The organism is Anaerosolibacter carboniphilus, from assembly GCF_014205875.1.
In the GTDB taxonomy this organism is placed as follows: Bacteria; Bacillota; Clostridia; order Peptostreptococcales; family Thermotaleaceae; genus Anaerosolibacter; species Anaerosolibacter carboniphilus.
Map to the genome: position 1 here is coordinate 57,672 of NZ_JACHEN010000011.1, position 56,077 is coordinate 113,748.

The window sequence follows — 56,077 nt, forward strand, 5'->3', positions numbered from 1 at the left end:
AGATGAGCAATGGTTTAAAGAGCAGTTTAGAAATATTCCATTGAATACAACATCACCCTACGTCCTATATAGACCATCACCCGATGGTACTGTTGATGCTATTGCAGGTGCTACCCTAACCTCAAAGGCCGTATTGGACATCGTGAATGACAGTCTAAATCAGTTCCTAGATACCGAGAGAGGAGGCAAATAATCCATGACGAATACAAAAAAAATATTTACAGCAGGGCTTTGGAAAGATAATCCGATTTTTCGTCAAATATTAGGCATTTGTTCAGCCCTAGCAGTTACCAATTTGATGTTGAACTCCTTTGTGATGGGCATTGGCCTTATCTTCGTAACTTCATTCTCCAGCTTAACCGTTTCCCTGATTCGTCAATATACCCCTAAGCATATTCGAATGATGGTTCAAACACTAATCATCTCCTCCTATGTCATTATCGTGGATATCGTTTTAAAGGCCTATTACCCTACCATGAGTGAAGCCCTAGGTCCTTATGTGGGGTTGATCATTACAAACTGTATTATCATGGGCAGATGTGAAGCGTTCGCTCAAAATAATACACCTATTGTTTCTTTTCTAGATGGCGTTGCCTCTGGCACTGGCTATGCATTCATTCTTCTAGTAATCGCATTTTTTCGAGAGCTCATGGGGTTTGGAACACTATTCGGTTATCCTATACTTGGCAGTTGGTGGATGAAATGGACTCTAATGATTATGCCTCCCGGTGCCTTCTTCATGTTAGCCATTGTTATTTGGGTCGCTCGAAACCTATCTCCTGAAGATGAAAAAGAGAAAGAAGGTGCAACTGCATGATGGAAATCAATCCAATTGTTATTCTATTTGCAGCAATTTTTACAAACAACATGATTTTTTCAAATTTTCTAGGTATGTGCTCTTTTATTGCTGTATCCAAAGAGATTAATACCTCTTTAGGTCTTGGTCAAGCAGTAACATTTGTCATTACCGCCACCACCATACTCAACTATTTGGTTTACCATTATGTCTTAGTTCCTTTACAGTTGGAATACATGCGGTTTATTGTCTTTATCATCGTAATTGCTGCCTTCGTTCAGTTGGTTGAAATGATTTTGGAACGATATATGCCGAATTTATATTATGCCTTGGGTATATTTCTCCCCTTAATCACTGTCAATTGTGCCATTCTAGGCGTATCACTTTTTATGGTCATCCGCAAATATAGTTTTCTTCAATCAGTCGCCTTTGGTTTAGGATCTGGGTTAGGCTGGACTTTAGCCATCCTCGCACTGGCGGGCATCAGGCAAAAAATCAAAAAGAATAGAATTCCAAGAGGTCTTGAGGGTCCCGGGATCACGCTCATTATCATCGGTTTGATGGCCCTTGCTTTTACCGGCTTCTCAGGAATTGTACAGATACAATAGGGGGTGTTTTCCATGACCATTGGTATCTCAGTTATCGTTATCAGCGCTATTGCAGGTGTCTTAGCATTGCTCCTGGCCTTAGCCAATTCTTACATCGCCAATTATGGAGAATGTAAGATTATCATTAATGATGAGAAGGAAATCACCGTAGAGGGGGGCAATTCTCTCCTAACATCTTTGCGGGACAGTCAAATTTTTATTCCCTCAGCCTGCGGCGGAAAAGGAAGCTGCGCCTATTGTAAAGTATCGGTCATCGAAGGTGGCGGTCCTGTACTTTCAACGGAATTACCTTATTTAACTGCACAAGAAATGAAAAACAATACACGTCTATCCTGTCAATGCAAAGTAAAGGAAAACATGAAAATCCGAATCCCTGAAGAATTATTCAATGTAAAGGAATTCCGTGCCCTTGTGGAGAAAATAGAAATCCTTTCTCCAACCATTAAGCTTCTACGATTAAAACTCATTGAACCTCAACAAATTAATTTTAAACCAGGGCAATATATTCAGCTGAAAGCTCCAATCTACGAGGGGAACAATGAGGAAGTATACAGAGCCTATTCAGTAGCATCCAATACCAATAAGCCTGATCATGTTGATCTGATCATCGGATATGTTCCCAATGGGATATGTACAACCTATGTTCATAAGTTTCTTCATGAAGGTGATGAAGTGCTGTTTAATGGGCCCTATGGCGATTTCTATCTTCAAGAAAACGATAGAGAAATGATTTTGATTGCTGTAGGTACAGGTATGGCGCCTATGCGAGCGATACTCTATCAAATGGTAGCACAAGGCACTACGAGAAAAGCAACTTATTTCTTTGGTGCGCGTACGCTGGAAGATTTAATTTTGACAGAGGAAATGAAATCCTTTGAAGAAAAGCTTCCCAGCTTTACATTCTCCCCTTGTCTATCCCGTCCATCCCCTGAAGATAAGTGGACTGGCGAAGTAGGCCGCGTTACAGATCTCATAGAGAAGTATATTGTAAGTGGAGAGAACAAGGAAGCCTACCTCTGCGGCAGCAAGGCAATGATCGAATCAACCATTGATACTTTAAAGAAAAAAGGCATTCCTGAGAGCTTGATCTATTATGACAAATTCGACTAACTAGAACTTGCCTATCGGCAATTTATTTTCGCTAGGAAACCCTAGGCCTGCAATGCAGGTTCCTGAGGACCTTCCTGAATACGGCAAAGGGGCATCCCCTCTGCACATCCCATATATAGGAAATTGAAAACCATAATTTCCTATATATGAACAAAATGAACAGGTGGCTCATGACTGAACCACCTGTTATGCTGTATTCTTGACATTTATATTTTTTATATCTCCTACAAGTTCTTTAAGATACTCCCTAAAAACCTCATTTAAATCTTCTCTGTCTAATGCAAATTCCACCGTAGCTTGGAGATATCCCAATTTATCACCCACATCGTATCTTTTCCCTTGAAAATTATAAGCATAGATAGCTTCCATTCCATTGAGCTCCTTTAAAGCATCTGTCAACTGTATTTCTCCACTCTTCCCGGGTTCGAGGTGTTCCAATATATTAAATATACGGGGCGTAATAATATATCTACCCATGATGGCAATATTTGATGGTGCTTCCTGTATATCTGGTTTCTCAACCAAATGATCTACCTTATAGACATGTTGATCAATGATTTTGCAATCTACGATCCCATATTTCGATACTTCTTGTGGACTAACTTTTTGCACACCAAGTACAGAGGTTTTATATCTATTGTATATCTCGATTAACTGCTGAAGGCAGGGTTTATTACTTTTTACAATATCATCTCCCAACATAACGGCAAAGGGCTCGTTTCCAATAAAAGATTTTGCACAGTAGATGGCATGCCCTAAGCCTAGAGGCTCCTTTTGTCGTACATAGTGGATATTTACCGCCTTCGATATACTTTCCATATGAGATAATAAATCGAGCTTATTTTTTTTCCTTAGCTCCATCTCCAATTCTACAGACTTATCAAAATGATCTTCAATGGATCTTTTATTTCTGCCTGTAATAATTAATATATCCTCAATTCCTGAAGCCAGCGCTTCTTCGACAATATACTGTATCGTCGGCTTATCAACGATAGGCAGCATCTCCTTCGGCTGTGCTTTTGTAGCAGGTAAAAATCTAGTTCCAAGCCCGGCCGCAGGTATGATGACTTTTTTGATTTTCAATGGGGATCATCCTTTCCTCTATTGAGCAGATTGCAGTGAATTGACAGTTATCTATCCCAATACCATAGTATTCAAATCCTTTCGCACGCATAGCTTTGGCTTCAAATATATTTCGTCCATCTATAAATACTCTGCGATTCATAAGGGATCTAATTTTGCGTACATTCAATTCCTTAAATTCCTTCCATTCCGTTAGCAGTAGCACTGCATCGGATCCTGCAATCGCATCATAAGCCTCATGAAAATAATGAATCGGTAGTTTTAATACTCTTTTTGCATTCTCTATGGCAATTGGATCATATGCTTTGATTTTGGCACCTCTTTTATGTAATTCATTTATAATATCCAAAGACGGTGCCTCCCTTATATCATCTGTGTCTGGCTTAAAAGTTAAGCCTAAAACCGTTATTTGGACACCTCTTAAATCCGGAAAGAGATTATCTAAAATCATAATCGGCTTCATCTTTTGCTCCTCATTTACCTGTAAGGTCTCCCTGATAATCCTAAAGTCATAATTTAACTTCTCTCCAATTTTGATTAGACCTTTCACGTCCTTTGGAAAGCATGCTCCTCCAAATCCAATACCTGCGTTTAAAAACTTCTCACCAATTCTTTTATCAAGACCCATTCCCTTTGCAACTTCATTAACATTGGCACCTGTTTTTTCACAGATATTTGCGATTTCATTAATGAAAGATATTTTTGTTGCTAAAAATGCATTGGATGCATATTTAATTAATTCAGCACTTTCTGGATCCGTAGTAAAGATTTTCTGTTTTAGCGGCCTGTACAAGTCATGCAATATTTTTGTAGCCTTTTTTGATGTGCTTCCAATGACAATACGGTCTCCCTGAAAAGTATCAAGAACAGCACTTCCTTCCCTTAGGAATTCTGGGTTAGATATAACATCAAATTCAACCTCTCTCTTTAGATGCCGTTGAATGATCTCAGCCACTCTTTTTACAGAGCCTACAGGTACAGTGCTCTTGTTTACAATAATTTTATAGGCATCCAGTGATTTTCCAATTTCTCCAGCGACTTCATCGACCTGTGACATATCAATATCTCCATTCTCATGGGATGGTGTTCCGACTGCAATGAATATTATTGTAGCATGCCTTACTGCATCCTCAACAGATGTCGTAAAATGCAATCGGTTCTCTCCTATATTTCTGATCAGCATATCTTCAAGATGTGCTTCATAAATTGGTAAAATTCCATTTTTAAGATTTTCGATCTTTTTATGATCTTTGTCTACACAGGTGATATCATTCCCGATTTCTGCTAAACATGTTCCCGTGACCAATCCCACATATCCCGTTCCAATTACAGAAATTTTCATGATTCATTGTCTCCTTTTCTCATGCAGTCTTCCTATTCGATTCTTTTCCAACGCTGCACTGAATTACGCTTTCATAGCTTTTAACCAATCGATCGAATATACGGTTCCAAGTCATCTGCAAAGTGTATTTTCTACCGTTTTCACCAAGGAGCTTTCTTAATGCTGGATTGCGAATTAAGTTTTCGCATGCTTCATGGAATTCTGCAACATTCCTACTTCCACAAGATATGCCGTTAAAACCGTCTACTAAATTTTCCCGAATGCCACCTTCTCCACACGCAATAACCGCTATACCGGAAGCCATAGCTTCTAAGATTACATTTCCATAGGTTTCGGTAGAGGAAGGAAATAGAAAAACATCTGAGGATGCATATAATTGAGCAAGTTCATGACCTTTTTTAAGCCCTGTAAAAGTCATATTATCAAATGCTTTTTCCCTTAATTCATGTAAAAGAGGCCCATCACCTACCATAAGAAAATGAATTTGTTTCATATAGCGATGATTGAGTTGTTCTGCCACTTTCATAAATATATCTAGGTCCTTCTCAGGAGACATTCTCCCTACATATAAAAACACTATTTTATCATTGATATGATAGTGCAACCGCAGTTCTTTATTTCTCCTTTTAGGGGAAAACTGTTCCACGTCAATACCTCTTCCCCACACTTCTAAATTATTGATTCCATGTTCTTTTAAAACCTCTAGCGTAGCATTTGAAGGACAATAGTTTTTCTCACAATGACTATGAAACCATTTGAAAAAATTCCAAGAAATGTTTTCTAAAAATTTTAGATTAAAATACGCTAAATATTGGGGAATATTTGTATGATAAGAAGATACCAAGGGAATCTGATATGTTTTCGCATATTTCAGTCCACACAATCCGATATTGAAGGGTGTAACTACATGTATTAGATCTGGTTTGAAATCATTTAACTGTTCCACAATAGACAAATAATTTGGTAATGCTACTCTACATTCTGGATAAAGAAAAAAGCGAAAGCTGAAAAAACCTACAATTTTACTATTATATTCTTCATTTCCATCTTGAGGGATGAATACCCTATAATCGATATTGTTTTCATCAAAATGGCCTAAAAGCTTATTTAGGGTTTTCGTTACTCCATTAATTTGTGGAAAAAAAGTATCTGTAAAAATTGCTACCTTCATGCTTGCCCTCCTTATTTATTCAATATAGAGTATAGCCATTGGTTCATCGTGATGTGATTTATAACTGAAAAGAAGGTTCCAATCATCATTCCTACAAATACATCTGTCGGATAATGAACACCTAGATACACCCTGGACATACCAATTAGTACAGCCAACGTAATAAAGACAGGCGCGATCATAGGAAAAAGAATAGACAGGGTAAGTCCGATGGAGAAGGCTGCCGTTGTATGACCAGAGGGAAAAGAATAATCGTAGAGTCGAGTATTGAATGTATGGATATCTGATAAGTTTAAAAAAGGTCTCGGTCTTGTAAATACCTTTTTTAAGTAATGAACTAGTATATGACTTGTTGCTAATGTTGCCAAACACTGCCATCCTGCTATTTTCAATGGACCTTTACCTAGCAAGGCCAGGATCAGGGATATTGTTATTGTAAAAAATGCTCCACCTAGTCCTGTAATCATTGGAATAATACGGTCTAACAAGCTGCATTTGAAGCCGTCATTCACTATATAAAATAGCTTTATATCACCTGCAGAGATAACACGTATGATTTTATTCACAGATTTTCCCCCTTTCTATTTCACTTCATGTTTATCATATCGTAGCCTTGTTAGAAATATGTAAAGAATGGATTAGATTTTGGTGAAAATTTCATTAGATAATCATTAAAAAAGTCCAGATGTATCATCTGAACTTTTTTTAACTAGATCTGCATGTATAGTGTATGAAAAAGACGATCCATATAGATCTGCTCTTCCTCTATATGGGACAATAAGGTTTGCCATACTTTATCATCTTTTCCGTATTTCATAATCTCCTTGATTAACCCAATCCATATTCTATTTAATCTTCCGAATTCATTTAATAACATTTTTGCTTGATTCATATATCCACACATCGTCGGCTGTGCTACCGAGTTCTGGGCATTTGTCAGTTGTTCCTTCGCATTCATATTTAATTCTTCAAAGGATTTATTTAATTTCTTTAATTCTTCAACAATGCTCTTTGGCAAATCTTTTTTACTAAGCTTTGCCACTGTTTTTACAAATATCGGATGCTCACTAGAGATGTCTGTCCACATCAGTAATTCTCGAAGCACACACTGCAGACTATAGGCCATTGTATAACAATACACACTTTCACCACCTTATTTTTAACCTGAATTTAAGTCGTATACCATTCTATGATTCAATTTTGATTTCTGTTACGAATGATGTTTTTCAGTATTGTTTCATAGACCAGTGGAAATACTAGTTTAGAGGTGATTCTATGATGAAAATAAAAAAATGGGGTATTTTGGCCATAATTTTTTGTATTCTTATTACATCTGTTGCTTGCGGAAAAAAGCCTCAGAAACCAAGCCCTAAATCCGAAGATGAACCAAAGCCCCTCCCTAAAGTAGTGGAAGAAATTGAAAAGGATACGCTCAAAATCATGGAACAAATAGATAAAATCCCCTACTTCCAGCGTGTCATTGTAGAAAAAGAAATGCTCGAACAAAAGAAAAAAGCTGAAGAAATGCAGATGAAAGCTGCTGAAGGTGGTGGAGCTGGCTCAGGAGAACAAAAACAAGGTGGTGAAGAAGGAAGTAAACAGGAAGGAGGGCAGGAACAAAGTCAAAGTGGCAGTGAAGAAGAAAAGCCTAAACCCATGACCATCGATGAAGGCATTCTTACGGAACTTATGAAAAGAGAAAAATCTGAGGAAGCTGAGAATGAAAATCAGAAAGCTCCCAAAAATCTTGATGAAGTATGGACAACAGTAAATACTACAATTTTGGGCCTTCACAACAAGTGGAATGTATTAGAGCCTCAGCTTATTCAACAGGGTGTTTCTCCAGAATCAATCAATAGCTTTGAAACCACCCTCGATACTCTCACAAAATTTGGCTTTGAAAAAAAGTACTTTGAAACACTATCAGTTGCCAACAATCTTACCGCATACTTGCCTGATTTTAGAGCGTACTTCAAAAAAGAAGTGCCTCCATCCATATATACCTTGAAGTATCAGGTGCGAAATCTTGTATTGAACGCAGCAGTAGGTGATTTTGATGCTGCCCAAGAAAGTTTAAACAAGCTAAAAGAGCATGGTCAGACACTAAAACCTCAGCTTATTGAAAAAAAAGCAAAGACTACTGTTGATAAATACGATGCATCGGTAAGTAACTTAGAAAAGTCCCTTACTAAAAAAGATTTACAGCTTATTAAGATCAACAGTAGTATTGTTCTAAAGAATATCCTACTTATGGAGGAGGATTTATCTGCTTCCATGTAAGCAAGAAGAGCACTGAACCACATCAGTGCTCTTTATTTTCTGCAAAAAACAGGACTAGCTGAGAAAGGTCATTCAGTTTTTTGCCGGTATCAAACTCGAACTAATCCTGGGATTTCACTTTCTCCACCATCCTGTTCTAGAATTATTATCTGCTTGTATAAAATTATTATTCATCCACAATCTCTTCAATACAAATATTCAACCTTTTTTGAAGATCAATTTCTTCAAATTGAGAAATAGAGTTCCCATGAGCATCTCGGACCATTCTTACAATAGGCCTTGTGGGCATATAACGGTTATTATCTATAACGATAGCATGCTCTTTCGTATTTAGTTTCACCATTGTTCCTATCGGATACACCGTTAGATGATTTAGAAAAATCTTCACAATATCATAGTCATAATGATGATGTGCCATGGCAATCAAATACTCAATGGCTTTATCGGGAGTAATCCTTTTTTTATAGACTCGGTTGGAGGTCATCGCGTCGTACGTATCTGCTATAGCAATAATTCTTGCGAATTCAGATATCTCCTCTCCTCTTTTTCCAAAAGGATATCCGCTCCCATCTATACGCTCATGATGTAACAATGCTCCAACTCTGGATAACGCACTGATTTCATCATAATCCTTCAATATTTCATACCCAAATCGGGTATGATTTTTCATAATTTCTATTTCTTCCTCTAAAAGTTTTCCAGGTTTATTTAAAATCTCATTGGGAATCTGCGTTTTTCCAATATCATGGAGAATTGCAGCAATTCCCAGATCTCTCAAACGAAGTTCGTGATATCCTAATGCTTTCCCTATGACGATCGATAATACTGCCACATTTACCGAATGGGCGAAAGTATATTCATCAACACATCTTAAATCTGATAGATTGACCATAATATCTCGATTGTCTAGCAATTCGTCAACAATTCTATTAATTGCTACTTGAATACTTTGAAAGTCTAAAGCTTTTTTTACCTTAAGGTCCTGCATAACTTGATAAATCGTTTTCTTCGCAATTATTCTTGTTTTCTCCTCAATGATATCAAAAATTTCAATATCCTTTGATATTTCATCTTCAATATAAATCTCACCCATTGCTAAATGCTGCAATCTTTTTATAAAATGATTGGTCAGGGTAACCCCTTTTGCAAGCAATATCTTACCTTCACAAGAGCTAATATCTTTGCCCAAAATCATGCCCGAAGTAACGTTCTCTATCCTCACTAATCTCATGGCTTCCTCCAATAGGTGTGATAAAAACAAAAATCAATTTATCATTTAAATACGATAAAAAAACTTTTTCTCCTGCATTGGTCGATGAATTCCAACAAAATGCTGCTAAAGTCTCATTTAATTATTCGAGGAATACCACTACAAAAAAAAACACCCTTTTTTAGGTGTTTTCATTTGATTAAAATACAGATGGTTTATCAGGCATTCTACGTTTGTGTTCAGAACGTTGATGTAATTTTTCAATAATGAGTCGATCTTTTTCAGGTACCTCTTTGCCAGATAGTACATCATCCACCATGTCATATGTTGTTCCCATTTCAGATTCATCCGTTTGACCTTCCCACAATCCAGCTGAAGGAGCTCGATCAATAACGCTTTGTGGCACACCTAAATGCTTCGCCCACTCGTAAACCTCTCTCTTTTTTAGATTTGCAATTGGAACGATGTCTACACCACCATCTCCATATTTGGTAAAATATCCTGTATGTATTTCTGCTGCATTATCCGTACCTGCAACAATATAGTTTAAAGAATTTGCAACGGAATAAATCGTACTCATTCTCAACCTAGCTCTAAGATTTGCGTCACTTAATCTTAGATTTGTATGATCATCGATCAACTCTTTTTTTCGCATCTCAGCGACAACACTTCCCAGCAGTATGTCATGAATTTCGCTAAGTTCAACCTCCATGTGCTCTATCCCGCAAGCTTCCACAACTTTTAAGGCATCCTCTCGATCCTTGGGATTACTTTTACAAGGCAGAATAATACCTAGAGAATTATTAGGAAAAGCTCTTTTGATTAAAAAAGCTACTAAAGCTGAATCAATTCCCCCAGAAATACCTACAACAATCCCTCTGGTATGAGATTCATCTACTTTCTCTCTTAACCATTGCACTGTTAAGTTGATTTTTTCCTCAATTGTTCTATTCATTTCCCAAACTCCTCTCACTAAACGCAGTCTTTCATTATACACGTTTTTCTTTTCATCATTATAACACAAAAATAAATCTGTATAATAAAAAAACATAGCCTAAGCCATGTTTTTTATACTTTTATTCAAAATTAAAAAGTGGTGTACTTAGATATCTTTCCCCATAACTTGGAATTACTACTACTATCTTTTTATCTTTCCCCAGCTCTTTGGCTTTTTTCAAAGCCCCCCATACAGCAGCTCCAGAAGAGATCCCAACAAGAATTCCTTCTTCCTTAGCCATTCTCCTTGCCGTCTCCATAGCATCCTCATTGTCTACCTGTATGATCTCATCGATGATCTTTGTATTTAAAATTTTTGGCACAAAACCAGCACCAATACCTTGAATTTTATGGGGACCAGGTTGACCTCCTGATAATACAGGTGAATCCTTTGGCTCTATAGCCACAATTTTCGCATCTTTCACTTTTTCTTTTATGATCTCACCTACACCAGTGATCGTACCACCTGTACCTACACCAGAAACAAACATATCAAACTGCCCATCCATTTGTTCAATAACTTCTAGGGCTGTAGTATTTCTATGGATTTCTGGGTTCGATTCATTTTCAAACTGCTGGGGCATGAAATAAGATGGATTTTCCTTTACTATTTCTGTTGCCTTTTCAATAGCACCTTTCATTCCTTTGGCCCCATCGGTCAGAACAAGTTCTGCACCAAAGGCTTTTAAAAGTTTTCGCCTCTCTATACTCATCGTCTCAGGCATCACCAGAATACACTTGTAGCCCTTGGCAGCCGCCACCATCGCCAATCCTATCCCAGTATTTCCACTAGTAGGCTCAACAATAATAGAACCCTCTTTCAACGATCCTGCTTTTTCAGCAGCTTCAATCATACTCAATGCAATTCGGTCCTTCACGCTGCTCCCCGGATTGAAAAACTCCAATTTTACATATACCTGGGCATCGTCTTTGCCTACCAATTTATTTAGTTTGACCATCGGAGTACCGCCAATCAATTCTGTAATGCTATTTACAACCTTCATATTAACCCTCCAATTCTTACTATTCTTATCGGATTTATTGGTTTTATTTTACTATATTTATCCATCAAAGTCAATAGACTCATAAAATATTTTATAAAGTCCACACTATATATATGTCAGCATCCCATGGGATTATTATACGGATTCTAAAGGATGAATATGTGACTTTATAGGTGATGAAATGAAAAAAAGTTCTTTTTCCATTAAAATCGCATTGCTAGGACTTATCACTGGTTTGGTTAATGGATTGTTTGGTTCTGGCGGCGGGACAGTGATTGTGCCAGGCATGTTTTTCCTCCTAGATGTTGAAGAACACAAAGCTCATGCCACAGCAATTTCAATTATTCTACCATTAACTATCGTCAGCATGTTTATTTATTTTCGTCATGGAATCATTGTTTGGGATATAACCTATAAGGTGGCTTTAGGCGGTATTTTAGGTGGATATATCGGTGCCAGACTTCTCAATCGGATTCCAAGTCATCTGCTTAGAAAAGGCTTTGCAATTTTCATGATTCTCGCTGCATTAAGGATGGTGTTTTGATGTATCTCATGCTTATTGGTTTGTTTTCAGGAATCATTGGGGGTATGGGCATCGGTGGAGGCACAATCTTGATTCCAGCCCTAATTATACTTACAAGCCTTTCACAGCAGCAGGCCCAGAGTGTTAATCTTCTATCTTTTGTCCCGGTTGCGATCGTGGCCCTCGTAACTCACTTTCGCAACAAAAGTATCGAAATAAAGCTTTGCTTACCTCTTATTATCACAGGCATAGTAGGTGCCTTGGCAGGTTCATACTTAGCCGTAAGCCTTCCTTCAAATCTGTTAAGAAAGCTTTTTGGGGTCTTTCTTTTTTTCATGGGCTTATACGAATTCTTCTGGAAAGACAAAAGTCGTACAAAATAGTACGACTTTCTATCCTAATGCCACCAATACGCAATGATGATGTACCACTTGAATTCCATTGTTTTCCGCTAAAGAAACAGCCTCATCATCAAATGAACCAGGCTGAAACCATAAATATTTGATGCCTGCTTCAGCAATATTTGGGATAAACTTCTTGCTAACCTGAGGTGATACTACCATATCCACACAATCAGGCTTGACAGGCAGTTCTTCAATACTGTGATAGCAGCGATCTCCTTCGATTTCTTCATAATTAGGATTAACTGCATACACTTCGTAACCCCTGCTCTTAAGCTTTTTATATATCTTGTTTCCAAATTTCTCTTGGTTTGGGGTAGCACCAACCACTGCCCAAATCCTTTTATCTAGCATTTCCAATTTTAATTGTTCCATATCCATTCAGCATACCTCCTTTCCGTTGCGTTATAATCATAGATACCCATTACTAAAAATTTTATTCTCTACCTAATCAAAATTATTCACTTATCAAAACCCCATTTTCTTCATTTAGATACAATGTATCCACAATATCAGCTGCTGCCTTCCCATTGGTTAAATTAATGACTTGTTTTATTATTAGATCTGCTTCATCTATTCTCGCATAAACAAACATACTTACCCCCTCATCGAAAACAGTATCCTTGATCGTATAGCCTCCATTCATCATTACGTTTTGTACTTTTCCCAACAGGGAATAGTCTATACGTATCCTGATAACATGATAAAGTACTTTTTCAATCACCCTTGCCTCATGCAATGCCTGCTTTGCTGTAGAGGTGTATGCCCTCACCAATCCTCCTGTACCTAGCTTTATACCTCCGAAGTATCGTGTAACAACAATAACAGTATTCTTGATTTCTTCTTTCTTTAACATATCTAGTATGGGGGTTCCAGCTGTTCCTGAAGGCTCTCCATCCTCACTGTATCGTTGGATTTCGTCATTTTCACCAAATATGTAGACTGGCACATTGTGGGTAGCATTTTTATGTTGTGCCCGAATCATTTCTATAAAAGCTATGGCCTCTTCTTCATCTTGTATTGGTTTAACATAGCCGATAAATCTTGACTTCTCAATAATATGCTCAACCTCACCATAATTAAGAACAGTCCTATATCTCTTCAACATTCCCTTTCCCTCTTCCCCTAAATAGTGAAGAGAGTAGTAAACACTACTCTCTTTTATATTATACCACTAATTCATTTCTTACTAAGCTTTTATATTTTCTATAGGAGAGGCTAACTAGTGATTGATCTTGACTGTAAGTGATTTTTTCAATTGCTTCATCAATCGGAAAAAAAACAGCTTCTTTAAACCCTAACTCTTCATTCACTCTACAAAGATCGCTAGACGCAGTCATTAAATACCATGTAATTTCATTACAAACAGGACGCTGTCTCGTAATAGAATAAAATTCGTAACAAGTTTCTCCAATTGGTGAGATAATTTCTGCATCAATGCCCGTTTCTTCCTTCACACGGTTTAATGCAGTATCTCTTGAGAGATTCCCATTACGAATTACACCCTTCGGTAACACCCATTCACCTTTTTCATTTTTCAGAAGCAAGACCTTATCTTCGAAGAACACCACTCCACCTGCACAATTTCTAAAGAGCATAGGCTAATTCCTCCCTCCGATTTGTTACTACTATCATATAATAAATAGCAGCCATCCGCAAGACTATTCAGAATTTTTAGCATAAAAACCTATTTCATTAAGCTTATGTAAAATTCATATTTCATCGTCCTGCTGCTATTCCTATTATTCCATTTTTTTCAAAATTCATACACATCCTATATATAAATAATTATTTTTTTACACATAATAATCTCAGAATGAAGATTAGGAGGTGTTTTTCTGCATATTATTTATCATTGTGTAGGTGGTTCCCATTCTTCTACTACTGCTGCTGCAATTCATTTGGGCTTACTGCCCATGGAATATATCCCAGATAGGCATGACTTCCTGGGTGTTCCTTTTTATGATACACTAGAAAAATGCGACCGAGGAAAAATTATTTTAAGAGGCATTGATGAAAAAGGTCATAAAATTTATACCTTGAGTCGTCAATTTTCACCTCATCTTGTAATTCCAGCCATACAGGATATGTGGAGAGTTCTTGAACAACAAGAGGATGATCTCATGATTGTAAATACGCTACCTACCGTCAATACCCTCATGAAAATAGGTGGTTTTTCATCTAGAAGGTTACAGTGGGTCCGTTTTGGACGTCCAATCGTTATCAAGGGCACACAATCTACCTATATGAATATTGTAAAGGTTGTTCGACAGATAAAAGAAAAAATCATTTAGCCGTTACGCCTTTGTTCTATGCTCTGGATGGCTTCACCAAAAGCCATCTTTACATATTGCTTTTCATTTGGATTATTTAGTAGTTTTTGAATCTTCTTAAGCGTTATTTCGTTACCGAGTTTTCCTAATGCCTTTGCTGCATATTGACGCACTTGGGGTTTTGTATCCATCAAAGCTCTATGAAGATACTCTACACTGGTATCATCTCCAATTTTCTTAAGGGCTGAACAAGCTAATCTTCTCACATTTCCATGATGATGTCTCATATCACGATAAACAAGGTCTAGTAATTCCTTTGCATTCAATTCTCCTATAATCCAAATCAGCATCATCTTATCCTCAGGGTTTTTAAAATTATCATATTTTGTTTTTATATCATTTATGATTCGCATCCTTTCCTCGGGGTTCAAGCTATGAATCAAGGTCAATCGATCTGCTTTTGTGATTTCCACCATTTTATCTAACAGGGACTTGCTCTTCTGTTTTTTAGAAAAGAGCTTTGACTTTGCCAATATAAGGTCTTCATTGACTTGCTCGATAGTTTTCCTTCGAATCTTTGCCAGTAGTGGTACACTCTTTCCCTCCCGATAAAGGAGATAAGTGAGCATATAGTCCTCTATTTGATCTATATGCTCCCAATTTAGCGACTGATTATTATTTGAAATCATGTCCTCACTCCACAACTTCATTTACATTCATTAAATATTTTGCGTATTTATTATAATCGGCAGGTCCAAGAGTAGTCTCTACGAGCACCCCATCTTCCCTGTACTCTGTTTTCACAACCTTGGTTTTGTCACATAAGTAGGACACCACATCTCCTTTATCATAAGGCAATAGAAGTTCTACTTTCTTGATATTGCTAAATATCTTCCCCTTGATCATTTCAATCAAAGTATCCAAACCTATATCATTTAATGCAGATATATGTATAGCATTTTCTCCTCTAGGTATTAAGTGAGATCGATCTTCCAGCTTGTCAACCTTATTAAATATTAAGATACTTGGCTTTTCACTTACTCCCAGATCATGCAGAACCTTCTCTGTCACTTTCATTTGCATTTCAAAGTCCTCATTAGTGGCATCCACCACATGTAAGAGCAGGTTTGCTTCCTTGACCTCCTCCAAAGTAGCTTTAAATGCTTCTACCAACGCGTGGGGGAGCTTACTGACAAATCCAACGGTATCAATTAGGATAAATTCTTCCTTACTAGGTAACACCATCTTTCGATGGGCTGTGTCTAATGTTGCAAAGAGCATATCCTCCACATACACTTCTTTCTCTTCCTGCTGCATCCCTGAAATACTCAGAAATTTATTCATCAAAGTAGACTTTCCCGCATTGGTATATCCAACCAAGGCAACAATAGGAATCTCACTCTTTTTGCGCTTTGTTCGCTGGGTTTCTCGGTTTTTTCGTGTTTCCTCCAACTGGTGACGTATATCTGTTATACGATCCAAGATGTGTCTCCGATCTAATTCTAACTTCTTTTCTCCAGGTCCCTTTGTCCCGATTCCAGCTCCTGCTCTAGATAGAGAAGCCCCCAACCCCACCAATCTAGGCAATCGATATCGTAGCTGTGCCAATTCTACTTGTAATTTACCTTCTTTCGATTGGGCACGATGGGCAAAGATGTCAAGGATTAATGTAGTACGATCTATGACCGTTACTCCTATGAGTTCCTCTAAATTTCTAATTTGTGCTCCTGATAATTCATCATTAAAAATAACCAAATTTGCATCCAATGCTCTGCATAGAATTTGAATTTCTTCTGCTTTTCCTTTTCCTATGTAATAGGTTGCATCTATTCGTTGTTTATTTTGAATGGTTATATCCAGAACCTGTGCTCCTGCTGCCTTTGCTAACTCCTTTAATTCTTCCATCGAGCTTTCGATAGTAGTTACCTCGTCTCTGCTTCCAGTACTTAACCCCACCAATATGGCTCTCTGCTCAATCGTATTTATAATTTCATTGTTCTCATTAAACTGCATATTTTTCACCAACCTCGTTTTTTTCTATACTCATTATTATACTCGAAAATAACAAAAACACATCTAAAACTTTATACTGGGCTATTATCTATGTAGCGATAATCACAAGCGCAATCAAATTCACTTTTCATTCTCATTCCGACCCTTTGTTTCCGTCTGCTTTCTTAAGCGGATCTTATCCCAATTACGTTTAAGATACGTAAACAAAAAGAATAGCGGTATGCATACGAAGATGAAAGGCAACAGCATCACCACAATAATGATGAAGCCTTTGAATATTCGCCCAAGCATTTCAATGGAATCATTAAACCCTCTCTTTATGCTCACGCTTAACAAATCACTATTTCCTTCCGTAATCTTTTGAACCTCAACGATTTCAATTTCAATGGTCGCATAATTCACAAGACTATCCCATTTGCGGATGGTGCCTGTAAGATTTTCAATCTGATACCGTAACTCAGAGAGCTCTCTCTCCAATTCAATGATATCCTTCACCGCTTTAGCTTTCCTTAATATCTCTAGTAATCTTTCCTCCTGTATCTGAAGGGCCTTTAACCTGGCCTCTGTATCAAAATACTGACCTGTTATATCTTCTCCCCTCGTTTGACTTCCAGTAATATTCCCCAGTTTCTCCACTGCCAATAAAAAAGATTCAAAGGTGCTCTCAGGAATCCGTATGGTGATATATGCCCTTCTATTTTGAATGTCTCTTTTTTCGTTGTACTGTCTTCCTGATATGTCTGACTTTTCAATATATCCACCCTGCATTTTTGTTCTATCTAGAATAGCACTGGTTACCTCATCAAAACTTTGGGTCTCCATTTGAACATTTGCAGATTTGATAATCTTCCTTTTGTTTCCCTGAATACTATTTTCGTTCATCTGGACTGCATTCCTATTGTTATCCTTACCCGTATTGCTTAATCCTCCTGCTGCCTCTGCAGCGGGCTCTGGTACTGCAGACATCGCCTGCTGTGCAGTCTTCGCACTGCAAGCTGACAAAAGCATCATCCCAATTATGCAACAGACCGCTATAGCTACATTTTTCCATATTTTTTTATACAATGTGAACCCCTCCTTTCCAACTCCCTTAATCACTAATATCTTATAAAATATATTCCATACATTTTTTCAATTTCCTGTTTTATATGGAACAAATCCCCATTTAATATATATGAATTCATTCCCTTTCTTAAAGTTATAGTTCATGCGTAACTTTAACTTTAAATTTTTATCAGTGGATCAGGGATTTTCGATTATGTAATCTTACATATAAGTTGCAAGTATCGACAATACCGCTTATACTACAGTTTTGCATATTATTTGCGCATTCTTCCTGCATAAACTTAGCCAAATTTGCGAATGTTATTACTGCTATAAATATTTTTGAAAGGAAGTTATATATGCGTATTAATGGTATAACTGGAGATAGAGTAATCGTTACTGGCACTTACAGAAATGAGTTTGGTAAGAAAATAAGATTGGATGCAGGTGAAGCTTTTCCCGCATGTCCTAGAGAAGGCAAATCCGTAGAGTGGGAAATGGTTGAAGATGAATCAAGGCCCCTCTAGATTTTAAGTTCTTATATAAATCTCTAAAATTTATTTTTGAGCCACAAACGAAACCCACCTGAAATAAAACATGGTGGGTTTCGTCTGTGGGTTTATGAAAAGTAAATGGCTGCTTGACTGAATATCTCCAATAAAAATCTATGAAACTCACGTATCTTAGACAGACAGAGATACCTTGTCCTATAACGTCCATCAGACAATGGTTTTTTCTAGCGTTATCCACTTATTATTTTGAAGCTCTTCAACTTGCTGAATGGGAATTTTGAAGTATTCCGCCAAGGCATCAGATGAAACCGCTTTGGGAAATTGTCGCCTATCCAAATTTCCAAACCTCTGATAGTTGTATTGTCCCCAGCCAAGCATGATTGTGAAGGCAACAATTGCAGCAATGACAGTAACAGAAATGATTTTCAATGTATCAAATATGTTCTGCATGAAGAATAATTCATTATAAATATAGTTTATATTGAAATACCATAAAACCAAGGTTAAAATTGTATAAACAAAAAATCCCAACATATACAACCATCCCAGTACAGTAATAATTGACTCAATTATTTTGATTCTCCTCTTTTGTCTACCGTCGATCAACATATTATGCACCTAACCCCCTATCAGGGCTATCCCAAACTGCAAATTTTCCTTTTTTTCTTTGTAATAACGCCTTTGGAATCGCTCTTAACACGACCAAGGCATTAAAGTACCAATAAAGTGTAGGATACCATATTGCCCATAAATAGTATTTTAAAATGCCAGGATCATATCTCCTATCAATAAACATTGCAACAAAAAATTGAATAATGCATACAAGTGATAGATATGTCCCTGACCAGAATACAGGATAATAGAATTCTCCGCTTGCGGCGATCTGAATAAATAGTATCACTGTTGATATAATCCATAAAGCCGCCCATAGTATACTGCATGCTTGTTCAATGTAAATAGGTACAAGCCTACGATATCTCCAATCTAGAAAAACGTCCCAATGTTTTAGTAGGGCTTCAACACCACCCTGAGCCCACCGGACTCTTTGATTCCAAAATCCTCTTATCGTTTCTGGAACCAACATCCAGCATATGGCGTTTGGCTCGTACCGCACATCCCAAAATCTTTTCTGCAACTTCCAAGTTACGCCTATATCTTCTGTTATGGTATCACGATCCCATAGATTGCAATCTAGCAAGGCGCTTTTTCTATAAGCTACAATTACACCGGATACAGTCATTACTTTTCCAAGTATCCGTTGCGTTCGTTTGATGAGCCCAATGATACTGGAGAATTCACAAACCTGTACTCTTGCCAAAAGGGAGCTTCTATTTCTAATTCTGGGATTACCCGTAACAGCACCTACCCTTTCCCCAAAGTGAGGCGTTGTAAAATGAGGTACCATATATCTTAAAGCATCTCTATCTAGAACAGCATCTGCATCAATTCCAACAAGAATCTCTCCCTTAGAAGCAATCAAAGCTAGATACAATGCATTGGCCTTACCAGCATTTTCTCGTAAATGAATAACACGCAACCGCTCATATTGCTCACTCAATTCCCTAAGTTTTGTAGCTGTTTGATCTCTACTGCCATCATTTACTGCGATAATTTCGTAGTTTGGATAATTCAGCTGATCTAAATGCCTAATCGTCTCAGCAATCGTTGATTCCTCATTATAACAAGGTACTAAAATTGAAACAAAAGGCATTTCCTTTAAGGTCGGAGGTACTTTTCGTTCTCTTCTAAAATAAAAAATTAAGCCCCCTATCGTCCAAACCATACTCATTAGTAACGGATACCAAAAAACAAATCGTAGAACAAACTGCATCGCTATGGATTGCATCTAAGCGGGGTAATTTTTTCAAGATTTAGAATTCTTCAAACTCTTGAAGTCACCTTATTCAAAGAAATTCAAATAAAGCTTTACCCTTTCCCTCCTCTCTGCAGTCTTCATTTCCATCCCGCTGATATTAACAAATAGGATCAGTGAGATATACTACTATGATATCACCTTTATCGATTTTTGTCATATTAAGTCGTTTTTGTATTTTTTCTGCTTTCTTAACAAAACGCCAGCTATAATGCGAGATGATCCAGATTCTTTATATTCTAAGGATCATTAAGAATAAAAAATATGTAACGTCAACCTTATATTGATAAAATTGGAAAATAGCACTCTTGTTGTTAAAGGCGCGAATCTTATATTTTCTAAATCTGGCAGTTGAAATTCTAAGAACTGAAAAGCCAGGTATCTTTATACCTGGCTTTCGGTTAAACTTGCTAAAACTGTTGAAATTCTATCGTTCCACCTGCTTGCTGGATTGCATTTACCAAAGTGTTTAAGCATAATCCACCACCTAGAGCAGGTATTCTGACAATTAAGCATATACCACCTGGAGAGGTAATTTCTATAAGATTAAGCAAGTTGATCACTGCACCTGCAGGTATATTAATTCTAAAAATCGTCCCTGGTAGTTGAGGGCAGCTATCTACCTTCTCTGAGTATACAGACATTCAGGTCACCTCCTCTCTTCTTTACTCGATACATACTATGTCCAAGAAAAAAAGAGGTGACAAGCACTCCATATGAAGGATTTTGTTAAATTTTTATTTTAATCTTTCTACATATTTTCCTCAATTTCTAAGGTTATCACATATTTCTAAAAAATTTTTTTTGCCAATCCACCATTTTTGAATAATTATTTAACAATTTTATGTTATACTATTTATATGTGCAGGTTTCAATGCACACCCCTTCAAAAACAGATTCCTTTGCTGCTGGTAGGAATCTGTTTTTACTTTCTGATAAATGAAACAAATCTAACGGTATGCGTTTCTTTACTCAATTTGATATAATATATACGTTCATTTCCAATTGGAAATGAACGTATATATTAATAAGGAGTTGACAATATGTCCATTCATCATGATATCCATCCCTTTTTAGAAGGTACATGCTCTGTACAGATTCTCAGTGATTCTCTCCATGCCCCTATATACGGTTGTACATTAGCTATCGAAGATAGCAAATTGATCATCCGCCCACATATCTTGTTTGATAATTTCGCCGATGAATTGCTTTTATCCGATCTTGAAACCCTCGAGTTTAACGGTTCTGACTTGATCGTATTAAAGGTTAATAGCTCATCTAATTTAAAAACACTAACGATTGTAAAAGAAAAGTATTAGCTTCTTTTTTCAAAGTAAGAGATCTTTGAATTATTTGAATATGTCCTTTAAAAACTTGAATCAATTTGTCTTGTTATGAATATTGTATATTAGGAGAAAGGTGGTAATCAGGTGCGTCAATTTTATTTTTGATTAGCCGATACCAACCTCCCTCTCCTTTTTTTCTTGCCCTTTAAGTAATTAAGTATGATAAGCCTAATAATGGCTAATACTCAAATAATAGCGTTTTAGGAGGTTTTTATATGAAAAGAAATAGCAAATCTCGAATTAACTCATTTATAGCCATTGGCTTCGGTTCCTCTGACACTGGTATCAATCTTTATTGGAGTAATGATGCGCTAAAAACTCTTGAAAAATATGTACATAAACAATTTCCAGAAGACCAGGGTAACCAATCTAAACTGCCAGATGAGAACTAGGCAGTTTTTTACTTTACCTTCAATATAAAATTTCTAGATATTTATGTAAGAAAATAATTCGACATTGATATGTCATGGTTCTCAATACAATTTTCTGTATCACCTCTTACGCTTTCGTACACAATATAATTAATAACACAGTAAGGGGTGCTAGTTATGAAAAAATATTCTATGATTCTTCTAGTCTTAATCTTAACAGCTTCATTGATTTCTTGTCGTTCATCGGATACAAATAACAGACAATATATCAAAGAATTTCCATATCTTCCTGCATATGGAAACATGAAATTTGTTAAGTTTGAGAAAGCAACCGCTGATGGTATTGATCGAGCTACATATACAGTGTCCAATACCAATCCTGAAGAATTTTTATCAGGTTATGAACAACATCTTACAGAAAATGGATGGAAGAACACACTTGATAATAAACCTATTTCTATAAATATGGAGAAAGAAAACCATAAAGCTATCATTCTTGTAACACCTGAAGAAAAAGCTAAGAACCTAACCGTGATAATTTTTTCTAATTAGTCAGGTTTTTATGTTTGCACCAGTTCACCATCTACCAAGCATTGTTTTTTATTTTTGTTTCTGAATTTGTTTATAAAATTAGCACTATGTACATATTTAATCTTTTAAGGCAGGAGTTTTTGTGTCCTTATTTATACTAAATATGTTCTTAAAGTTACCCAACGAAACTTTAAAGTTAAAATAGAGAAGGAAAGGTGACATATCTGTATTCCCCTGCCTTCTCTATTTATGCCTATGCTTACATTATTTAGTTTTAAACCTATCTGTTTGTTCCCTTAATACCTTTGAAATATTGCTCAACTCTTCGATACTTGCGCCGATCTCTTCAAATGTGCTGACTTGTTCCTGGATACTTGAACTAATTTGTTGCGAAGCAGCGGCACTCTGTTGCGTTGAACCTGAGATTTCATCCATGGCTTTCGTCATGTCTTTTGCAATCTCGGATTGTTGTTTTGCAGCTTGAGAAATAATCGAAATCTTCTCGGTTGTCTCTTCAATTAGATGAAGTATGCTCTTGAACTCTGAATCCGTTTCTTCTACTTTTGCCGCACTTGTAGTAACCAACTCTTGCTCTTCCTTCATAGCACTATAAGCAATTTCAATTTTTTTCTCAATTCCTTTTATCAAGGAAGTAATGTCATCAGCTGAATGCTTACTTTCTTCTGCAAGTTTTCTTACCTCATCAGCTACTACAGCAAAGCCTTTACCACTTTCTCCTGCTCTAGCAGCTTCAATGGCTGCATTTAAAGCTAATAAGTTTGTTTGTTCCGATATTTCCGTTATTAAAGAAGTGATTTTACTGATTCTGATGGATGATTCTTTTAACTCCTCAATCACAATGGACATATTATTCGAAGAATGCTGTACACGATCGATGACTTTTACCACTTCTTTTAACTTCTGTGCCCCATATTTTGCGGCAGTAAGTACTTCTTGACTATTTTTTGTCGCATCTTCTGACTCTTGTGATACAATCATTGCACCACTGGCCATTTCCTGTATGCTTGCAGTTGCTTCTTCAATGATACTTGCATTATTTTGCAGATCATCCGTTATGGTTGTAATCTCCCTTGCAATGCTTTCGATTCCTTGATTTGCCTGTTCTGTAGCAGCAGCTAATTCCTCAGAAGATTCTGCAATCGTATTGGCATTGCTTTGTACAAGACTTACAATTTCTTTTATCTTATCCGTAAATAGATTAAACCAGATCGCCAACGTACCCAATTCGTCCTTTGTATCAACTGATAATTTTTTTGTTAAGTCTCCCTCTCCTTCGGCAATATCCTGCAGCATCCTTATTGATCATCTCTAAAATACTGGTATTCATATCATTAATCAAAGGCTCTAGCTTATGTATAGCTTCTCTATATGTACCGTTTAAACCTTCATTTTCTTTCAAACCAATTTCTTTTTCAATAGCAACAACTTCATTAAATTTTTCATAATATTCCTCTAAAAATTTGACTTCATTGATATTTCCTGAAGATTGCAAAGAAAGTTTCAAATCAGATATAATTTCATCAAATTTTTCAACATATTTCAAATCATGTCTTAAAAAATAATCTTTTTCTGCCCTTCGAGCCTGTAGCATTAAGATAATATGATTTGGTTGAGTAATGTTTCTTTCAATATTATGAATAGCATTTCTCAATTCCCCCTCAAGTCCATTGTCTTGAAATCCTCTTTCTTTTACCTTTTCTACAACCCTTAAAAAAATATCATGATATAATTTGGCATCCACTATTATTTGATCCAACTTTTCAATTAGCTCCACATTACTAGCAATGTCCCTATTTTCTTTTATCAGTATTATATTTTTATTGAGACTTTCATAATTTTTCTTGAAACTGTCAAGATATGGACTTTTACCTTCCTTGAAAAAATCAGGATTTGAGCTTTCTCTCATCAGAAAGTCCTTTTCATCTTTTCTCATTTTCAGCATTGCTTTATTAACTTCCTCATTAGCCAATAATAGCGGTATCTTATTGCCATTGATCTCAACAACAGCAAGATATGACTGTCCAATTACGAATAAAAACAAGATCATAAGTGAAATAAATGAAACAAAAATTTTTGTTTTTATTTTCCAGTCTTTGAACTTAAAACTCATTCATTAATTCCTCCTTTGTATCCCAATTCTTAATGTCAAGGGCATTTAGCTATAAGAAGATAAATTCGACATTTTTCGTCAAATTCCTCCATGCCCGCTATAGGTTTTAAATCATTTTAAACATTTTATTTAAATTATCCTTATACTGAAAAATGCAGATGCTTACTAAAATAAAATGCATCCCTGTCAGTATATAGACCTTATACTGACAGGGATGCATTAACTCATTCAACTTCCGTAGGAATTATATTCAACATCTCATCTTTTGGAACAAAGATATAATTCTGTGGCACCTTACCAACAATAATCGTCTCGGCAATAGGTACAGAGGTGACAACTTCAGTAGTGTCTGAAGAAAAAGGTACAATAATTTTGACTTGCGTTTTCACCACTAGATAAATTTTATGTCTTGTTTGGTTAATCCCCGACTCTTCAAATTCTGTTTTGAAATCTACATTTACCATTCCAATCGGTGTAACATCTATATTAATTTTAGGTCCATATTGAGCCAGCAATTGACTGCCAAATACATTCCCCAAAGGCACCATTACTGCAGATGTTTTGATATTTTTAATCTTATCCTGTACAGTTAGTGCTACTTCTGATGCAAGCATATTCATCATCATCGTATTTGCTCGCATGACTAAACTGCAACACAAACTATCGTTAAGTGTATATTTCGCAATATGAGAAGGATACGTCTTATCTATGTACACCATATCTAAACAAACCTCTGATGGAAAGAAGCAAGTTTACACGCTAAATCCTTTATATTTTTCTCAAGCAAATATTCTAAATCATTTTTATATATAGGATTGTTTTTCCAGAACTTTTTATCTACCTTTAACACTGAATCTAAAAGGTCGCCACAATAAAAATTGCCTTCAGAAAAGATATTATCTTCAAGTGTCTCTAATGCTAAAGGTATTAGATAATCTAAACCTATTTCTTGCCCTATCATTATTCTTAAATCTTCAACTTCAAAAAAAGCAATTGTTTTTTTCCTTAATTCATGGCAAGTAATAACTAAATACGAATCAAAGTTAGGTTCATCCAAGTCTGATCCTTCAAGTTCTTGTAATGATTTATTTCTATCAAAATGAAAGTATTTTTCCATATCATCACCCCACAAACCATAAATAACCTATACCTCGTAATTATCTACAAATACGACATAATTAAAAGCTGCTTATAGACAATATCTCTTGCTTATCTCACATTCTCTAAATCTCTGTTTAGTTCACTACTCTTTAATTCTTAACATCTCGTTAAATATTTTTACAACCGTAGCATATCCAACTATTTTACTTCCTTCCTGAATGTTAATTCTTTTTCCTTCGATTAAACAGTTAGGATACGCCTCTGGACTAATAAACGTAATTGTACCTAATGCAGATTCCCCAAATGAAACCTTTTCTCTATTATAATAATAATGAATGCCCGTTGTTAGATAATCTTCCTTTACTAAATGCGCCGGTCTATAACCATTATAAAATGCATTGCTTCTTTCACAAGTAATAATGGCTTCAATGTCAGGTTTCTTCATACCGAGCCCTCCATTCACAAATAGTCATTATCAAGAAACTTCATCAGTAGTATGGAAAACTTCTATATCAGAAGTTGCATCTATTAAACTACGCTAACCCTATGTTTAGTGAAGAAATGCTAATGTGACAAGGTAATGATCTATCAAAAACAAAACGCCCATAGCAACCAATATTGGATTAATAATTAGATACAACTTACTAGTAGGTGATATTGGAAGCTTAAGAGATCCTGCCTTAGAAATCAATCCCCCCACTCCTAAGTATATAAATAATATACTAATACCTATATCTTCTAAATCCGCTTCGCTTGCTATGTCAAAAATGGCTACTAATCCAATTAATATTATTGCACCTATAAAATAAAACGTTCTGGTACGTACTAAGTGTTTTTCTGTTTTCCTCTGTGCTTCTTCATTTAAAGCCTCTAAAACATCCTCCTGAGATCTTATTGGATTGTCTTTATCGTTGTCATGAATTCTTATCGCCATTAAAATCACTAACATTATTATTGTCAATATCATAAGCATCCCCATCATATCCGCTTCCTCCTCCCAGGATGATAAAACAATAATTTAGCGCACTATTAACAGCATTGTTTTTGATCTAGAAGTCTCATTTTATATGAGTGTGACTTTTTATTGTATCTACTATTATCAAGGTACATACTACTACCAATGAACACAATATTGATATAGCACTAACTACAATCCCTATCTCATACGTTCCTGCACCTAGAGATTGGCCAACATTTATTGATAAGAACTCCACTATCCAAAAGGTTAAAAAACCTATAATAATATAGGTCACATACTTCATTTCTATTACCCCCTATTTTTTCGCAATATACAACCGATGTGGATTAGAATTTCATAATATTAATTTCTACGTATTCCATTTATCCCCTTCTAGAATTTAAAAAGTAGGGGTTTTACCTTATCCTACTTCGTTAAAGGTGTATTTAGAAAATAATAAGGATTAGGTTTTCATCTACTCCTTAGTTATTAAATCATCTTTTAATAAATATTTTTCTTTATTTTGTCAGGACACTTGTTCAGTTCAGAGATTTAAAAAATAAGGCAGGGTCTAATCTACCTTATCGCTAAATGTGTATTTCACACTAATATATATACGCAAACTTCGGTTCCTCCCTATTCAATTCCACACTCATCAGTAGCAAGAGTATGCTCTCCCATTTCTTTAGTTTTCAATAAACCTGTTTCAGCCACTATTTCAGCTACCATACCTTCAAAATCATAATATTCCTGTTCGTTTCCAATCATAGATTTTAATGCCATCAATGTCTTTTTATTTGCTTTCATACAATTTGTTCCCCTTTCTTCTCTAGTCCTCAATTCTCACAGTTATGATATAATAGAATTACCTAATTCTTCCACAGAGGTGATTCGAAATGCGTTCAAAGATAAATGGTCGATTACTTTTTATCTTTTATTTACTTACTGTTTCTCTGCTGAGTAAATTTCAAATTATACCCTACGATTATGGTTATATTCTAATGATTTTGGCACTTCCTTGTGCAATTGCTAATGATCTTAATCGCTTACCCTAATACATAAAATCTTATTTTATTTACAACTTAGAACATTTTTTATTTGTTCACATATAGTTCATATTTTCTTCACAATCGTGTCCTATACTTTACTTATAAGACACTCCCGTCTTTTATATAGGACCCTCATGTATTTGAGGGTCCGTTGCGCTTTGCATTCTCTCTTTTCTCTTCGCAAAATACTTACTGCTTGTCCGACTTATAAATAAGCCTCAGGGGCTAATTTAATCCTAAGTAGCTCATGATTTCCGCTTTGGATTTTCCTTGATTCATCATTTCAATCACTCGATCCAGCACAATATTTGCATAGGCGTCAGTGTATTTCTGCTTTGCCTCTTCCTGCTTTTCTTCCGGTAAATCCTCAAACAATGTGTCTCCTATAAACAATCTTACTTTCATAAGCTACACCCCCTACTACATGCTATGAAATACCTAGGTTGTACTATGAACTTATAGATTTATAATTCTAAAAAATGTAAAACAATTCGCTTTGTATAAACGCCTCGCTTTCATCCCTCTTGCTTCTCTAAAGTTATGTTTAGCGCAACTCAATATCAAAGAACCTCAGTAGGTTTCACTTCTGCTTGTATCTTCTAAAGTTCCTCTTGAACATAATTCAATCTCAGCTTTTATTATAACAAGATTAAAGGGAACCCCCTGGGTTCCCCTGATTCGCCATATACAAATAATGTTACATATAAAACACCTAAGATAACGCTCATAACCTTTTGTGAAATCAAGAGCCAAACCTTTCATCGAAATCTTCCAATTTATCAAAAACACCCTTTACCCATTCCTCGTTTTCCCATAAATCAGGGTTGCTTATCTCTCTTTCTGCAGGATGACCTGTGGCAAACGTATCCACTCCATCCTTACTTCCAAAGTACAGATCAACAAGTTTTAAAGACGTGTTCTCGGCGGTTATCAGCATTTTACATCTCATTCCTGAGCCTTCAAATTGAAATGGTAACTCAAGATAACAAAGGTTATCTTCTGTGTGTTGTAACTTAGCTTGTTCAAACTCATTTTTCAACCCGTAATTTATAGTATTGCCGCCTTGTAACTCCTGTTTTTGTGTCAGCTCCAACATTTTATCTGTAAATTTTCGCAGATTTTTGTTCGAAATATATTTTTCAAAGGATACTTTCTCTTGCTCTGCAACTGCACCGTTATATAAGTTTACAAATGCCTTCCCAAACTCTACAATCGTTTCGTCATCTGCACTACAAAGATTTTCTTCCTGAGTAGAGAAGTCTTGGTTTGCAAGTTGGTTTAGTACATCCGCTGTTGATTGCTCTGAAGCTGCCTTACTGCTTTCAGCTGGGTCTGATTGAGTTTCTCTGCTTAATGCATTCTCCTTTATATCATAGGTTTGCTTGCATCCTGCAAATACTATAAGCGAAAATAGCATAAGAACCAATATCGCCTTTTTCATATCAGTACCTCCTGTATCAAATTAAATAATTTCGTACTTTTCTACGATTAGGACTTAGTTTTATTATACGAGATACACACATCAAATACTATGATTTCAACACTATTCTTTAATAGAGCCTAAATAAATTTAAAAGTTGACAAAATCATCAGTTATCTGTATTATTAAAGATAAATAAAGTCTTTAATATCTTTCAAGGAGTTTTTTATATGAAATATACAAAAGCAACAAACTATGCTCTGCACACGATCGTATACATGATTGAACATGGGCAAAGTGAAAAATTAAGTGTAAGCACACTAGCTGAGCGCTTCAATGTATCTGTTACCTATCTCTCAAAGATTCTAACTCAGCTCGTGAAAGCCGGTTTAATTGAGTCAGCCTCTGGAGTAAAAGGCGGTTATGTTTTGCGTAAAAGAATAGAGGACATTTCCTTTATGGATGTCATCAAAGCGACAGAAGGTACCGGTGCATTATTTCACTGTGGCTTACAGGAAGAAAGTGAATGTTTGATCCATAAGGTAATGGCAGAGGCGGAAAATTTGATGGAAAGCTATCTGCAGGATAAAAAGCTTTATGAGGTAGCCCAAAATAATACATCCTGTAAGATGGACACAGAATAATTTTTTTAATATATTCACCCATATTCTATGAGTTTTTATATCATAATTATAGATATAAAATGTCTATAATATATGTTTTAGGAGGATTCAAAATGAACAAAATTGAAGAACTTGAAAGAAAGTCGATTGGAAAATTGCTTATGCAATACTCTATTCCGACGGTATTGAGTTTACTAGTCAATTCGCTTTACACCGTTGTCGACCGGATTTTTATAGGAAACATACCAGAAGTTGGTGCGTTAGCCTTGACGGGAGTCGGCCGCACAATGCCGATTATCACATTGATAATAGCGCTGGCTGCCCTTATATCAATGGGCGCAAGTACTAATATTTCCATAAAATTAGGCGAAGGAAAAAAAGAAGAAGCGGAAAATACCGCTGGAAACGCCATAACATTATCCGTGATCTTAGGGTTTATAATCACCCTTCTATTTCTGATCTTCCAAAACCAAATATTAGATTGGCTTGGGATACAGGGAGAGATATTGTTTTATGCCAAGGAATTTATTACTATTGTTATGCTGGGTACAGTTTTTAATATATTGGGCTTTGCATTGCCTTTTATCGTACGTTCCGATGGAAATCCAACCTTTTCAGCCGTGATTACAATTACTGGATGCATTCTGAATATATGTCTAGATGCGCTCTTTATACGGGTACTCCATATGGGAATTAAAGGGGCCGCAATTGCTACAGTTCTTGCCCAGTTTGTTACGGTAGTCCTTGGACTTTCCTATTTCATAAAAGGGCATTCCAGCTTAGGTCTCACAAAGGTCAATTTTAAATTATATCCTGTAACAGTAAAAGCCATGCTTTTAATCGGATTCGTTCCCTTTTCCAATCAATTGTCCATCAGCATTGCGCAAGTTGTCAGCAATTATTCTTTAAACCTATATGGAGGAGAACTAGCAATTGGTGCGATGACTGTGATCAGCTCTATTGCATCATTGTTCTTGATGCCCGTTTACGGAATAGCACAGGGTTGCCAGCCAATCATCGGTTTCAATTATGCAAGAAAGCGCTATGACAGGGCGATGAAGACACTTATGCTGGCTGCCGTATGCAGTGCTTCTATCTTGACCGCAGGCACCGTGATTGCATGGATTTTTCCAGAATTTACTGTGGGTCTTTTCACCCACGATTCTAGGCTCATGGATATTGCTGTGACCGGTATAAAGAAATATACGGTGCTTCTTCCTCTTGCTACCATCCCCACATTCGGTTCAGGCTTCATGATGTTAACGGGTAAACCTAAAATAGCGGGATTACTGAATATATCAAGACAGTCTGTGATATTGGCATTCACAATTTTTCTTCTTCCGAGGGCAATCGGACAGGACGGACTTTGGTTAGCACAGCCTATAACAGATCTTTTGACAAGTGTCATCACAATCATGCTGTTTATAAAAATGTACGCCCATATTTTGCACAAGCAATCTCATCACATATAAACTTTACAGCTCTATTCGTGCTACTACTGTTATATCCTTTATATCTAAATCCAGCAAATACGGATTTTGAACATCAGATTTATACAATAATATATATATAGGTGGGATGGTTCATCCATCGCTAAACATGTGTTTAATTACAATAAAATGTCTCCTATAATTTGATCAAATAAAAGTGGACAAATCCAGTTGTCCACTTTACTGTTTAGTTTGCCTAATTTTAAAATAGCTTCCGTAAAGTTAACTGCTGCTCTACAAATTGGAATTTACCGGGCGTCGCGTTATACTTATAATCCCCCCGAAGAACTGGAAATTATCCTCTTTTACTAATTTCATCTGTTATTAGTGATTTTGAAATATACATCGCTTTTATTATGTTCTTAAAGCGGGTATGATGAGAGGTACCCTCCGCAAATTTTAGCTGTGCTTTTTCACATTTGCTGATAACTGAAGATACAGGGCGTAGTGCTTCTATCAATTCTTCTTTGGTATATTTGTCCATAACAGTTTCATCTGTTATTAATGATTTTGAAATACACATTGCTTTTATCCTGTTCTTAAGGAGTGTATGCTGAGAGGTGCCCTCTGCGAATTTTAGCTGCATTTTTTCACATTTACCGATAGTTGAAGATACAACTCGTAGCGCTTCTACCAATTCTTCTCTTGTATATTTGTCCATAGCATTTCACCTCAAATTCATATTTATCTAGCTTGCATTATAATACAATTGTTCTTTACTTCATATTCTTATTATATATTTATGAATTATAATTCCATAAAAAATACGAATTAAATAAAATTTATACAAATATGGGTTGTCTTATCTTAAACATATTTATCAACAATATATGAATTAAGAAGATGCTTTACACTGTCGCTGAATATATGTTTAATGACTCTCCTATTTTTTAAAAAATAATCCTATGATGCAATTTTATATGTTAATATAAAATCAGCATTTAAATTGTTCCTTAGGTAATTCTTGCTTCGCCGGGAGAATGTATGGAAGATGGAAGAAATAAAGAGTATTTATAGAAATCATAGGAGATGCTATTGTGGATAAGTTACGACTGAACCTGCAAAAACAAAAAGGGTTAGCTTTGGCAGTACTATTAGGATACATTACTTTTAATGGCTGCTTTGTGTTTCCGTTTTCAAATGAACGATTTCCATTCGACTTTTCAAAAGCTATTTTAGTTATAAGTTGTTATGGAATTATTGCCATGTGCTTTACAGGGCTTTTGAAAAAAGGAAGAAGTTTTATTGTTTTCATATCGACATTGTTTTTTACTGTCATTGGTTTGATATGCCGTTACTTTTTGGAGTATGGCGAAGTTTCAAACACGATGAATTTCATTCCTATAAATATTGCTCTGTATCTTACAATTGTCCCCTTCTACTGTACGTTAGCCTATTGGGCAATTTATAAATGGTGTGATAAATAAAATGAGATAAGCTCATAAATGGGCTTATCTCATTTCTTTATATGATATTCAATTAAGGATTTTGCATGTATCCTTTGTCATTGAGTTTGCATCAACTTCTAATAATACTACTATAAACTAAATAACACCTGAAGTGCGATCAAAGAATACATTTGGATAATCACTAACAAATTCTTGTATTTCATCAATCCTTTTTGGCAAAGGCGGATGTGTAGAGATTTTTTCAGCCAACCATACAAAAAAACCTTTCTCCTCGCTGCTTTGTAGTAGATATTCTCTGCGATTCACTTTTTTAAATAATGATTTACCTATACCTAACATAGTAAGCCCATTCATAGAAGCTTCTGCATTATTCGTATAGTAAGCAGCCATTCGATCGCAAGTATATTCACATGCCCTAGAATATGCTTCACCCAAAAACGGAATCCACATAGCCGGTAGAATGAACAATTGCTTTTTTAAATGATTTCGCTTAATATGTGCTAATTCATGAGTAATAACAAATGATAATTCCTCATCGTCTGCAGAATTAATTAAATCAAATACATCTGAATATAAAACAACCATGTTCTTTCCAAAAAAACGACTAGCAAAAGCATTTAAAGCTCCACCAGATTCAATAACATAAACATCAGGAACGACATTCATTTCCATACGATCACAGAGTTCCCTTACTTTTTGAAAAACTTCTGGGAATTGCTTATCACTTAGACGTACGCCATTTATCCGTATTTGAGCCATCATTAGTCCGTGTAAAAATAAGGAAGATACAGCAAGTCCTAATAATATAAAAATTCCTGCAATAGAAATTAGCAAAGCTAAATAACCAATAATACTCACTATTAAGGCAACAACAAAATAAGTCTTCTCATTTTTATGAATTAAATCCTTCGACATCAAATCTTTATTCATGTCTTCTCTCCTTTTTTCTTGTTTTTAGAGACCTCAATCAAAATCTCAGCTCTTTTATCTTCATTGATACTTTCTTGTAGCATAATGTCTTCATTCTCGTCCTCTACATAAATAGCATTCATTCCATAATTTTCTCAAGCAGTTTTTCAGATATCTCTATACTTCCAGTAACAATCTTTTTTTGCCACCAAGGCTTCTAATATTTAAACTTACCTTCTAATTAAGTTTTACTAATCTCATAAATAGTCATTATAGTACTCAGATGCAACTTTCACCTCTCTCAAATTTAGTTATTAAATACAAAATATGGCACCTATGGAGACCATAGATGCCTAACTAGTTAACGCAATAGAAAGTAAAGAGGACGTTTGACTTTTCTGGTAACCTGGCAATCATAGAAAGTTTTTTCTTTAGACCCATGGCTTTGCGTCCTTACCTTTCGATAAGTTTGCCTTTATCAATGATACTTATGTTTTATATCGGTATATTTCTACATTTTTAGCCAAACTCCTTTTAAAAAATCGTTAACAAAAAGCAAGAAGCATCAAAATTACTTTTTTTCATTTGTTCTACTACCTCATTTTTATTCTTCTATTGGACTACCCTAGGTTATGTATGCGACAATAGGCCGTCTTATTCTATCGCTAAATATGTGTTTCACGCAATAAAACAAGAGCTGGCTCTAACTATGCTCTTGTTTTATTAATAAATGTGTATTTAATGTAACTATTCTTTAATCAACTTAAATATTTTTCAAACCCTAAATTTTAATACTTTCTAACATATTGATTACCTCTTCTCGTATAGTCACATCTTTTATCATATCTGCAAATTCACGAAATTCGCGCATACTCCATTCAATATCTGGACTTGAAAATATATAAGGCCTAAGCTTGCTATATTCATTAATTCTAATAAGTCTTTCTATAGTGGAATGTGCTTCTTCAATTTTTCCTAATCCAAGTAGAGGATAACATTTTAGTTTATAGATTTCCACCCAATTCTCATCGATTTCTTCAGCTTTATCAAGCCATTCAAGAGCTTCTTCATATCTTTCAAGTTTAATTAGTGACGCAGCTTTAGCTATATACGGAATTTGCTCACTAGGGTTTTGTTCTATCTCTCTATCAAATATGATTAATGATTCTTTATATTTTTCATTCCTATATAGGTTTAGACCTTTAGTAAAATCTAATTCCTCAAACTTAACGCAGAGTCTACTATGTGGGTAAAAATACATTTTATACTTACCGTATTCTTGTATTTTATCTATGTCATTGCGTTGAAAATGCACTCTGCCATCTGGTTCTTGATGTGTATCTATGTATGGATAGCCGTTTCTAGGTGCTGGCGTAATGCTCATTGCGTAGCCTGATAATTCACTATATACTAATTGGGAATTACTAGATGAAAACATATCAGAAATACATGCCAATGCTTCAGAAGTACTATCATCCACTAACGAGAGAGAAACTTTTAGAGCAAGTGCCAATGAGATTAATATTGCAGTATATTTCAGAACTTTATTTGGCTTATGCTCCGGTATCCTATCTTTTTTCGATTCCCTTTTTTTAGCAAGCTCATATTGTTTTTTTGTTTTAATTTTTGAGAATTTATCATCTTCTTTTGAGTTGATTCTAAAGATACCGTTTAAGCAAGACAAAGATATAATAAAAATAATGCCTCCTACCCAATAAAGTGAAAGTGCTATAAAAATAGAACTATATCCAAATCCATATATCGCATCTGTTACGACATCGCTAGGCGGAGGTAGCAAAACAGGAAAAATGACGAAAGCTAGTGTAGTTATAAGAATTCCGGTCATCAAATACCCGATTATTGAATCAGTCTTCACATTATCACCGCACAAATAGTGAATTTTTTATATACTAAACGTTCCACATATGGCCATATTTTCTTTTAACTTCGAAAAGAATCTTGTGCATAATTGTTGGTTGGTAAATCAAATTTCATCAATCAATGTGAGACTTATGCAAATATTGATTTTGAATTTCTTGAATCTTTTTAACACCAGAGGTTCTTTTTTTCTTTATATCCTCTTGAATCAGGCGAGATTCTTCAATCCCCTTCATAATGGTATTCCAGGTTTCCTCTAAAGTTTCTATTTGTATTGAACTACTTGACGATAATTCTGCAATAAGTTTGGATTGTACAACAGTATTTTGAGCATTTCTAATGAGCAATTCATTTGTCTTTTCATCAAGTGCAGCCATAGCTTTTGCTTGGATTGCCTGTCTTTTTAAAGTAATTGCTTGTGTTAAGCATTGCTTAAATATAGGAATCGTAATAATAAAAGCAGTATTAATCTTTCTTACCAAATTATAATTTCCTTTTTGTATTAATTTGATCTGAGGCAATAGCTGCAAAGCAATATTTTTTGAAAGCTCTAAATCATATACTCTTTGCTCAAGCATTTCCAGCATCTGATGCCCATTTGATAGATTAATTTGATTCATTTGGTCTGAAGATTCTCTTGCTTCTTGCTCTAGCTTGGGAATAACTACATCTTTGAATTGCTGTATCGCAAGTTTCCCCCCTTGGATATATTTTTCCAGCATTTCATAGTGTGTAATATTTGTATCAAACATTTCTTCCAACATAACATTTGTATCTTTAATTTCTTCTTCGTACTGCTTCAACTGAATATATAGTTTATCAACTTCATTACCCATTGTATGATATTTTTCAAAAAGCATATCAATGGAATGTCTAGCTTTATTAAACATTCTCTGCAAAATGCCTGGTTTACTTTCTTCAAAATCTTTGATATCGAATTTATCCATTATTTTATTCAATTGTGTTATTACATTTCCTGAATCTTCAACAGTAGACGTTTCTATAGAATGTAGTATTCTATCAGAAAATCCAGATATATTTTTCGCTGTTTCTATTCCATAATTAATAATTGTGTTTGGATCATCATACTTAATTTGCTGTGCAAGAGTACGTACATCAGATGAATTCATGACTTCTAAAGCAATTTTACTGGCAGTCTCATCAAGATCGAATGTTTCCTCACTATCGTGCAAGATTTCTTTTGTTTCACTAGTCATATAAACACCCCTTTGAAAGTTTTTATAGTTTTTCATAGTTTCAAATAATAACAGGCAAATTATTGAGTTTTTTAAGGATTGAATTATCTTATTTAAGCCGACTTCTCGTTACTTTTATCTTTTATAGCTCTATGCCTTGATATCAATTTTGACATTATTACTAAAAATACAAAAATAGTTATCAGAATTCTTGAAAGCTTAGTTATAAAACGATAATCGGAGAATCTTTTCTGAGGAACACTTTCATCCCATCTACCTTTAAAAACAATATTGCCTTGAGGATCATAATATGTTCCTTCTCCTTGAAATTGATTTAATTGAAATTCTCCTTCATACTTATATCCATTGGCAAAATAAAACATCCCTTCTCCTTCCATTGCATTATCGTGCCACTCACCAACATATTTATGTTCGCCAAAATCCATTGTTCCGTGACCATCCATTTGATTGTTTAGCCATTCTCCTGAATAGATATATCCAGGATTGTACGGGTCGTTATAAAAAATTGAAACCATCTTCATTTTTCCCGTCCCATAAATTCTGCCGTCCTGCCACTGTCCTTCATAGATATCACCATTGTCAAAATGCACAGTTCCGTTACCGTTAGGTCTTTCATTGACAGTATCTCCCTCATATACGTCTTTGTCTTCGAACCCAACATAAAAATATTCGAAATTACCATTTATAAAATCCATAGGTTTGTAGATATTTAACATATATGTCTCTGTAAACCATGTCCACGGTACAATAACGAACCACACAAGCAAAGGAATTAACAGCAGCGGTGTTTTAAGTTTTGTTTTTATTGCTAACAGCTTTAGATTTTCTGTTTTAGGGGTAGTATTCTCAGATTTTGATATTTCCTTTGACATCTTCTCGCCACTTTTGCCGTTCACAGGCTGGTAGGATTTCAATTTCTCTTTTATTGTATCGCTATAGAAAATACTAAACAGATCAGACTGTATTACATTTTCCAAATTGGCATACCCAGTGGCAGAAATTATAATAATATCCATTCCCAATAAGTATAGTAATGCTAATGCATAAGCAATTCGATCACTAAAAGAAGAATATTCTTCATCATAAAATATTATACTTGGTATGTCATATTGATAATCAAAATTATGAAATAGCATCATAATGTCTTTATCGATATTTAGTAGGGTATAAATGATTCTTTGTGTGTTTTCAACATCTACATTCGGTGTAAATATTTGATTTTTATTTTTAAGAATATAATTGATTTTATCTATTAAAGTATCCTGATATTCTTTTCTTAGAAAATAGTACTTATACAGACTTGATTTATAAAGCTTCTCTTTATCAATGAGTCCTTCTGCGTTTAATATTTTTTCTATTTCCTTTTTGTCATTTCTCATATCTTTTTTGATTATGAAATCAGATGTTGAATTGTACACTATTTTAGGTTTATCATCATCAGTTGGGCAAGTTAGCATATCTAAAAAGTCAAAATTATTACCTGATAACTTTATAAATAAGTTAGGTATATGTACTTTTCCTTCTTCTACCTTAAATCCCGGTCTCAGAAATGCTTGTTTATTATATAATATTTCAATTTCGTCCGCTGTTGTTTGCAATGTTAATGATACTGGCTCATAGTCAACTAATTGCCAAGGTCTAAAAACATTCTCTTCGGCAGATAGAATTTTTCTTATTTCCTTCTCTGCTTTGCTAGCAGAAGTTTCAAGTATTGGCACATAAACACCTCCAATTACGCCATAAAACTTCGTCTTTCTATCTATATTCTAGGTGTATAACAATTAAATTCTACCAAATTTTCTTAATAATATTTGTCGTATTTTGTAGTTAGATATTATATTTTAAGCCCTTTAACCGTTCAAGCTTAATCATAATACAACTAAAGCCAACTTCGCAAAAAAACATATAAAGCTCCTGAAATATTCAGAAGCTTTATATCACCTCTAAGGTTTTACAAACAAATTAAACTGGATATTAAGCTAATAAAGTATTGATACTACTATTTCTCGTTTTCACGCTTTTATGCTGACACTAAATTGAAAATGTTATGTATTAACGGTACGATTATATAATAAGCAGTACCTATTATTAAAATACTTATCCAAAAACCTTTCAAGCTTACGCCGCCTGCAATACGAATTTCTTCATTCCGTTTATCTGTATCATAATTGGCTCTATCTATTTTTTCTATCTTTTTACTCATATGCTTGAAATACATAACATTACCTTTCTTACCTAAATAAAAATGAACTGCTATTTGGATGGCTATGTGAATATCGATATCAATCGAAAGTTAAATTAGGTCAAAGATAATCAAAAATACAATGAATTTAAGTAAGGTTGAATACATTTTTCTGTATCCCAACCATGATAATCCAAAAATCAGAGAAGCCAAATTCCATTCTGCATATGCAGATGGATTTCTAGATCTCTTCCATGGCCACATATAGGATTTTGCCTCTTCCCCAACAAAAAATTTGATTTCATCTATTGTAAAACCATGAATCATTCTTTTCTGATCGGCAGTTATGTTTCTTTTCGAATTCTCTTCTTTATTTTTAGAACTTTCATTTTGATATGATTTTAGTTTCTCTTTTACTGTATTGCTGTAAAAAGTAATAAACAGATCAGACTGTATTACATTTTCCAAATTGGCATATCCAATGGCAGAAATTACTATAATATCCATTCCCAATAAGTATAATAATGCCAGTGTATAAGCAATTCTATCGCTAAATAGAGCATCTTCTTCTTCATAAAATATTATACTTGGTATATCATATTGATAATCAAAATCATGAAGGAGCATCATAATGTCTTTATCGATATTTAGCAGGGTATAAACTATTTTTTTTGTATCCTCAACATCCACAATTGGAGTAAAAAGTGCATTTCTATTTTTAAGAATATAATTGATTTTATCTATTATGATATCTTGGTATTCTTTTCTTAAATAATAATATTTAAATTGGCTAGATTTATAGAGCTTCTCCTTATCGATAAGTCCTTCTTCATTTAATATTCTATCAACTTTCTTATCTTCATATCTCAAAGTCTTTTTATTCTCAAAATCCATTGTTGAATTATACACTATTTTCGCCTTACTACCATCGGTTTTACAAGTAAGAATATCTAAAAAGTCAAAACTATTACCTGATAATTTTACGAACAAACTAGGTATATATACTTTTCCATCTTCTACCTTAAATCCTGGCCTCAGAAATGCTTGCGTATTAAATAAAATTTCAATTTCTTCAATTGTCGTTTGCAATGTTAACGGTATTGGCTCATAGTTAACTAATTGCCAAGGTCTAAGAACATTTTTTTCAGCAGATAGAATTTTTCTTATTTCCTTTTCCGCTTTTTTGGCAGAAGTTTCGAGTATCGGCACATAACCACCTCCAATTATGCCATCAAACTTTAGCTCACTGTATATTTTCTCAATTTATGACAGCTCAATTTTACCAAATCTTCTCATTCATGCATGTCATATTTTGTCATTAAATATTCTTTTTCTTGTACTTTCATAAATTCCGAGTATCAATATAATACGACAAGAAGACTGTTTCTTTCTGTCGCGCTAAATATGTGTTTGACGACCTTTTTACTTCTTGCTAAATAATTCCTTGATATGGTCTTATATGTTAGCATGAAACTATTCCTTAGATTGTTCTTTAAGAACTGCTTTCATTATTCTCTTAATACGTCACCTCATTGAGGTTGCAAGATTGCAACTCTAAGAAATACTATCACTTAATTCCCTTTGTCATATAAATTTAAAGCATAACTTCCATAAATTTGAGTAGATATTGATAAAAAATTCAAATTTTTTGCATTTTCGACAAAATTCACCTTGTGTTGATAACGAGCTTTGTATATAATGTGTCCTAGGACTTAAGCACTACATCATTATAGTAATTTAAAATCAGATTGCCGATACTAGTAAACTTATCGAAAGATAAGGACACAAAGCTATGGGCCTACGGGAGAAATCTCCTACGGTCGCCAAGCTGCCGAAGCATCTTAGCCAAGAAAGAGGGTATTAATTAGAGTACCTTGTTCTTAAACTCTTAGTATCTATGGCAACATAGATACTTTTATTTTTTGTTTATTTGATGTTATCCAAAATCAGAGGAGGGATATTTGAGGTGAAGATGATAAAAAGTAATGATCTTAAAGAGGGGATGATACTAGGAAGGGACATACTGTTAGAAAGTGGAACACTGCTTATTCCTAGTAAAGCAGTTTTAACAGGAAAACATATAGAAAATATAAGAAAACTAGATATTCCTTATATCTGTATTTTGGATGAGAATAGAACAAATGAAATTGAAAGCAAAAATTTTCAATGGGAAAAAGAATACCATAAAGCTCTTCTTGCTCTTCAATCAGTATTTCATAATGCATACATCGGGAATAAGTTAGAAATGGATAAAGTTCAACAGGCTATAGATCCTCTCATTAAAGAGCTTTCAAAAGATAGTACTATACTATTTAAAATAAGAAAAATAAATGTTTTAGATCAATATACCCTTAGACATTCTATAAATGTAGGTCTTTTGGCTACGATCACTGGCAAATGGCTAGGATTTTCCTTAGTGAAATTGAAAGAATTAGCAATAGCAGGATTTCTTCATGATATTGGAAAAGCTATGGTTCCCCTTGAAATATTGAATAAACCAGATAAATTAACAATTGAAGAATTTGAAAAGATTAGAGAACATGCGACCCTTGGCTACAATTATTTAAAGAACACTCCAATTATCTCTAAGAACATACTTGATGGTATTCTCCAGCATCATGATCGTATGGATGGGAGCGGTTATCCTTTAAAATTAAAAGGTAATGAAATCAATGAATATGCAAGGATTATTGCTATTGTAGATACCTTTGATGCCATAATATCTCAAAGACCTTATAAATCAAGACAATCCCCTTTTGTAGCAGTGGAAGTTCTACATAATAGTCTTTTTCATACATTAGATCCTCATATTTGTAATGTTTTTTTAGATAATATTCTTCAACTGTATATAGGAGCTGCTGTTAAATTAAATACCAATGAAGTTGGAGAAATTGTAACGATCAATAAGCATTTACCAACTCGACCTTTAGTGAGAGTAGATAATAAATTTATTGATCTATCTGAAAATATGAACTATCAAATTGTAGACCTGATTATATAGATCAAAATAGTTTAAATGGTGGCTTTAACGTAAGAATTTAAAAAAGATTTAGATTAATGCTTCGAGTACAAAATATCATAACAAAATTGTATAAAATTTTTCTATGTTAATTCTACTGCCAGTACTTGCAACATGGGGACTGTTCTGTCGCTAATATGCATTTCACTCAATAAAATAAGAGCAGAGTCTAACTCTGCTCCTTGTTGTTAATTGTGTGCTTAGAAATAATATAAATGATGTGGTTTATTTCCACTCTTCTTTTAGCTTTGCAAATAAATACTCATCTGTATATTCACCTTTATACCACGCATTTTTTAAAAAGTGACCCTCTCTCCTCATTCCAATACTCTCAAGCAGTTTAATGGAATTCTTATTTCTTACATCAGTTACAGCAATAACCCTGTGCTTATTCAAAACATTAAATATATACTCTAACAGGCATCTAACTGCCTCTCTTCCAAATCCTTTATTCTGATATGTTGGATCCAATGTAAATCCTATTTCAACTTGATTTACATCATGCGATAGCGTATGTATGCCGCAATCTCCTATCTGTTTTCCAGTACCTTTTAATTCAATTGCAATTTGAAACCAAGTATCGGGAATGCCAGGTTCAAAATTCATTTGTTGTTTTACAAATTCAACAGCTTGCTCAAATTTGTAATTTTCCCATCCCTCTCCTTGGTATAAGGCTACTATTGGATTGGTCCTATACTTAAAAAAAGCTTCTGCATCTGACTCTTTAAACGGCCTTAATATAATTCTTCCTGTTTCAATATTGTTAAACTTTTTATTGCCCATAAACTGTTCTATCCCTCCTTTATTTCACTACATCAAACAATTGTCACTCAATCTATTGTATTGGCTACTTCTATTTTAGCTGAGCATTTCCTGCATGGATTCAAATAAGATTTCTCCAAATTGTGTAAAAGATACATTAAACCTTACGACAGAAATGAATTCTGTCCTTTTCTACCGCGCGAAATAAACATTTAACGACTTAGGGCAGGAGTCAAATTTTATCCTTATTTTTATGCCTAAAATATAAAAACGACATTAAATCACCCACTGAAAAATATCTAAAATATATAGATCGTGATAGTATGGTACAGATCAAAAAGATGCGGCTAAGTCGATTAATTACGGGAGGTCAGCGATAATGCATCGCACTTTTCCTAATAGAACAAGACCTTGGCAAAGAACGGTAAATGGATGGTATGTCTATAATATATTGAAAAAAATAAGGGCAGGAATTGGTTATTCCTACCCTCTTCCATTAGGAGGTGATTGAGTGATACAATAAAATTTATTATGTAAAGAATTGGGGTCTACCCCAATTCTTTGATATTTAACAGCCTCCAATTCCTCCAAAAATTCCACAATTGCAGAATATTAACACTAGCAATAGGAAGAAGAACAACAATGATGTGTTATCACCGATTCCTCCAATTCCTCCAATTCCTCCAATTCCACAATTACAGAATATTAACACCAGCAATAGAAAGAAGAATAACAATGATGTGTTATCGCCGATGCCGCCGATTCCTCCCAAAAATCCTTTGCTTTCACTCACGAGTTATACCTCCAATCATTCTAATATCCTTAGCCTTTTCTTTTGGCTAATATATGTTATGCCAACATAGAGGCAAGTGTTCATAATTTAAATAATGCTCTACACATAAAGACAACCAAATATATGATTTGGTTCTTAAAATTACTTCGCCAAATAATTTATATTGATCATATGCTAAATTTATATAATAATATAAGAGTTTTTTGAAAGAAGGATTTCCAATAATCTCACCTAATACACATTTAGGCAGGAGAATCCTGCCCTTAATTTATTGCACTAAATAACCCTTTCAAGAATTTTTCTGCTATAATTATTCTGAGGTGATCACATGAAGGCTGCTATTTACTCTAGAAAATCAAAATTCACTGGTAAAGGCGAATCTACTCAAAACCAAATTGAAATATGTAAAGAATACTTGTGTACACATTTCGATATCCAGGAGTATTTTATATATGAAGATGAAGGTTTTTCTGGTGGAAATACAGCACGTCCAGAGTTTCAAAAAATGATGAGAGATGCAACGGCTAAGAAATTTGATATCTTGATTTGCTATCGTCTAGATCGTATCAGTAGAAATATATCTGACTTCTCAGACCTTATTGAAGTAATTGGGGACAAAAATATTAATTTCGTTTCCGTAAGAGAGCAATTTGATACTACTACCCCTATGGGACGCGCTATGATGTACATTGCCTCAGTATTTGCTCAGTTAGAAAGAGAAACTATCGCAGAGCGTGTAAAGGATAATATGCATCAACTTGCTAGATCCGGAAGATGGTTAGGTGGTACATATCCTACTGGATTTAGATCTGAGCCTATTATATATATTGATGCTAACATGAAAGAAAAAAAGATGTATCAACTCATACCTATAGAAGAAGAACTTTCGACTGTAAAACTTATATACGATAAATACATAGAACTACAATCATTATCAAAAGTTGAAACCTATTGTCTTCAAAATAATATAAAAACTCCCCAAGGTAATGATTATCAAAAAAATACACTAAAGATGATTCTTACTAACCCTGTATATGCGATTGCCGATGATCATGTTTATAACTTCTTCTCTGCTAGAAATGCAGACATATGCAATAATAAAAAGGAGTTTAACGGAAAGAATGGACTTACTGCATACAATAAAAGAGTGCTGAAAAATAATAGGTTACAAAAGGTAAATGACTTCTCAGATTGGACTGTTGCCATAGGTAAACATAAAGGGATTATATCAGGGAAAGACTGGGCCGAAGTACAGAGAACCTTTGCACGTAATAAAAAGGATGCACCAAGGCGTGGAACTTCAGCTGCAGCTCTTCTTTCCGGTTTAATGCGCTGTTCATGCGGCAGTTTCATGCGTGTTCATTATGGCCAAATGAAGCCAAATAGTAACGAGAGATATCATTACTATGGGTGCAATCTAAGGGACTTATCCCGTGGATCAAAGTGTAATACGAAAAGGTTATCTGGAGATAAAACGGAAAGTATGGTTATTGATTATCTAAAGCATGTTATTACTACCTCAATATTTAAGCAGATTCAGGAAGCAAAGAAAAAACATAAAAACATGGATCAGCGAAACAAATCTATTAAAGATCAGATTGATAAAAACAATAAATCTATAGATAACTTGATAAAATCATTAGCTAACAACGAAGATAGTTTAGCGGCTACCTACATTATGAATGAATTAGAAAAGCTAGCGAAAGAAAACAAAGAACTTGGAAGTAAAATCAACACCAGCTCAGATATGGAGCTTTTCAGTCTTGAAATATTAGAACAATCTTGTGTAGAGTTTAATAAAAAAATCGATAGTGCTGATTTTAATGAGAAAAGAAGATTAATTCAGACTATTGTGGATAAGATTGTGTGGGATGGGGATAATCTAGACATTAGATTATTGAGCTTATAAAGTAAACTCCTATATAGGGGTTTATTATGTAGCAATTCAGTCATTCATGCATTCGCTTGCATCATAGTTACATTTCCTTCATCATCCGTTCTGATGAAGATAAGGTCTTGATATTTAATATCGTCAGACACTCGATCATTGACAGCCTCGTTAATTGCTCTTGTAGCGATTTCTCTCGCCTTTACCTGGGCAATGGCCAAGACAGCTGGTTTGATTTTTTGATCTACGAACATAAAACTGTAGATAATAAACAGGAATAAAAGAACTAATGTCATGAATGCTTTAAAATTACCTCTTCTTTTTTGATACTTCCTCCGATAAACCAAAAAATCACCCCCTTCTTATTATCATATGATTGATGTGGGTGATTTAGTGATATGTTTAAATTTAATTCCTTAAAATTGTGTAAAGGTGCGCCCTCCAAACCAATGGAATCGTAAAACACTTACGGTTTATACTCTCACACAATACAATATATTACCACCTGCGTTTCAATACAATTATTTCTTCTTTTCCAATTTGTCTTCTGCTTTTTTTATTCTCAGCAACTTTTTGACCACCATATATGCTACATGAAATATTTAACTAATAATTTACTTCCTATCCAAGCACCGATAAATATGAATATCCAATAAACCCAACCATGTAGGGACATAGATGCTACTCCGCTGAATAACGCTCCTATATTACACCCAAATGCGATTCTTGCACCATAACCCATCATAAGTCCACCCAGTACTGCCGCTACTATCTGCTTCCATGATTTTATCTTTTTTATCTTAAACTGTGATGCTAATAAAGTAGCGAGAAGTGCTCCAAATACAATACCGATATTGGATACAGAGTGCATATCATTTAAAAATCCGCCGCTTAATGCTGCTTCACCTTTTTGCTGAAAATAAAACCATTCTTCAGGATGTCTACCTATAGCTTGGTATATCCATGCTGCCCAGTTAGCAAAGGGAGATGTTACGCCCCATGCCTTCCCTGTAGATGCAAACATGACGATATTCAACAGCCCCAGCAGCACTGCACCTACTGTATATGACCACGGTTCCTTTAGAAATCTTTTATAATAAACATTATTTTTAATATCCATGAATTTACCTCCCTGTATTTTTAAGAGGGATAATTATTTTGTTTTTTCGATGAATATTTCCCACTGTCCATCATCAACTTCTTCTATTTCAACATGATGTCCTTCTTTTTTAGCCCATTCCGGTACATTCTTCATAGCACAGCTATGGTCTATTTCCACGATTAAAACTTCTCCAACCTTCATAGTGCCCATCTTCTTCTGTGTTTTAACCAATGGTACAGGGCAAGTCTCTCCTAAACAATCCAATCTTATTTCCGTCATTTTGCTTCCTCCATAAATGTTTTCTTCGTTTATGCGACTATCTATTTCCAAACCAATCAGCTGTAATAAAAATTGTTAATAACAATATAAATTGTAGCGCTATTGCCAATGGCCAGCCTAAAATCTCAGGCAGGAATATCCCTTCCTTAGACATAAAGTTAGATGACCACCATCCAAAGTCCTTAGCGCCCCATAAAGATCCTATGATAAAGAATATCAAAGAAAGCATTTGCATTAAGAAGCCTTCACCAACTCTCATTAGTGTTCCTGATGCACACCCCCCTGCTATTACCATACCGATTCCAAAGAGAACAGCGCCTACAACTGTGTGAATACCTACAGGAGAGATATTTCCCGGTATAGCTCCACCCTCAGTTACAGAGGCAAATTGAAGTGCTGCGAAACCAACAGTCGCAGTGACTATTGCAATTACTACAGCCTTCATTAATGAAGTACTCCCCGTTAGCAGGGGATCTCTTAATGAGGCTGTAAAACAAAACCTTGATCGCTGCAATATAAATCCTGCTGCTACACCAAGACCCCACAAAAGTGCTGACTTTGGCTGCTGTTTTCCTATAAAAAACCCTATACCTATGATAGCTATTAGAAGTCCTACGCCCAATGGGATTTGATTTACTGATTTCTTCTTTGGTTTTGTAGCTAAGGATGTTTTAGTTTCAACCATACTTTTCACCTCTCAATTGAATTGTTAGTTGATTAACATATTAATGAGGAGAAGAACCTTCTGCTACGCAAATTTCTTAATGGTTATTTCCCATATACCGTTTTCTTCTTCTACTTCCACTACACAGGGTAACTTACTAAAAGCATCTTTGATATTTTGGGATGTGCAGCTATGATCTGTGATGATGGTTATGCTGTCCCCATGATGAATTTTCTTGTATTGAATTTGTGCTTTTATCAAAGGCACTGGGCAGATTTCACCTACACAGTCAATTTGCTTGTTCATTTAATTCAACCCCCAACTCCCTCATTTTATCAAGTCTGACAAAGAATTATCAACCAAATCATGCCTTTATTATATACCGTAATTACAGTTTAGAAAATATACCTCACTGTTTTATTTAATCAAACAGGTTACACAAGTTGGTTAATCTGTACAACAGCTCACAGGTGTTGGAGGTGTCGCATCGATATGATCAGGAATATTACGAATATCGTCCACAACGATGAACTTACCATCTAACATGCCCATCCAACAGCTAAATCCCAATTCACCCTCGGCCGCTGGCGTAAACTGGATAATATTATAGCCTTCGTTAATCTTCTGTGAAATATTTAGTTCAGGAATAACAATTTCATTGTTACAGCTATTTACAGAGTCTCCTGTAATCACCCAGTTTACAGGCTTTCCCTTTTCCAGTATAAAGTAGTTAGGTTCATATCCATTGGAATTGGCCGATGTGTTTATTACCTGAAAGCCATTCATCATTTCAGGAAGCATAATCTGAGATGAAGCCTGCGTTGGATTTACGAGATTATCTACTGTACTTTTTCCCTGTAGTGCTAAGCCTCTATTCACAACAATAAGGCCTAAAATCACTACAAATACGGAACTTAGCTTTAATAATTTCTTATTTATCCCACTACTTATGTATCCACTGATCGTACCTAATCCCACCATCAAAGGCACTGTTCCCATGCTGAACACAAACATGGAAAAAGCTCCCTTTGCTATACTCCCAGTCCCAAGAGCATAGATCTGCATTGTTTGCAATGGCCCGCAAGGCATAAGGCCTGTAGCCAATCCAACAAATAATGGTGTATTTCTGTTACTTTTAAACTTTGGTACATTAAAAATTTGAGGTGTTTTAACATATCTTCTAAGAAATATAAAGGGCTGAAGCATACTTAAGCCCATAAGAATCATAAATACACCAGCAAAAATTGTGATATAACCCTTTAGCATGGGTGAAAAGCTAACGATTGAACCTATACCTCCTACGGCTGCTCCCACGGTTGTATAAGCAATTACTCTACCCAGATTGTATTGCAGCGTAGATTTCATTGGGTTTTCAAAAGCAATACTTTGAGAAATAACAATACCTCCACACATGGAAAGACAGTGAAGAGATGTAGCCATACCTAATACGAACAATATACCATAGCTAACCTGTTCTTGGAGCTTTGGAATCATATTGAAACCAATTGTATTCTTAATAATCAGGTATATACCGAGAAGAACAAATAATGCGACGATAACACCTTTATAATTTTTACGACTTGCAATGCCTTCCTCAACTGCTTCTGCAGTATAACCCAATTTATGAATAGCAGCTATTATTCCATCCTTATCATCTGTTAGACATACTAATTCTCCACTTGCAAAAGAAACCTCAAGTTTTTCAACAGACATTGACCCAAGAGCATTTTTAATTTTTTTACTACAATTTTCACAATACATTCCCGTTATTTTTAGCGCCAGCTTCCTTTTCATCTATTTTACTCCTCGAAATATTTAATACAATATTTATTTTTGATTGTTTAAACTTACTTACACCGGTGATAAATCCTAATATTTTAGAAAAAGCTGCTGGCAAATAGCCAACAGCCTTATTCAATGGAAGGTGCTCTTAAATATTATTTTGCAGCTTCTAGAGCATTTTTAACAGCCTCGATAATCCCATCGCTTGCTATTGTTGCACCTGATACTACCTCCACATCAGGTGTGTTCTTTTCAACAATAGCTGCTGGAATTTGTTCTAAAGCTGGTTCTGCAATTCCTTCAGTTTCTTCGTGCTCTATAATTTCAACCTTAGCGATTTTACCACCTGCGACTTCGACAGATACCTTGATTGTATGCATACCTTCGCCTTCACCTTCATAGATACCATCCTTGTAGCTTACTACTTCTGCAGGTGTTTCTTCTGCTTTAGCCTCTTCCTTTGGTGCTTCTGCTTTCGTTTCTTCCGCCTTAGCTGGCTCTTGAGCAGGTGCGTCTGTTTTAGTTGTTCCGCTGCCACACCCTACTAAAGCAGTTACAAGTAATAACAATACTAAAGTTAAAGATACTAATTTCTTCATTTTAATTATCTCCTTTTGATTAATATTATTTATTCTTCATTCATGATGATATTTTCTCTTTTCTTTTCTACCAAGCCAGATAAGAAGATCCCTATTTCAGCAAGTAAAATCATCGGTCCCGCTAGAATTATCTGAGAAATTACATCTGGCGGTGTTAATATTGCAGCAAATACAAAAATTATGAGTATAATAAATTTCCGATTTTCTTTTAAAAAGCTGACCTTAAGAATGCCAAATCTGCTTAAAAGTACCATCAGAATAGGCAACTCAAAAATAGTACCGAAGGTGAAGATCGTACTTAGGACAAAGCTTAAGTAGCTGTTGAAGCTAAGCATAGGCCTTATTGCATCCATTTGGAACCCCATAAAGAAAACAAGCATTGTAGGTACAACTACAAAATATGCAAAGGCTACACCTGTGATAAAAAATATACTTCCTAGAAGTAAAGAAAAGAAAATTAATCTTTTTTCCTTGTTCTTCAATTCAGGTATTATAAATAGCCAGACTTGAAATATTAAAAATGGGGCAGAAATAATCAGTCCACCTATTAGGGAAATCTTGATATAGGACATCAATAGCTCAGCAGGCGCTATGAATACGAATTCAACATTCCTAGCTAGATCAATAATATCCTTGACGATTATTTCAACAAAACTATAACAGAAGCCCACAGATAAAATGAACAGTAGTGCAGAATATATTATTCTCTTTCTTAATTCAGCCAAGTGCTCAACCAAGGTCAAGTTTTTCTCATCTTTTGGACCTCTAGTTATGCTTTTCATCATCAGAATCAACCTTTAAATCTTCCGTTACTTTGTTCGCTTGGGATTTAAATTCTTTTATGGCTTTTCCAATGGATTTTCCAATTTCAGGCAACTTAGAAGGGCCAAAAATTACAAGTGCTATAGCTAGTATAAGGATTAGTTCTGTTGCACCGATTCGTCCGAAACCCATAGTTTTCCCTCCCATCCTCTTTATTCCTTATATAAGTTATTTTTTATCCACACTAAAACCCAAATTTAAATTCCTTATAAAATAATTCAGGTGGAACCACCCTCCACCTGAACGGGGAATTTATTAAAAACTATTCTTATATTACGCCAATGCTTCGTTTAATAACTCAACCATTTTCCTTGTTACTTCACCAGCAACACCTGCACATCGGCTTTTTCTTTCAGGACTTCCGTATTCGAAGCCGCTTGTTTCCATGAATTTACCAACAGATTCTTCACATAGCACAGAGTCAGCTACTGTTTGAGGTAGATTAAGTCCTTCTGGTTGATAATTTGGGAATGTTTCTTTCTTATACCATTTTGAAAGATCAGCTAAAATTTTCTTTGATGTGTCCACATCACATACAGAACCAATACAAGTTGCCGCGACCCCTAAACTACCACAAAGTGTAGCTTGACCATATCCTCCTGCTGCACTTGTGAATGCTTCTATTGGCATTTGATTAAACGGATAACCTACTTGCTCTGCTAATTCGCCGAAGAACCCTTCAGCCACACCAGCACCTCAGCCACCTTTTTCTTTGTAGCCTTTGAAACCTCTTGCCAGTACCTTTTCTGGATCTAGCTTTTTGTATGGAAACGGCCATTGAGCTGCTTCTGGAGTTGCTACTGGAGCCTCAACTGTAGCTGCAGGTGCTGCACATCCTGTTAATACGGATCCTAAAGTTCCTGCGACTGCTACACCAGCAACCGTTTTCCCTACCCCTTTCAAAAAATCTTTTCTAGAAAGTTGTTTTAATTCTTGCATTTTTGTTCCCCCCTAATTCTTTTTGTTGCGCAATATGCTATTACGCTTACAGATGACCTTGTATTCATCTTTATAGCGTTAATTATATAACAAACAGTCCACCTTTCGTCATTAGTGTTTCTGATGTATAATAAGAATAAGTTATATCTAAGTTTGGATAAAAATAGTAACTGCTAATACAAATGCAATAGTTTATAATTGCTTTATTACATAAGAAGAAGGACGGTGGTTAATATGCACATAGCTTATCTTACTTCATTTATTGAAACGGTCAAACAAGACAGTATCTCTAAAGCCTCTAAGAATTTACATATGACGCAATCTGCCTTAAGTCAGCAGCTTCAAGCATTAGAGAAGTCTTTGAATACACAGCTTTTAATAAGGAGTAATAAAGGTGTGGAATTAACCGAGGAAGGCGAGATCATACTGAGCTATGCTGAGGCTCTTGTAAACATATATGAAAATATGTTAAAGGAACTTGAGAAGTGCAAGAAATCTGAAATTCATGAAATTAAAATATCCTCATGCAATAGTGTTGGGGAATATCTACTGCCCTGTTCCTTGCACCTATATAAGAAAAGTCAACCCGATACCAGATTTTCAATAAGAAATGAATATACTACACAAATTATTGAGCATGTTTTAGACTGCAGTGCCGATATAGGCTTCATAGATTCAAAGATAGATATATCTGGAATAGAATGTATGAATATAAGCGATATTCATTTAGTATTTGTGTTTTCCAGCAAACGTATGATACCTAAAGAGTCAGTGTCATTACAGGACATAGCAGCCTTCCCATTAATCATTGGGTCAAGCAGAAGCAGTATGAGACAATTCATAGACGAAATGTTTAAAAGCAATCATATTCCCATTGAAAAATTGAATATAGAGATGGAATTGGACTCTATTGAGTCTATAAAAGCGTCCGTAATAGCAAATCATGGTGTTTCAATTCTTCCTGCTACCTCTGTAAAAAAGGAGCTCTATACAAATGTATTAAAAACCCTGCCAATTCAAGAGGGCTCATTTGCCAGCGAGATTTGCGCTATATATCAAAAAAGCAGGGCCTCTCAACCTCATATTAAAGAATTCATTTCATTTATAAAGCATTATGGTAGAAATACCTTCTGTTAATCTATTTCCTAATTAATGATGCAGGATACAGAAATTAAGCACTCATTTACGCAAGTAACCCCTCCGCTTAATAAATTGGAGGGGTTTAAACTTCCATTCTACTCCATTACCATCAACACAATAGCCTTACAATGCCTTGTAAGGGAAAACATACTACATACATGTCTCACAGCTTGTCCATAATAGTAGACTAAAAATAAAAGTATTAAATATACTTTTTATCAACCATCAACCACATATTAATATTCTTAAATACTACTCTTAATAGAATTTATAGCACAAACTGCATTCATAAGTGGCGATAAACTCACACACGCATTTACCTGAGCAATGGCCAAGAAAGCTGGTTTGATTTTTTGGTCTACAAACATGAAACTGTAGATAATAAACAGGAATAAAAGAACTAATGTCATGAATGCTTTAAAATTACCTCTTCTTTTTTGGTACTTTCTCCGATAAACCAAAAAATCACCCCCCTTCTTATCATCATATGATTAATGGGAGTGATTTTTTGATATGTTCTGAAAGACTTCTTACGAAAGATAGATTATACAATTTTCACTAATAATACAACTATTAAAAATTCGAAGCGTCATTCGCAGGTTGAAGTAGTCCTATTTAACTTTTTTAGCGTTCCATTCACAATTATATCTGAATGCTATTTTGGCATAACCTTGATATATGCGATGATATTCATTAAGACTAAGCAAAGATATATTATATTCATTGGATCTAATATGCCACCAGTCATTCTTCCAGCACTTGGCTTTGTTTTCGTTACTATTTGTGCTGCTTTACTACTTAAATAACCTATTTGAGCACCGTTATCTTTATTCGTTCCAATTGCCGCACCGATATCGATGGTATCGACATTAAATATATTCAGTATTAATAAAGCGCCGTAAATGAATATCCAAAAGAAAAAGAAAATTTCTAAATCCTGAGGCCTGAGTTTCATATAAAAAAATAATTCTATCCCACCTAAAAATAAGAAAGTGGTAATTCTTTTCATTATATTTTTCATAGTGCCCTCCCTTTTTCCGAATCTAGAAGATACATTATTATTAATAAAGCATCTCGTAATCTCTAGTTCTCTCAATCATTCTCTCTCTAATACTATCATTATCGGCAACCGGTACATACTTCGTATTATAGTACTCAATCACATCAATGATCTTCACGTCCAATTCAGAAATGGACTTGACCATACCTTCTACGGTATACCCCATGGATTCTTGGGTTGGGCCTTTACAAACCCCAACAATAATTGCCTTTTTGCCTGGTGAGAGTCGACTTTTCCAACCATCGCTATAGTCATTTAAACAGAATGTTCTATCCAGCAATGCTTTCATTTGTGCGGTCATATTATAGTTGTAGGATGGGGAGGCCAATATATATCCATCTGCTTTTTTCATATGCTCTATGATTTCAGATAATTTATCCTGAATATTGCAAATTCCTGCACTTATGCAATATTCGCATCCATTACATGTTGAAATGTTCCTGTTATCTAAATAAAACTTTTCGACCACAATATCTTTCTCTCTCAATCCGCTGATTATGTAATCCGTTAATAAGTCCGTATTTTTACCCTTCCTAGGGCTGCCGATCACAGCAATCCAATTTTTACTCATTCAACTTCCCCTTTAGTCAAAATTTCTCTTGCATATAATGATTATACCATAAAGTGGAAAATCGCTTCATAATTATCTTTTAAAAGAAAGATATATGAGGATCCAAAGTAGCCCAAATGCTATGGTCAACAACCAGATAGATCTGATATTTGGATAAAGATAAACAAATAAAAATCCGGACAATACAGTTGCAAACATACCCCAATACTTATTCTTAAATATGATAAACAGAATGGAACCAATCATTAACGGAATTAGGAAATAAAGAAGATAGGTAAATAGTACAATCATAACAACCACTCCTATTCTACTCTGGTTGCACCAATTTCTAAAGCTATTATGTGGATATTAGGTCAATTATATTAGACTTTCATAAAGAGAAGAATACCTTATAACAAACGAGTGATCACCTTAAATACCAAATCATTATTTCCATAGAATTCCATAAAATTTTTCATATTCCATATTTTAGATTAGGCTATATATACAAAAAGCATTCAAAACTGAGCATAATATCTCACCTTTGAATGCTTTTCTCAGCAATTTCTTTCATACAATGCACCAAAGAATTATCCTGTAAATGAAATTGAATGCACACACAACATTGTCCATGAATTTCACAGTTTGGATCTGGGCAAGGACAAAAGTTTTGATCACATATTGTCATTGACTTTCCTCCCGGACATAAGCTATTTATAAACTTATACCCAAGCTCAGTAGTATTAAACACAAAAAATCGTTTTTGACTTATAACTTAAAAGACTTGACGGTATCCTTTAAGCCTTGAGCCAGTTCTCCCAGACTATAGCTGGATGAAGCGATTTCTTCCATGGAAGCTGACTGTTCCTCTGTTGCCGCAGAAACACTTTGAATTTGTCCAGAGACATTGGTGCTAATTTTCTCAATCCGGCCTGCAGCTGTTACAACATGATTTGAATTTAATGATATTTGCTCCACTGCAACAGCAGTGCTTTCAATCTGTTGATTAATCTTTTCAATCAATAAGGAAATATCTGAAAAAGTTTCTTCAGCTGTTTTTACGATTTCAATGCCTTTTTTTACATCTCCAGAACTTGTATCCATGGCTGAATTAGCCGCTCTGATACTTATCCGGTTCTCATGGATTAACTCGCTAATTTCCTGGGCAGCCTTCTGGGATTCCTCTGCAAGTTTTCTTACTTCTCCTGCAACGACTGCAAAGCCCTTTCCCTGCTCTCCTGCTCTAGCTGCTTCGATAGATGCATTAAGAGCCAATAGACTCGTTTGATCAGCAATTGCTTTTATTACATCTGTAATTTCATTCATTTTATCAGAGCTTCCTGTAATTCCTAATAATGATTTCCCAACATCTTCTGCACTTCTGTAAATCCGATTCATCTGGGCAATGACCTTCTGCATTTCTTCTTTGCCAACATTGGATTGTTTGGCAACTTGGTTACCCAGCACATTAATTCCATTGGTATTTTGTGATACTTCTTCAATCTGTACAGAGATGTTCTCCATGGCAGAAGCCGTACTCATGATTTCCTTCAGCTGCAATTCTGCATTTTGAGCTACTTCCTCTGCTAATGAAGCCATCTGCTCAGATGCTTGGGCAGACTGTTCTGAGGTAGCTATTAACTGTTCTGAAGCAGCAGCAACATGTCCAGCAGAATCAAGGATTTGCCCTGAAATTCTTCTCAAACTTTCAACAATTGATTGAAATGCCGACGCAAGACGGCCCGTTTCATCTCTCATAGCGATATGCCTTTGATCTATATCATTCCTTAGATCGAGATGTGCAACATTTTCTGCATACCTCGT

69 protein-coding genes and 2 riboswitches (2 of these 71 only partly in view) are annotated in these 56,077 nt (G+C 35.1%); of the genes, 18 read left to right on the top strand and 51 right to left on the bottom strand.

Features of this window, described 5'->3' with window-relative positions; all coding sequences use genetic code 11:
• The 4 genes in view from HNQ80_RS09905 to HNQ80_RS09920 are tightly spaced (at most 12 nt apart) and all read left to right on the top strand, a layout consistent with a single transcriptional unit that may run on beyond the window.
• Positions 1-193, top strand: partial view of an FMN-binding protein gene (locus tag HNQ80_RS09905; protein WP_184310491.1) — the end only. The gene continues 410 nt to the left of window position 1, outside the view; the window shows 193 of its 603 coding nt (coding positions 411-603); its start codon lies off the left edge, out of view; it ends in the stop codon at positions 191-193.
• 3 nt (positions 194-196) lie between these two features.
• Positions 197-817, top strand: coding sequence for an NADH:ubiquinone reductase (Na(+)-transporting) subunit D (locus HNQ80_RS09910; protein WP_184310492.1), 621 nt, complete (start codon positions 197-199; stop codon positions 815-817).
• Positions 817-1,404 carry an NADH:ubiquinone reductase (Na(+)-transporting) subunit E gene (locus HNQ80_RS09915; protein WP_184310588.1) on the top strand — a complete coding sequence of 196 codons (588 nt, stop codon included), beginning with the start codon at positions 817-819 and terminating at the stop codon, positions 1,402-1,404. The genes HNQ80_RS09910 and HNQ80_RS09915 overlap by 1 nt, the downstream gene beginning before the upstream one ends.
• A gap of 12 nt (positions 1,405-1,416) precedes the next feature.
• Positions 1,417-2,514: an NADH:ubiquinone reductase (Na(+)-transporting) subunit F gene (locus tag HNQ80_RS09920; protein ID WP_184310493.1), complete on the top strand. Its 1,098-nt coding sequence runs from the start codon at positions 1,417-1,419 to the stop codon at positions 2,512-2,514.
• Positions 2,515-2,700: 186 nt separating this feature from the next.
• On the opposite strand, the gene galU is transcribed toward HNQ80_RS09920, so the two are convergent.
• From galU to HNQ80_RS09945, 5 genes are all read right to left on the bottom strand, one after another.
• Positions 2,701-3,597: a UTP--glucose-1-phosphate uridylyltransferase GalU gene (gene galU / locus HNQ80_RS09925; protein ID WP_184310494.1), complete on the bottom strand. Its 897-nt coding sequence runs from the start codon at positions 3,595-3,597 to the stop codon at positions 2,701-2,703.
• Positions 3,551-4,939, bottom strand: coding sequence for a UDP-glucose dehydrogenase family protein (locus HNQ80_RS09930; RefSeq protein ID WP_184310495.1), 1,389 nt, complete (start codon positions 4,937-4,939; stop codon positions 3,551-3,553). Before HNQ80_RS09930 ends, galU begins: the two co-directional genes overlap by 47 nt.
• A gap of 19 nt (positions 4,940-4,958) precedes the next feature.
• The gene (locus HNQ80_RS09935) at positions 4,959-6,110 is read right to left on the bottom strand and encodes a glycosyltransferase family 4 protein (protein ID WP_184310496.1); all 1,152 of its coding nucleotides are present in this window, start codon (positions 6,108-6,110) and stop codon (positions 4,959-4,961) included.
• Between the two features lie 11 nt (positions 6,111-6,121).
• Positions 6,122-6,676 carry a phosphatase PAP2 family protein gene (locus tag HNQ80_RS09940; RefSeq protein WP_184310497.1) on the bottom strand — a complete coding sequence of 185 codons (555 nt, stop codon included), beginning with the start codon at positions 6,674-6,676 and terminating at the stop codon, positions 6,122-6,124.
• 143 nt (positions 6,677-6,819) lie between these two features.
• A complete protein-coding gene (locus HNQ80_RS09945) occupies positions 6,820-7,251 on the bottom strand; it encodes a DUF2935 domain-containing protein (protein WP_184310498.1) in 432 nt (143 codons plus the stop codon).
• Between the two features lie 137 nt (positions 7,252-7,388).
• On the opposite strand from HNQ80_RS09945, the gene HNQ80_RS09950 reads away from it, so the two are divergent.
• Entirely contained in the window at positions 7,389-8,390 is a 1,002-nt protein-coding gene (locus HNQ80_RS09950; protein ID WP_184310499.1) for a hypothetical protein, read from the top strand.
• Between the two features lie 166 nt (positions 8,391-8,556).
• Here HNQ80_RS09950 and HNQ80_RS09955 read toward each other — a convergent pair whose 3' ends face one another.
• The 3 genes from HNQ80_RS09955 to cysK all read right to left on the bottom strand — a co-directional run bounded on the left by HNQ80_RS09955 (position 8,557) and on the right by cysK (position 11,600).
• Positions 8,557-9,621, bottom strand: a complete 1,065-nt coding sequence (locus tag HNQ80_RS09955) for an HD-GYP domain-containing protein (protein ID WP_184310500.1) — start codon at positions 9,619-9,621, stop codon at positions 8,557-8,559.
• A 178-nt stretch (positions 9,622-9,799) separates the two neighbouring features.
• Positions 9,800-10,555 (bottom strand): NAD(+) synthase, encoded by a 756-nt coding sequence (gene nadE / locus HNQ80_RS09960; protein WP_207726954.1) that lies wholly within the window; start codon positions 10,553-10,555, stop codon positions 9,800-9,802.
• Between the two features lie 121 nt (positions 10,556-10,676).
• The gene (cysK, locus tag HNQ80_RS09965) at positions 10,677-11,600 is read right to left on the bottom strand and encodes a cysteine synthase A (RefSeq protein WP_184310501.1); all 924 of its coding nucleotides are present in this window, start codon (positions 11,598-11,600) and stop codon (positions 10,677-10,679) included.
• Positions 11,601-11,781: 181 nt separating this feature from the next.
• Between cysK and HNQ80_RS09970 the strand changes: the two genes are divergently transcribed.
• Both HNQ80_RS09970 and HNQ80_RS09975 read left to right on the top strand, forming a co-directional pair.
• The gene (locus HNQ80_RS09970) at positions 11,782-12,144 is read left to right on the top strand and encodes a sulfite exporter TauE/SafE family protein (protein WP_184310502.1); all 363 of its coding nucleotides are present in this window, start codon (positions 11,782-11,784) and stop codon (positions 12,142-12,144) included.
• Positions 12,144-12,506 (top strand): sulfite exporter TauE/SafE family protein, encoded by a 363-nt coding sequence (locus HNQ80_RS09975; protein ID WP_184310503.1) that lies wholly within the window; start codon positions 12,144-12,146, stop codon positions 12,504-12,506. The genes HNQ80_RS09970 and HNQ80_RS09975 overlap by 1 nt, the downstream gene beginning before the upstream one ends.
• Before the next feature lie 9 nt (positions 12,507-12,515).
• On the opposite strand, the gene HNQ80_RS09980 is transcribed toward HNQ80_RS09975, so the two are convergent.
• The 3 genes from HNQ80_RS09980 to HNQ80_RS09990 form a co-directional block, all read right to left on the bottom strand.
• Entirely contained in the window at positions 12,516-12,905 is a 390-nt protein-coding gene (locus HNQ80_RS09980) for a CoA-binding protein (RefSeq protein ID WP_184310504.1), read from the bottom strand.
• 76 nt (positions 12,906-12,981) lie between these two features.
• The gene (locus HNQ80_RS09985) at positions 12,982-13,632 is read right to left on the bottom strand and encodes a YigZ family protein (protein ID WP_184310505.1); all 651 of its coding nucleotides are present in this window, start codon (positions 13,630-13,632) and stop codon (positions 12,982-12,984) included.
• Positions 13,633-13,690: 58 nt separating this feature from the next.
• Entirely contained in the window at positions 13,691-14,122 is a 432-nt protein-coding gene (locus HNQ80_RS09990; RefSeq protein ID WP_184310506.1) for an NUDIX hydrolase, read from the bottom strand.
• Between the two features lie 249 nt (positions 14,123-14,371).
• Between HNQ80_RS09990 and HNQ80_RS09995 the strand changes: the two genes are divergently transcribed.
• On the top strand, positions 14,372-14,818 hold the full coding sequence (locus tag HNQ80_RS09995) for a DUF3189 family protein (protein WP_330602824.1): 447 nt from the start codon (positions 14,372-14,374) through the stop codon (positions 14,816-14,818).
• Here HNQ80_RS09995 and HNQ80_RS10000 read toward each other — a convergent pair.
• The 3 genes from HNQ80_RS10000 to HNQ80_RS10010 all read right to left on the bottom strand — a co-directional run bounded on the left by HNQ80_RS10000 (position 14,815) and on the right by HNQ80_RS10010 (position 17,875).
• Positions 14,815-15,486 carry a HEAT repeat domain-containing protein gene (locus HNQ80_RS10000; protein WP_184310507.1) on the bottom strand — a complete coding sequence of 224 codons (672 nt, stop codon included), beginning with the start codon at positions 15,484-15,486 and terminating at the stop codon, positions 14,815-14,817. The genes HNQ80_RS09995 and HNQ80_RS10000 overlap by 4 nt on opposite strands.
• Before the next feature lie 4 nt (positions 15,487-15,490).
• The gene (gene hflX, locus HNQ80_RS10005) at positions 15,491-16,810 is read right to left on the bottom strand and encodes a GTPase HflX (protein ID WP_184310508.1); all 1,320 of its coding nucleotides are present in this window, start codon (positions 16,808-16,810) and stop codon (positions 15,491-15,493) included.
• Positions 16,811-16,930: 120 nt separating this feature from the next.
• Positions 16,931-17,875: a DUF4349 domain-containing protein gene (locus HNQ80_RS10010; RefSeq protein ID WP_184310509.1), complete on the bottom strand. Its 945-nt coding sequence runs from the start codon at positions 17,873-17,875 to the stop codon at positions 16,931-16,933.
• 338 nt (positions 17,876-18,213) lie between these two features.
• On the opposite strand from HNQ80_RS10010, the gene HNQ80_RS10015 reads away from it, so the two are divergent.
• A complete protein-coding gene (locus HNQ80_RS10015; protein ID WP_184310510.1) occupies positions 18,214-18,381 on the top strand; it encodes a hypothetical protein in 168 nt (55 codons plus the stop codon).
• A gap of 192 nt (positions 18,382-18,573) precedes the next feature.
• On the opposite strand, the gene pgaD is transcribed toward HNQ80_RS10015, so the two are convergent.
• The 3 genes from pgaD to HNQ80_RS10030 form a co-directional block, all read right to left on the bottom strand.
• The gene (pgaD, locus tag HNQ80_RS10020; RefSeq protein WP_207726955.1) at positions 18,574-18,975 is read right to left on the bottom strand and encodes a poly-beta-1,6-N-acetyl-D-glucosamine biosynthesis protein PgaD; all 402 of its coding nucleotides are present in this window, start codon (positions 18,973-18,975) and stop codon (positions 18,574-18,576) included.
• A 1-nt stretch (position 18,976) separates the two neighbouring features.
• A complete protein-coding gene (gene pgaC, locus HNQ80_RS10025; RefSeq protein ID WP_184310512.1) occupies positions 18,977-20,212 on the bottom strand; it encodes a poly-beta-1,6-N-acetyl-D-glucosamine synthase in 1,236 nt (411 codons plus the stop codon).
• Between the two features lie 437 nt (positions 20,213-20,649).
• On the bottom strand, positions 20,650-20,883 hold the full coding sequence (locus tag HNQ80_RS10030; protein ID WP_184310513.1) for a hypothetical protein: 234 nt from the start codon (positions 20,881-20,883) through the stop codon (positions 20,650-20,652).
• Between the two features lie 399 nt (positions 20,884-21,282).
• On the opposite strand from HNQ80_RS10030, the gene HNQ80_RS10035 reads away from it, so the two are divergent.
• From HNQ80_RS10035 to HNQ80_RS10045, 3 genes are all read left to right on the top strand, one after another.
• The gene (locus tag HNQ80_RS10035) at positions 21,283-21,558 is read left to right on the top strand and encodes a hypothetical protein (RefSeq protein ID WP_184310514.1); all 276 of its coding nucleotides are present in this window, start codon (positions 21,283-21,285) and stop codon (positions 21,556-21,558) included.
• A 242-nt stretch (positions 21,559-21,800) separates the two neighbouring features.
• Positions 21,801-21,977, top strand: coding sequence for a hypothetical protein (locus tag HNQ80_RS10040; protein WP_184310515.1), 177 nt, complete (start codon positions 21,801-21,803; stop codon positions 21,975-21,977).
• A gap of 156 nt (positions 21,978-22,133) precedes the next feature.
• On the top strand, positions 22,134-22,508 hold the full coding sequence (locus tag HNQ80_RS10045) for a hypothetical protein (RefSeq protein ID WP_184310516.1): 375 nt from the start codon (positions 22,134-22,136) through the stop codon (positions 22,506-22,508).
• Positions 22,509-22,751: 243 nt separating this feature from the next.
• On the opposite strand, the gene HNQ80_RS10050 is transcribed toward HNQ80_RS10045, so the two are convergent.
• The 9 genes from HNQ80_RS10050 to HNQ80_RS10090 all read right to left on the bottom strand — a co-directional run bounded on the left by HNQ80_RS10050 (position 22,752) and on the right by HNQ80_RS10090 (position 29,167).
• Positions 22,752-23,801, bottom strand: coding sequence for a methyl-accepting chemotaxis protein (locus HNQ80_RS10050; RefSeq protein WP_184310517.1), 1,050 nt, complete (start codon positions 23,799-23,801; stop codon positions 22,752-22,754).
• Positions 23,746-24,618 (bottom strand): CHASE3 domain-containing protein, encoded by an 873-nt coding sequence (locus HNQ80_RS10055; RefSeq protein ID WP_184310518.1) that lies wholly within the window; start codon positions 24,616-24,618, stop codon positions 23,746-23,748. The genes HNQ80_RS10050 and HNQ80_RS10055 overlap by 56 nt, the downstream gene beginning before the upstream one ends.
• Positions 24,619-24,842: 224 nt before the next feature.
• Positions 24,843-25,259 carry a sporulation protein YunB gene (gene yunB, locus HNQ80_RS10060; protein WP_243183113.1) on the bottom strand — a complete coding sequence of 139 codons (417 nt, stop codon included), beginning with the start codon at positions 25,257-25,259 and terminating at the stop codon, positions 24,843-24,845.
• 80 nt (positions 25,260-25,339) lie between these two features.
• Entirely contained in the window at positions 25,340-25,735 is a 396-nt protein-coding gene (locus HNQ80_RS10065) for a contact-dependent growth inhibition system immunity protein (RefSeq protein WP_184310520.1), read from the bottom strand.
• Between the two features lie 126 nt (positions 25,736-25,861).
• Complete coding sequence (locus tag HNQ80_RS10070; RefSeq protein ID WP_184310521.1) at positions 25,862-26,164, bottom strand: hypothetical protein; 303 nt, start codon at positions 26,162-26,164, stop codon at positions 25,862-25,864.
• A gap of 105 nt (positions 26,165-26,269) precedes the next feature.
• Positions 26,270-26,701, bottom strand: a complete 432-nt coding sequence (locus HNQ80_RS10075) for a hypothetical protein (protein WP_184310522.1) — start codon at positions 26,699-26,701, stop codon at positions 26,270-26,272.
• A 612-nt stretch (positions 26,702-27,313) separates the two neighbouring features.
• Positions 27,314-27,484, bottom strand: a complete 171-nt coding sequence (locus HNQ80_RS10080; protein ID WP_184310523.1) for a hypothetical protein — start codon at positions 27,482-27,484, stop codon at positions 27,314-27,316.
• Between the two features lie 467 nt (positions 27,485-27,951).
• Positions 27,952-28,131 carry a hypothetical protein gene (locus HNQ80_RS10085; RefSeq protein ID WP_184310524.1) on the bottom strand — a complete coding sequence of 60 codons (180 nt, stop codon included), beginning with the start codon at positions 28,129-28,131 and terminating at the stop codon, positions 27,952-27,954.
• A gap of 337 nt (positions 28,132-28,468) precedes the next feature.
• Complete coding sequence (locus tag HNQ80_RS10090; RefSeq protein ID WP_184310525.1) at positions 28,469-29,167, bottom strand: hypothetical protein; 699 nt, start codon at positions 29,165-29,167, stop codon at positions 28,469-28,471.
• A gap of 209 nt (positions 29,168-29,376) precedes the next feature.
• Here HNQ80_RS10090 and HNQ80_RS10095 point away from each other — a divergent pair, with 209 nt between their 5' ends.
• Both HNQ80_RS10095 and HNQ80_RS10100 read left to right on the top strand, forming a co-directional pair.
• Positions 29,377-29,790 carry an RrF2 family transcriptional regulator gene (locus tag HNQ80_RS10095; protein WP_184310526.1) on the top strand — a complete coding sequence of 138 codons (414 nt, stop codon included), beginning with the start codon at positions 29,377-29,379 and terminating at the stop codon, positions 29,788-29,790.
• Between the two features lie 92 nt (positions 29,791-29,882).
• The gene (locus HNQ80_RS10100) at positions 29,883-31,241 is read left to right on the top strand and encodes an MATE family efflux transporter (RefSeq protein WP_184310527.1); all 1,359 of its coding nucleotides are present in this window, start codon (positions 29,883-29,885) and stop codon (positions 31,239-31,241) included.
• A 313-nt stretch (positions 31,242-31,554) separates the two neighbouring features.
• On the opposite strand, the gene HNQ80_RS10105 is transcribed toward HNQ80_RS10100, so the two are convergent.
• A complete protein-coding gene (locus HNQ80_RS10105) occupies positions 31,555-31,920 on the bottom strand; it encodes a hypothetical protein (protein WP_184310528.1) in 366 nt (121 codons plus the stop codon).
• Between the two features lie 376 nt (positions 31,921-32,296).
• Here HNQ80_RS10105 and HNQ80_RS10110 point away from each other — a divergent pair, with 376 nt between their 5' ends.
• Complete coding sequence (locus HNQ80_RS10110) at positions 32,297-32,686, top strand: hypothetical protein (RefSeq protein ID WP_184310529.1); 390 nt, start codon at positions 32,297-32,299, stop codon at positions 32,684-32,686.
• A 117-nt stretch (positions 32,687-32,803) separates the two neighbouring features.
• Here HNQ80_RS10110 and HNQ80_RS10115 read toward each other — a convergent pair whose 3' ends face one another.
• The 7 genes from HNQ80_RS10115 to HNQ80_RS10135 all read right to left on the bottom strand — a co-directional run bounded on the left by HNQ80_RS10115 (position 32,804) and on the right by HNQ80_RS10135 (position 40,063).
• A complete protein-coding gene (locus HNQ80_RS10115; RefSeq protein WP_184310530.1) occupies positions 32,804-33,598 on the bottom strand; it encodes a M48 family metallopeptidase in 795 nt (264 codons plus the stop codon).
• Positions 33,595-33,720, bottom strand: a complete 126-nt coding sequence (locus HNQ80_RS26255; protein WP_279288982.1) for a hypothetical protein — start codon at positions 33,718-33,720, stop codon at positions 33,595-33,597. Before HNQ80_RS26255 ends, HNQ80_RS10115 begins: the two co-directional genes overlap by 4 nt.
• Before the next feature lie 254 nt (positions 33,721-33,974).
• Positions 33,975-34,061: riboswitch (cyclic di-GMP riboswitch) on the bottom strand.
• Between the two features lie 297 nt (positions 34,062-34,358).
• Positions 34,359-35,423: a tetratricopeptide repeat protein gene (locus tag HNQ80_RS10120; RefSeq protein ID WP_184310531.1), complete on the bottom strand. Its 1,065-nt coding sequence runs from the start codon at positions 35,421-35,423 to the stop codon at positions 34,359-34,361.
• A gap of 148 nt (positions 35,424-35,571) precedes the next feature.
• Positions 35,572-36,672 (bottom strand): toxic anion resistance protein, encoded by a 1,101-nt coding sequence (locus tag HNQ80_RS10125; protein ID WP_184310532.1) that lies wholly within the window; start codon positions 36,670-36,672, stop codon positions 35,572-35,574.
• 92 nt (positions 36,673-36,764) lie between these two features.
• A complete protein-coding gene (locus HNQ80_RS26445; RefSeq protein ID WP_184310533.1) occupies positions 36,765-38,390 on the bottom strand; it encodes a YceG family protein in 1,626 nt (541 codons plus the stop codon).
• 302 nt (positions 38,391-38,692) lie between these two features.
• Positions 38,693-38,875, bottom strand: coding sequence for a hypothetical protein (locus HNQ80_RS25600; RefSeq protein WP_207726956.1), 183 nt, complete (start codon positions 38,873-38,875; stop codon positions 38,693-38,695).
• A 90-nt stretch (positions 38,876-38,965) separates the two neighbouring features.
• Positions 38,966-40,063, bottom strand: a complete 1,098-nt coding sequence (locus tag HNQ80_RS10135) for a YceG family protein (protein ID WP_184310534.1) — start codon at positions 40,061-40,063, stop codon at positions 38,966-38,968.
• Positions 40,064-40,603: 540 nt separating this feature from the next.
• Positions 40,604-40,690: riboswitch (cyclic di-GMP riboswitch) on the top strand.
• 136 nt (positions 40,691-40,826) lie between these two features.
• Here HNQ80_RS10135 and HNQ80_RS10140 point away from each other — a divergent pair.
• Positions 40,827-41,855 (top strand): HD-GYP domain-containing protein, encoded by a 1,029-nt coding sequence (locus HNQ80_RS10140; protein ID WP_184310535.1) that lies wholly within the window; start codon positions 40,827-40,829, stop codon positions 41,853-41,855.
• 243 nt (positions 41,856-42,098) lie between these two features.
• Here the strand turns inward: HNQ80_RS10140 and HNQ80_RS10145 are convergent, their stop codons facing one another.
• Positions 42,099-42,656, bottom strand: a complete 558-nt coding sequence (locus tag HNQ80_RS10145; RefSeq protein ID WP_184310536.1) for a GNAT family N-acetyltransferase — start codon at positions 42,654-42,656, stop codon at positions 42,099-42,101.
• 547 nt (positions 42,657-43,203) lie between these two features.
• Positions 43,204-43,428, bottom strand: coding sequence for a hypothetical protein (locus HNQ80_RS10150; RefSeq protein WP_184310537.1), 225 nt, complete (start codon positions 43,426-43,428; stop codon positions 43,204-43,206).
• A gap of 328 nt (positions 43,429-43,756) precedes the next feature.
• Here HNQ80_RS10150 and HNQ80_RS10155 point away from each other — a divergent pair, with 328 nt between their 5' ends.
• A complete protein-coding gene (locus HNQ80_RS10155; RefSeq protein WP_184310538.1) occupies positions 43,757-45,337 on the top strand; it encodes a recombinase family protein in 1,581 nt (526 codons plus the stop codon).
• Between the two features lie 44 nt (positions 45,338-45,381).
• Here HNQ80_RS10155 and HNQ80_RS10160 read toward each other — a convergent pair whose 3' ends face one another.
• The 11 genes from HNQ80_RS10160 to HNQ80_RS26450 form a co-directional block, all read right to left on the bottom strand.
• A complete protein-coding gene (locus HNQ80_RS10160; protein ID WP_184310539.1) occupies positions 45,382-45,663 on the bottom strand; it encodes a hypothetical protein in 282 nt (93 codons plus the stop codon).
• A gap of 242 nt (positions 45,664-45,905) precedes the next feature.
• The gene (locus tag HNQ80_RS10165; RefSeq protein ID WP_184310540.1) at positions 45,906-46,436 is read right to left on the bottom strand and encodes a YeeE/YedE thiosulfate transporter family protein; all 531 of its coding nucleotides are present in this window, start codon (positions 46,434-46,436) and stop codon (positions 45,906-45,908) included.
• A 33-nt stretch (positions 46,437-46,469) separates the two neighbouring features.
• A complete protein-coding gene (locus tag HNQ80_RS10170) occupies positions 46,470-46,697 on the bottom strand; it encodes a sulfurtransferase TusA family protein (RefSeq protein WP_184310541.1) in 228 nt (75 codons plus the stop codon).
• Positions 46,698-46,734: 37 nt separating this feature from the next.
• On the bottom strand, positions 46,735-47,382 hold the full coding sequence (locus HNQ80_RS10175) for a YeeE/YedE thiosulfate transporter family protein (RefSeq protein ID WP_184310542.1): 648 nt from the start codon (positions 47,380-47,382) through the stop codon (positions 46,735-46,737).
• A gap of 63 nt (positions 47,383-47,445) precedes the next feature.
• Positions 47,446-47,667 carry a sulfurtransferase TusA family protein gene (locus HNQ80_RS10180; protein ID WP_184310543.1) on the bottom strand — a complete coding sequence of 74 codons (222 nt, stop codon included), beginning with the start codon at positions 47,665-47,667 and terminating at the stop codon, positions 47,446-47,448.
• Between the two features lie 141 nt (positions 47,668-47,808).
• Positions 47,809-49,155, bottom strand: coding sequence for an urease accessory protein UreH domain-containing protein (locus HNQ80_RS10185; RefSeq protein WP_184310544.1), 1,347 nt, complete (start codon positions 49,153-49,155; stop codon positions 47,809-47,811).
• On the bottom strand, positions 49,112-49,279 hold the full coding sequence (locus HNQ80_RS10190) for a hypothetical protein (RefSeq protein ID WP_184310545.1): 168 nt from the start codon (positions 49,277-49,279) through the stop codon (positions 49,112-49,114). Before HNQ80_RS10190 ends, HNQ80_RS10185 begins: the two co-directional genes overlap by 44 nt.
• A 19-nt stretch (positions 49,280-49,298) precedes the next feature.
• Entirely contained in the window at positions 49,299-49,742 is a 444-nt protein-coding gene (locus tag HNQ80_RS10195) for an FMN-binding protein (protein WP_184310546.1), read from the bottom strand.
• Positions 49,743-49,771: 29 nt separating this feature from the next.
• The gene (gene tatC / locus HNQ80_RS10200) at positions 49,772-50,524 is read right to left on the bottom strand and encodes a twin-arginine translocase subunit TatC (protein ID WP_184310547.1); all 753 of its coding nucleotides are present in this window, start codon (positions 50,522-50,524) and stop codon (positions 49,772-49,774) included.
• Positions 50,508-50,696, bottom strand: coding sequence for a twin-arginine translocase TatA/TatE family subunit (locus HNQ80_RS10205; protein ID WP_184310548.1), 189 nt, complete (start codon positions 50,694-50,696; stop codon positions 50,508-50,510). The genes tatC and HNQ80_RS10205 overlap by 17 nt, the downstream gene beginning before the upstream one ends.
• 141 nt (positions 50,697-50,837) lie before the next feature.
• On the bottom strand, positions 50,838-51,503 hold the full coding sequence (locus HNQ80_RS26450; protein ID WP_184310549.1) for a C-GCAxxG-C-C family (seleno)protein: 666 nt from the start codon (positions 51,501-51,503) through the stop codon (positions 50,838-50,840).
• Between the two features lie 234 nt (positions 51,504-51,737).
• On the opposite strand from HNQ80_RS26450, the gene HNQ80_RS10215 reads away from it, so the two are divergent.
• Positions 51,738-52,640, top strand: coding sequence for a LysR family transcriptional regulator (locus tag HNQ80_RS10215; RefSeq protein ID WP_184310550.1), 903 nt, complete (start codon positions 51,738-51,740; stop codon positions 52,638-52,640).
• Between the two features lie 658 nt (positions 52,641-53,298).
• On the opposite strand, the gene HNQ80_RS10220 is transcribed toward HNQ80_RS10215, so the two are convergent.
• The 4 genes from HNQ80_RS10220 to HNQ80_RS10235 all read right to left on the bottom strand — a co-directional run.
• Positions 53,299-53,664 (bottom strand): hypothetical protein, encoded by a 366-nt coding sequence (locus HNQ80_RS10220; protein WP_184310551.1) that lies wholly within the window; start codon positions 53,662-53,664, stop codon positions 53,299-53,301.
• A gap of 40 nt (positions 53,665-53,704) precedes the next feature.
• Positions 53,705-54,274, bottom strand: coding sequence for a flavodoxin family protein (locus HNQ80_RS10225; protein WP_184310552.1), 570 nt, complete (start codon positions 54,272-54,274; stop codon positions 53,705-53,707).
• Positions 54,275-54,791: 517 nt separating this feature from the next.
• Positions 54,792-54,941, bottom strand: coding sequence for a hypothetical protein (locus HNQ80_RS10230; protein ID WP_184310553.1), 150 nt, complete (start codon positions 54,939-54,941; stop codon positions 54,792-54,794).
• Between the two features lie 80 nt (positions 54,942-55,021).
• Positions 55,022-56,077: the 3' portion of a methyl-accepting chemotaxis protein gene (locus HNQ80_RS10235; protein ID WP_184310554.1), read on the bottom strand. 942 nt of this gene lie beyond the right edge of the window; the window shows 1,056 of its 1,998 coding nt (coding positions 943-1,998); the start codon falls outside the window, past its right edge — the gene reads right to left on this strand; the stop codon is at positions 55,022-55,024.

What these genes read in the sequence shown, in the direction of transcription:
- HNQ80_RS09910 (WP_184310492.1), top strand. Translation starts at nt 197, where the DNA reads ATGACGAATACAAAAAAAATATTTACAGCAGGGCTTTGGAAAGATAAT.
- HNQ80_RS09915 (WP_184310588.1), top strand. Translation starts at nt 817, where the DNA reads ATGGAAATCAATCCAATTGTTATTCTATTTGCAGCAATTTTTACAAAC.
- HNQ80_RS09920 (WP_184310493.1), top strand. Translation starts at nt 1,417, where the DNA reads ATGACCATTGGTATCTCAGTTATCGTTATCAGCGCTATTGCAGGTGTC.
- HNQ80_RS09930 (WP_184310495.1), bottom strand. Translation starts at nt 4,939, where the DNA reads ATGAAAATTTCTGTAATTGGAACGGGATATGTGGGATTGGTCACGGGA.
- HNQ80_RS09935 (WP_184310496.1), bottom strand. Translation starts at nt 6,110, where the DNA reads ATGAAGGTAGCAATTTTTACAGATACTTTTTTTCCACAAATTAATGGA.
- HNQ80_RS09950 (WP_184310499.1), top strand. Translation starts at nt 7,389, where the DNA reads ATGAAAATAAAAAAATGGGGTATTTTGGCCATAATTTTTTGTATTCTT.
- HNQ80_RS09955 (WP_184310500.1), bottom strand. Translation starts at nt 9,621, where the DNA reads ATGAGATTAGTGAGGATAGAGAACGTTACTTCGGGCATGATTTTGGGC.
- nadE (WP_207726954.1), bottom strand. Translation starts at nt 10,555, where the DNA reads ATGAATAGAACAATTGAGGAAAAAATCAACTTAACAGTGCAATGGTTA.
- cysK (WP_184310501.1), bottom strand. Translation starts at nt 11,600, where the DNA reads ATGAAGGTTGTAAATAGCATTACAGAATTGATTGGCGGTACTCCGATG.
- HNQ80_RS09970 (WP_184310502.1), top strand. Translation starts at nt 11,782, where the DNA reads ATGAAAAAAAGTTCTTTTTCCATTAAAATCGCATTGCTAGGACTTATC.
- HNQ80_RS09975 (WP_184310503.1), top strand. Translation starts at nt 12,144, where the DNA reads ATGTATCTCATGCTTATTGGTTTGTTTTCAGGAATCATTGGGGGTATG.
- HNQ80_RS09980 (WP_184310504.1), bottom strand. Translation starts at nt 12,905, where the DNA reads ATGGATATGGAACAATTAAAATTGGAAATGCTAGATAAAAGGATTTGG.
- HNQ80_RS09985 (WP_184310505.1), bottom strand. Translation starts at nt 13,632, where the DNA reads ATGTTGAAGAGATATAGGACTGTTCTTAATTATGGTGAGGTTGAGCAT.
- HNQ80_RS09990 (WP_184310506.1), bottom strand. Translation starts at nt 14,122, where the DNA reads ATGCTCTTTAGAAATTGTGCAGGTGGAGTGGTGTTCTTCGAAGATAAG.
- HNQ80_RS10000 (WP_184310507.1), bottom strand. Translation starts at nt 15,486, where the DNA reads ATGATTTCAAATAATAATCAGTCGCTAAATTGGGAGCATATAGATCAA.
- hflX (WP_184310508.1), bottom strand. Translation starts at nt 16,810, where the DNA reads ATGCAGTTTAATGAGAACAATGAAATTATAAATACGATTGAGCAGAGA.
- HNQ80_RS10015 (WP_184310510.1), top strand. Translation starts at nt 18,214, where the DNA reads ATGCGTATTAATGGTATAACTGGAGATAGAGTAATCGTTACTGGCACT.
- pgaD (WP_207726955.1), bottom strand. Translation starts at nt 18,975, where the DNA reads ATGTTGATCGACGGTAGACAAAAGAGGAGAATCAAAATAATTGAGTCA.
- pgaC (WP_184310512.1), bottom strand. Translation starts at nt 20,212, where the DNA reads ATGCAATCCATAGCGATGCAGTTTGTTCTACGATTTGTTTTTTGGTAT.
- HNQ80_RS10030 (WP_184310513.1), bottom strand. Translation starts at nt 20,883, where the DNA reads ATGTCTGTATACTCAGAGAAGGTAGATAGCTGCCCTCAACTACCAGGG.
- HNQ80_RS10035 (WP_184310514.1), top strand. Translation starts at nt 21,283, where the DNA reads ATGTCCATTCATCATGATATCCATCCCTTTTTAGAAGGTACATGCTCT.
- HNQ80_RS10040 (WP_184310515.1), top strand. Translation starts at nt 21,801, where the DNA reads ATGAAAAGAAATAGCAAATCTCGAATTAACTCATTTATAGCCATTGGC.
- HNQ80_RS10045 (WP_184310516.1), top strand. Translation starts at nt 22,134, where the DNA reads ATGAAAAAATATTCTATGATTCTTCTAGTCTTAATCTTAACAGCTTCA.
- HNQ80_RS10050 (WP_184310517.1), bottom strand. Translation starts at nt 23,801, where the DNA reads ATGCTGCAGGATATTGCCGAAGGAGAGGGAGACTTAACAAAAAAATTA.
- HNQ80_RS10055 (WP_184310518.1), bottom strand. Translation starts at nt 24,618, where the DNA reads ATGAGTTTTAAGTTCAAAGACTGGAAAATAAAAACAAAAATTTTTGTT.
- yunB (WP_243183113.1), bottom strand. Translation starts at nt 25,259, where the DNA reads ATGCGAGCAAATACGATGATGATGAATATGCTTGCATCAGAAGTAGCA.
- HNQ80_RS10065 (WP_184310520.1), bottom strand. Translation starts at nt 25,735, where the DNA reads ATGGAAAAATACTTTCATTTTGATAGAAATAAATCATTACAAGAACTT.
- HNQ80_RS10070 (WP_184310521.1), bottom strand. Translation starts at nt 26,164, where the DNA reads ATGAAGAAACCTGACATTGAAGCCATTATTACTTGTGAAAGAAGCAAT.
- HNQ80_RS10075 (WP_184310522.1), bottom strand. Translation starts at nt 26,701, where the DNA reads ATGATGGGGATGCTTATGATATTGACAATAATAATGTTAGTGATTTTA.
- HNQ80_RS10080 (WP_184310523.1), bottom strand. Translation starts at nt 27,484, where the DNA reads ATGAAAGCAAATAAAAAGACATTGATGGCATTAAAATCTATGATTGGA.
- HNQ80_RS10085 (WP_184310524.1), bottom strand. Translation starts at nt 28,131, where the DNA reads ATGAAAGTAAGATTGTTTATAGGAGACACATTGTTTGAGGATTTACCG.
- HNQ80_RS10090 (WP_184310525.1), bottom strand. Translation starts at nt 29,167, where the DNA reads ATGAAAAAGGCGATATTGGTTCTTATGCTATTTTCGCTTATAGTATTT.
- HNQ80_RS10095 (WP_184310526.1), top strand. Translation starts at nt 29,377, where the DNA reads ATGAAATATACAAAAGCAACAAACTATGCTCTGCACACGATCGTATAC.
- HNQ80_RS10100 (WP_184310527.1), top strand. Translation starts at nt 29,883, where the DNA reads ATGAACAAAATTGAAGAACTTGAAAGAAAGTCGATTGGAAAATTGCTT.
- HNQ80_RS10105 (WP_184310528.1), bottom strand. Translation starts at nt 31,920, where the DNA reads ATGGACAAATATACAAGAGAAGAATTGGTAGAAGCGCTACGAGTTGTA.
- HNQ80_RS10115 (WP_184310530.1), bottom strand. Translation starts at nt 33,598, where the DNA reads ATGAATAAAGATTTGATGTCGAAGGATTTAATTCATAAAAATGAGAAG.
- HNQ80_RS26255 (WP_279288982.1), bottom strand. Translation starts at nt 33,720, where the DNA reads ATGAATGCTATTTATGTAGAGGACGAGAATGAAGACATTATGCTACAA.
- HNQ80_RS10120 (WP_184310531.1), bottom strand. Translation starts at nt 35,423, where the DNA reads ATGACCGGAATTCTTATAACTACACTAGCTTTCGTCATTTTTCCTGTT.
- HNQ80_RS10125 (WP_184310532.1), bottom strand. Translation starts at nt 36,672, where the DNA reads ATGACTAGTGAAACAAAAGAAATCTTGCACGATAGTGAGGAAACATTC.
- HNQ80_RS25600 (WP_207726956.1), bottom strand. Translation starts at nt 38,875, where the DNA reads ATGAGTAAAAAGATAGAAAAAATAGATAGAGCCAATTATGATACAGAT.
- HNQ80_RS10140 (WP_184310535.1), top strand. Translation starts at nt 40,827, where the DNA reads ATGATAAAAAGTAATGATCTTAAAGAGGGGATGATACTAGGAAGGGAC.
- HNQ80_RS10145 (WP_184310536.1), bottom strand. Translation starts at nt 42,656, where the DNA reads ATGGGCAATAAAAAGTTTAACAATATTGAAACAGGAAGAATTATATTA.
- HNQ80_RS10155 (WP_184310538.1), top strand. Translation starts at nt 43,757, where the DNA reads ATGAAGGCTGCTATTTACTCTAGAAAATCAAAATTCACTGGTAAAGGC.
- HNQ80_RS10165 (WP_184310540.1), bottom strand. Translation starts at nt 46,436, where the DNA reads ATGGATATTAAAAATAATGTTTATTATAAAAGATTTCTAAAGGAACCG.
- HNQ80_RS10170 (WP_184310541.1), bottom strand. Translation starts at nt 46,697, where the DNA reads ATGACGGAAATAAGATTGGATTGTTTAGGAGAGACTTGCCCTGTACCA.
- HNQ80_RS10175 (WP_184310542.1), bottom strand. Translation starts at nt 47,382, where the DNA reads ATGGTTGAAACTAAAACATCCTTAGCTACAAAACCAAAGAAGAAATCA.
- HNQ80_RS10180 (WP_184310543.1), bottom strand. Translation starts at nt 47,667, where the DNA reads ATGAACAAGCAAATTGACTGTGTAGGTGAAATCTGCCCAGTGCCTTTG.
- HNQ80_RS10185 (WP_184310544.1), bottom strand. Translation starts at nt 49,155, where the DNA reads ATGAAAAGGAAGCTGGCGCTAAAAATAACGGGAATGTATTGTGAAAAT.
- HNQ80_RS10195 (WP_184310546.1), bottom strand. Translation starts at nt 49,742, where the DNA reads ATGAAGAAATTAGTATCTTTAACTTTAGTATTGTTATTACTTGTAACT.
- tatC (WP_184310547.1), bottom strand. Translation starts at nt 50,524, where the DNA reads ATGAAAAGCATAACTAGAGGTCCAAAAGATGAGAAAAACTTGACCTTG.
- HNQ80_RS10205 (WP_184310548.1), bottom strand. Translation starts at nt 50,696, where the DNA reads ATGGGTTTCGGACGAATCGGTGCAACAGAACTAATCCTTATACTAGCT.
- HNQ80_RS10215 (WP_184310550.1), top strand. Translation starts at nt 51,738, where the DNA reads ATGCACATAGCTTATCTTACTTCATTTATTGAAACGGTCAAACAAGAC.
- HNQ80_RS10220 (WP_184310551.1), bottom strand. Translation starts at nt 53,664, where the DNA reads ATGAAAAATATAATGAAAAGAATTACCACTTTCTTATTTTTAGGTGGG.
- HNQ80_RS10225 (WP_184310552.1), bottom strand. Translation starts at nt 54,274, where the DNA reads ATGAGTAAAAATTGGATTGCTGTGATCGGCAGCCCTAGGAAGGGTAAA.
- HNQ80_RS10230 (WP_184310553.1), bottom strand. Translation starts at nt 54,941, where the DNA reads ATGACAATATGTGATCAAAACTTTTGTCCTTGCCCAGATCCAAACTGT.